This is a genomic window from Enterovibrio norvegicus, from assembly GCF_002876705.1.
GTDB lineage: Bacteria > Pseudomonadota > Gammaproteobacteria > Enterobacterales > Vibrionaceae > Enterovibrio > Enterovibrio norvegicus_B.
In genome coordinates this window covers 28,953-86,623 of sequence record NZ_MDAG01000009.1, presented here as the reverse complement: position 1 = coordinate 86,623, position 57,671 = coordinate 28,953, and the positions used below count along the sequence as shown (strand labels likewise).

Below are 57,671 nucleotides of genomic sequence, written 5' to 3'. Positions count from 1 at the left end.
GAAGCTTCACCACCAAGCCTTTGCCTTCTGGATGTTCAAGCTGAACGTGTGTTTCAACGCCCAGATATTCGCTTTCTGACACTATGCACGTCAGGCGGCCTTTGCCTGCCTCAACCACAGTGACATCTTCTGTTCTTACACCGACTTTGCTCGCATGCTCTGCCCCTTTAATGGCAGAACCTGAAATCAACGCCATGGGCGGTGCACCCACAAATTCAGCGGCAAAGGTATTTTGCGGCTCGCTATAAAGCTCTTGTGGAGAACCGATTTGCATGATGCGGCCATCTTTCATCAAGATGATCATGTCGGCCATGCTCATGGCTTCAGTTTGATCATGCGTAACGTAAACCACGGTCATACCAAGACTACGTTGCAGCTTCTTGATATCTCGACGCACTGAGTTACGCAGCTTTGCATCAAGGTTTGATAACGGTTCGTCCATCAAACACAGAGGCTGCCTTGCAACAATGGCGCGCGCCAAAGCGACACGTTGGCGTTGACCGCCCGACAATTCGCCAGGTTTACGCTCTTCATAACCAAGCAGGCCGGTAATTTCTAACGCGTTATGCAGCTTTTCCATGCACTCTTCTTTTGGCACTTTTCTTACCTTCATCCCAAACATGACGTTTTCTGCCACTGAGAGGTGAGGGAATAGTGCATAAGACTGAAACACCATGGAGAGATTGCGCGCGGAGGGTGCCATTTCTGTCACGTCTACGCTGTCGATAATAATTTCGCCTTCATCAGGCGTTTCGAGCCCTGCTAGCAAGCGCAATGTGGTGGATTTCCCGCACCCTGACGGGCCTAGTAATGCGACAAATGCGCCTTCAGGGATCTGAATTGTGATGTCTTCCACACCCAACTGACCGTTCCATCGTTTGCCAATTTTGTTAAACGTCACAAAAGGTTCTACGTTCATGAAGCCTTGCCTCCAACTAACTTCAAACGATCTCCCACCCGCTCGCTGAGCGCCGAGAAATCATCCCCTGGATGTCGATCCATGATGATTTGGTCCACATCAAAAATACTGCCGCCCACTGCCGGTGCAGTGCGCGTTAATTTGGTACTGTCCATCACGAGAATGGAGGTTTTACAATGCGTGCGAATCGCTTCACGTACCCGCACTTCAGAAGCATGAAAATCCAGCATGCCGCCATCTTCATCGACGCCCGCCACCCCGAAAATCCCAAACTCAGCACGATAACTATTGAAGAAATTCAATACCTCATCGCCCAACACATCGCGGTCAGGCATGCGTACCTCGCCTCCCGGAATAATGATCCGATTGGTTGGCTCGTTGCTCAGTACCATCGCCGCGTTCAAATTGTTCGTCATGACAGTCAGCCCGGTTTTCTCAATCAAGGCTTCAGCCACGATCGCGGGCGTTGAGCCAATTGAAATAAATACGGTTGATCCGTCCGGCACCATTTCCGCGACAGCTTTTGCAATCGCATGTTTCTCTTCAGAGTTCGTCACAGCACGCAGTTCATACGGCGTGTTCAACTGACGTTCAAACCGTTCAACGCCGCCATGACGACGACGAAGCAAGTTATCGCTACACAGTTGATTGATGTCTCGACGAATGGTTTGCGCCGACACACCCAGTGTTTCCGTTAGCACTTCAACAGACACGTTGCCGCGATCTTGTGTCAATTCGATGATCTGGTCTCTGCGTGCTTTCGTTTTAGATTTCATTTTCGAATCGAGACTCATAACTGTTCACATCGGCCATTTTTTATTCACTCTAGGCTCAAAATTAACAATTTGCCAACATTTATTGAGCAAATGGTTAGATATTATGTTCGTTTGTTGATCAAATGCTCACTTTCGAGTACTTTTATGTTCATGTGCTCAATTAAATTGTTCATTTGTCGCCTCATATGACTCAAATCAGCGACAAAATGAGCACATGCCCATCCTTCACTTAGATGAGAGAGTGATAACAAACAAATATTAAAAAGAGATGTCACATGAGCGGAACGTCAGTTCTCATTCAATTACTCGGAGGGGTTGCGCTGCTTCTTTTCGGGTTACACCTTGTTAAACAAGGTGTCATCAAAGCGTATGGCGGCAAGATGCGTCGCCTTCTCGGACGAAGTTTGTCTAACCGTTTCAATGCCTTTTTCGTGGGAATGGGCGTGACGTGCTTGCTTCAAAGCAGCACAGCCACGGCGCTTCTCGCCAGTTCTTTCGCGACCCATGGCGTTGCAACGGCATCGGGATTGGCATTGTTATTAGGTGCAGATGTTGGCACAACGATCGTCGCGCAAGTGCTCACACTCGATCTTTCCTGGCTTCAACCCATTGTTATGCTTGCTGGCGTCGGTGTGTTTACACGCGCTAAAAAAGAAAAAACCAAACACGCAGCGAGCATAGCAATAGGTTTAGGCTTGATGTTGTTAGCCCTAAGCCTGATCTTGCAAGCCTCTGAACCCATGCGTGAGTCCCCTTTGATTCAATCCTTGCTGGGTTCACTTAGCGGCGAGCCTGTTCTCGCAGTTTTGGTCGGCGTATCCATTGCCTTTCTCGCGCATTCTAGCCTGGCGACTGTGTTGTTGATTGCCGCGCTTTCCAGCTCAGGTGTGATTGCACTGGATGTGGGGTTTGGCCTGATCTTAGGTGCAAACTTGGGGGCCGCACTCCCCGCTGTCGTAAACACATCACGTGCAGAACCTTCGGTAAGGCGAGCCCCGATGGGCAATTTGTTGTTCCGATTAATGGGTGTCTTGATATGTCTTCCCATGATCAATCAACTCGCAGACCATGCATTTTTTGCCTCCACCGACATCGCCCGTCAATTGGTCAACTTTCACCTTTTGTTCAATATCGGCTTAGCATTGCTGTTTCTTCCATGGGTGAAAACCTCAGGAAAAATGATGGAGCGTTGGCTTCCTAATAAGGAAAGTCCCGACGTGGATAACAAACCACGCTATCTCGATCGTAATGCATTCAAAACACCGTCTGTCGCCCTATCAAACAGTGTGCGTGAAGTGCTCAGAATGGGGGATTTACTGCGAACCATGCTGGATACGACTTTCGACGCGTTAAGTACGCGCAATGGCGCAAAATTGCAGAGCGTGAAGCGTTCAGACGATTTGGTGGATGAATTTCATGACAAAATCAGTTTGTATCTCACAGAACTAAGCAGACAAGATATTCCCAAAAAATATCGACGTCGTTGCTACCGTATTTATGCGTACACCACTAACTTAGAGCATGCAGGAGATATTCTTGAATGCAGCCTCACTGATGTGGTGTCAAAAATCATTACCAACAATGTGGTACTGCCCGATTATGAACTAAAAGCCATTGATGCATTGCGAAAATACATCAACAGCAATATGGAACTTGCCTGCAGTGTGCTGCTCACCGGTGACATTAAAAACGCCCGCGCATTACTGGAACAAAAGAGTGTCGTGAAGGACATTGAAAGACGTGCCGCTTTGGCACATCAAGAAGGGTTACGCGATCAAACAGGGTTACCGGCTGAAGGTAGCAGCCTGTATTTAGATCTCTTGCGAGACCTAAATCGTATTAATTCGCACTTTTCTTCCATCGCCTATCCCTTGCTTGAGCAAGCAGGCGAACTGCGGTCAAATCGCTTAAAAGCGATGCCTGCAGACACCAAGGAACCTACACTTTCCGTCAACGCTGATCGTTCTTCGCTATAAGCTTTGAGCTATAAGCCACGAACTTAATGCGCAATATCTAATTCGAACGAGGACATCGAATGACCGTGTTTAAAAACAGCTATTTTCTGATGCGCCATGGGCAAAGCAAGGCCAACGTCGCAGATATAGTGGTGAGCGATCCAAGCATTGGTTGCCATCAATATGGATTGTCTCCCGTCGGCGAAAAACAAGCCGTAGCATCTGCACTGTCTGCTCAAGATGCAGGCATTTCCATCATTGTGTGTTCCGATTTCACGCGTACCCGAGAAACCGCAACACTGGTGGCAGAAACACTGTCTATCGCTGAACCCATCCAAGACATTCGATTAAGAGAACGGTTTTTTGGTACATGGGAGGGCAAGTCTTCCGAAGCGTATGAGCAGGTCTGGGCGAAAGATGCAGTATCATCATCCCAAACAGAGAATAACGTCGAGAGCACTGAGCAAGTGAGAAGACGCACCATGGGTGCGATTCTCGCGCTTGAAAGCCAATTTAGCGATCAGGTGATCTTGTTGGTCTCTCATGGGGATGCATTGCAAATTCTCACCACCGCATTTAATGCGCTTTCACCCGGTCAGCATCGCACATTACCGCACCATGAGACGGGTGACATAAAGCCACTTGCGGCAAAAGGAGAAGCGTTGCCTCACGCGTTTTCTGCTTTAGAGATGGTGTAATCACTTTCTGAGTTGCGCGTTTCCAGTATTTACGATGACGACGCCAGCAAACAGCTGGCGTTTTCCTTTCCCCATATGGTAATAAAGGAAAAATTAAGTGTTTCAAACGTATAAAGTAGTTCTTCTCGTTCCGTCTTCCTTCGATGTTACCGCTGCGCGCCTTTGTAATATTCGACGATGCTGACATCTTTTATTACTTCACGGGTTTTTCGGCCCAGAAAATATACCCCACTCGCCGCATCGACATTGTAGGCTTCAGGAATTAGGCGATCGAGATACTGTAACCAACACAAACCCAACTTGATGAATTTTCCGATTGTTTTGGAACGAAAGAGGCCACAAAAAAAACTATCAAACGCCCACAACAATTGCGTACCTGCCCCTGCTGATGCCCCCGATTTAATCAAAGAAAAACACCTGAACAGATAACGGTGACCGCTCTCCGTGTATCTTGTGAAATCGTACGCACCTTCATGAACGTGCTGTAAAAACGGTGTTTCTGCGTAAACCAACCCATCAGGTTTTAATAAACGATATGCTTCTGCCACAACCTCTTCCGGCCTTAACACATGCTCCAACACGGCTTGAATGATCACGGCATCAAAGCTTTCGCTAACCAGCGGAATATTGTGTGCATCCGCGAGAAACTGAACCGAAGGTGATGCGTAAATATCAAAAGACACGAGCTCAATACGTGGATCAACATAGAACGGCTCCATGCCACAACCAACTGTGCCACCGCCGATGATCAAAACACGGGCTGAATTCTGTTGAGAGAGAAGCGTGTTTAATAGTACGTCGACATTGCTTTTGGTCACATGGCTCGGTGGACAAGCAAGACGCTTAGCAACGCCAAATACCCCACCGTAAGACTGACGATGCACTGTCGATGAGAGATGTTGAATATCCGACCTATCAAGAATGCTGTTTTCAAATCGGATTAATACGGGGTAGTTATCAACCACATCATATTCATGAGTGCCATCCGTCGAATATGCAACTAATACATTAGAATCTAGTGATTGTAGGCTTACCCCAGATGCAGGGCAACGCAACAATTCTAGAACGGCTTCCTGCCCTAATAGCATCTTAACTCCTGCTCTTTGACCACATTTTAATAGCCAGAAAAACAAACATCTTAAATCAATTTACAATTGTAAAAATAGCAAACGATAAATTTCCTATTTTCGATACATATTAATTTAAGGCGCAGATTGTTTTTCTGTGCATATTTCAATTTGTGTCTTAATTCTTATATTCTCATTAATAACAATGATATATAAGCACATGCTAAATCAGCTAATACCGATTAACCTAAAGCGAGAATTGTCAGAAAATTACAACGTCATGCACAACACTCAAATAAACCACATTATATATGTCTATTATTCAAGTCATTTTACAGTGCTAAACATATTGACACTTTTTATTCTCACTTACATATCAGTCATTACTAACCCGTAATCTCATAAGTCACCCAGTAGACTTTTATTGAGCTTTTTCTAGTTATTTTTGTATATAAATTTATATAGCCATGCCTTAGATCAGCAACACTCTTCTCATGATATTTCACGAGCAAATTATGGCTTTTTCTAAGTTGAAGTATGAACTAAGTGGCAGTGAGACAGAGGGGAAGTTTTACAGAATCAGATATACTCGCCAGGACATAGCAATAACATTATGTTTACATTGGATAATTTAAGCGTATATGCGTCTTAATATAGAAAGGAAGGCTTGGTGGGAATACGGGCGCGACAGCGTGCTGCCGCACTACATGATTATTTTTCTGCTGAATAGGGATCTTCAGCCAATAAAAACGCACGCAGATCGGCTTTTTGAGGATGTGCAACTATCCATTCTCTTAGTGCTTTAACCTTATCGTAATCTTCTTCACCAAACTTAGACACATACAGATCAGTGAAACTTTGCTTGGCACTTTGTTCTCGAATTTTATGCTGCCATTGTTCTGTAACAACACCACCTACAGATGTTGCTAAGCCCTCGGCTTTAAGCAAATCCCATTCACCGTGATCAAGCCAAATACCTCCAACTGCCGCACTATAATCAACCCTGTGATCATGAGCCGCTGAAATTCTAAACTTGCGCATGATAACGCCTGATTGAGGACACAGCATGGCTGTTTTAGTTTCTGACGCATCTAAGGTTAGCGTTGCATTTTCTGCGAATTGATAACTCGAATTCCGTTCACGCCAAGCAATAAAGTCTTCAATCAAAATCCAATCGCCTTTACAGTGTGTGCATGTGTGCGCGCGAAATTGGCCTTCTATATAACTTGGCTTCAGAGCGCCGCGTTTGCAGCTTGTACATTCCATGTGAACTCTCTTGTATTGTCCGTGTTTTCTCACTCTACACGCTCACAAATCACGGCTCAAGCTGGATGCAAAACAATGGGGTCACGCCTGAATTAATCTGAGAGATCCGATAAAAACCATGTGATTAGCGATGATTCAGGCCAAACCTTTTGTCGGACGACGACATCGCAGCCTACCTCGCGAATGATGTCACTCAAGAACATTGCCCGCTAAAGGTCGATCTTGGAAATAATAGGTTCTGTCGTGCTCACCTATCGCTCTTAGCACCTTGCAGGGCGACCCCACCGCGACCACATTGGCAGGAATATCTTTGGTCACCACGCTGCCTGCACCAATCACAGTGTTCTCTCCAATGGTGACGCCGGGAAGTACGACAGAGTTCGCCCCTATCCAGACGTTGTTTCCAATCGAGACGGGAATATTAAACTGCCCCACCCTGCGACGTAATTCTGGCTCTATCGGGTGTCCGGCAGTCGCGATGGTAACGTTAGGACCAATCATGACTGCGTCGCCAATCGTGATATCCGTATCATCGACCAAGGTAAGATTAAAGTTGGCGTAGACATGTTTGCCCAAATGGGTGTGTCTTCCCCAATTGGCATGCAGTGGAGGCTCGATGTAACACCCTTCTCCGACAGATGCGAAAATCTGCTTCATGAGCGTCTGGCGTTTCTCCACCTCCGAGGGACGTGAATGATTAAAATCATAGAGTGTTTCAAGACACTGCATTTGCTCTGCGATCAGCGTTTCATCATTACTAAAATACACTTTTTGACTGCGCATTTTTTCCGTCGGATTCATACCATCACCTTATGGATAAATACATGATTGCGATAATATTTAAGGCACAGAAAAGACAAAGGCAAGCCTTTTCAGACTTGCCTTATCAATCAATTAGCGGATGGAGATCAGACGCAAATTCGCACATGAATTCGCTTGTCAAAATACGGGATCAGTGCACGGCATCACGGCGTCAATCTTATGCCAACGCCGCGAACTCAGCGCTGTTAATGAAGACGCTCAATGATAAAATCAGTTTCATCGCTGTTATGAATGAATAGTTCGCCTTCACCTAATCGTGCATTCAAGAATTCCACTTTCCCTCTACCAGACATTTCCTTGCCTTCGCAGATCCCTTGCCATGAAAACTCGAGGCTAGGCTCCTTCGATGAAATGCGAACATCAAGGCGTCCTTTGACTGCACCGAATACAAAATTCCCTAGCGCATCTCGCGAAAATTCCATGTAACCTGGCTCAAGAAGATCAACATATTCTTGCGACCAGTTAGACATCCACTTGATACGCCATTTACCAATGAAATCATGCATTTTCGTACTCCATAGACACAGTTTCGGGGTAAGGTGTCCTTAGTCCACCACCATGTAAAACAAACAATCGGACAACGCGATATCATGTCGCGTTGTGATCATAAACAGCTTACTTGCGGCTTTGAGTTTGAGTTCACCGTCTTTTTCGTAAAAAAGCGAGGCAATCGGATGACCGCCTTTACCATCATCCGTTTTTAACGCATCCAACCCTCGACCGCCTAACCAACCGATATGCGTATCCGCAGCCATCCGACCAAAGTTATGTCGGTCGATATCTGGCGCGAGTGTCAGGTCAGCGTCGTCAATCTTTTGATCGTGATAACACAACGCCGAATCATGTTGCATTTGAATGCGCACAGGACGATACAGCATCTCTATCGGCCAAAAACCAGTGTGACCTTGGAAAAGGTTTTCTGCCGTCATGAAGTCATTCAAACCCTTCTTTGCCACTTCATGGGCTGCGCGATCACCTGCGCCACCACATTCAATAGTGACAATGGGCGACGTTTCACTCGTCATCTCCATTAACGCGCCAAGACGCACGTCCGAACAAAGCATATTCTTAGTGAACAGCGACGCAATTTGCTTATGGGTATTATCATCGTGTATCGACACAGCAAAAGCAGGGCTCGTGCCCGACGTGTTATGTAAATCCACCACAGCTTCGGGCGCTAAAGAGGTAATTCGCGCCAAGATCTCACCCGCAATGTCATAGCTGTCATCCTCACCATGACGACCAAAGCATCGGTTCATGTCCGGTTTGCCATCTAAGTGCCGCGTCGTAAATGGCGTATTCGCCTTGGCAGCATTGACGTTCGCCAAACAAAAATGCGTGGTGACAGCGCACTCTGGTGGGTTTTCAACAAAGTGCCAGAACGCATTTGTGCCTGAAGGCTCGTTACCATGAAGCAAAGTAACAATCACACGATGTCTGTTCGGATCGCGCCCCGGTAATGTTAGCCAGCTTGCGCCCGGCAGGGCTTCTAACCATGGAAGCAGGCCACCTTTCAACGCCGCTTCGCTTGGCCAACTGACATCGTGTAACTTCATCCATTTCCTCTCTTAAATCCGTTTTGTTTCGGTGCATATTCCACTAACTAACACTTACTCCATCACAAAACGGGCCAATGCGAAACCGGCTCTCCTGATAAAAATTGCTTTTGATACAAACCGAACATCCTGCCAAGCGCTTCTGATGCAGAATATTTTTTCTCCAACGCCGTCAAGGTAGCAAGCTGCCAACTCGCCCCGTTTTGGCGCTTGGCCAGACGATGTTCAATCACCATCATCAACATGTCTGCTTCTTGACGAGAGACACCAAGTTGGATGAGCGAATCCGCAACCTTCGGCAATAATTTGGCCAACACATCCTTCAATGCAAACTCTGCTAGCGAACCGTTTTCCGATTCCCACAAAATCTTGGCATCAATACCGAATTGCGCAGCGCGATAAAAGTTGTATTTGGCAAACTCAAACGGCAGTAGATCCATCAATCGATCGAGATCATGTCTCAGCGCATGCGCCAATCCAATACACAAGGCTGCATTGGCTACCATGTCGATCGTTGTTGGCCCTGCAGGTAGGCTTCGCAACTCAACGCGCAAATGCCCATTGTCAGCGTCGTCATACACCGCACGATTCCAACTCCAGATGGTACTTTGGTGAAGACGCAGTGCTTCAAGAGGTGGCCCGCACCCCTCTTTGGTTTCGTTATCACACATATCTGGAAGCAACACGGGTTGCAAACTTACGCCTTGGCGAAACAACTCAAGGGCGCTTTTGCGCACATACCCTTTACCAAACGAGACGCGTGCAGGCGTATGCCAGTTCATACCACACAGGTTTCGGCTATCAATGGATTGTTTGAAGAGCGGTACACGAGTTTCATGCCACAGTTTTCTTTCAAGGAAGATGGGCGAATTCGCCCCCATTGCAATGGTAAAGATGGTGGCAAGTTGAATGCCGTTGTACCAAGTTGCAAATTCATCTGGCTTGACGCGGTAATGCACCTGAAATGAGGTATTTGCCCCTTCAAGTGTTAGGTCGTCTGCATCTATCTCTAAGCTTTCTGCACCGTGAATACGAATATGAAATGGGCCCCCCCGAGACTCACACAGAATGTCTGTCAGCGCGTGATAACGCGGAGAGTCAGTCATGGAGGCTAGACCAAAATCACCATGTTGCAGTGTGGGAAGAATCCCAATTGGCGTGACGTTTATCCCTGTTTCGCTAGCAAGCGATTGAAGTGACAGTAATCTGTCATCCATATGTTGTTTTAAGAAGGAAAACGGCGCGCCTTTGAAGGTGGTGTACGGGCAATTGTATTCAAGGTTAAAGCGGTTAATTTCTGCGGTCATTAAAGGGTCCGCGGCTTTTTCGAGCAAATCTACGTTGTAGTGAGCAGGCCGATGGTGTTTGTCTGTCAGGTACAATTCGAGCTCTGCGCCTAACGTACATTCTCCAACGCCCCATCCAGGTGTGTTGAGTAACGCTTCCAGTTGTTCCAGTTCGGATTTTAGTTGCAAAGCAAACCGCGTATGGTCACTTGCACTAAACGAGGTTTTAATTATATTTTGGCCCACTGCTCAGCCCTCTCCTCGCGTGATTGAATTTTTAACATAGAACAATTTTGCAGCGATTACAGTGCAGGAATGGAGGGGTTAGTGAAGGATGATTTCATCGTCTTAACAATGAGTTTTTCTTCTCCGATTTTTACGCATCTGGTTTCGTGACTGCTCTGCACATTCAGGCAGAATCTGGTAAACTCTCGCTCCTTTATTTTGGTCTGTTCCGGAAACATCATGTCTGACAACGCTTTCACTCTTCTCAATGAGACGCTTCAATCGACGCTAAGTGCGCTTGGTTACGCTCAACCAACTGACATTCAGCAACAGGCGATCCCGAAAGTATTGGCGGGAAATGATGTGATGGGCGCGGCCCAAACAGGCACAGGAAAAACCGCCGCCTTCACCTTGCCATTGATTCATCAGTTGCTTGAGAAAGGCGTGAAAGGCTCAACCCGTGTTCTTGTTGTTACCCCAACGCGCGAGCTTGCACAACAAGTGTTAGATAAGGTGGCGGAATACAGCCAGAACACGCCGCTGAAGTGTGTTGCACTTTATGGCGGCGCTAATATCAATCCACAAAAAAGCGCCTTAGCAAAAGGGGCTGAAATTGTGGTGGGCACCCCGGGTCGTTTGCTTGATCATTTGCACATCGGCACACTGAATCTCGGTGCTTTAGATACCTTAGTCCTCGATGAAGCCGATCGTATGTTAGACATGGGCTTTATTTCAGACATAAAACGCCTGATGAAGAAGATGCCAAAAGAGCGCCAGACGTTATTTTTCTCTGCCACCTATCCAAAACAAGTGATGGATTTGGCCTATCGTTTACTGAACGCCCCTGTACGCATTGAGATTTCCACCAGCAACAGCACCGCTGATACCGTGGAGCAACTTGTTCACCCGGTTGATAAAAAGCGTAAGCGTGAGCTGCTCTCTTTCCTTATTGGTAGCAAGAACCTGCAACAAGTGTTGGTGTTTGCCAAAACGCGCCAAAGCACCGAGGCCTTGGCCAATGAGCTAAAACTGGATGGATTGGAGGCCGAAGCGATCCACGGAGAAAAAACCCAAGGTGCTCGCAATCGTGCCTTAGAAGGTTTTAAGTCTGGTGCAGTGCGTGTACTTGTCGCGACAGATGTGGCTGCTCGTGGGCTAGATATTCCGTCACTTGATTACGTGTTCAACTATGAACTGCCACATCAACCCGAAGATTACATTCACCGAATTGGTCGTACAGGCCGTGCAGGTAAAAGCGGCAAGGCCATCTCACTGGTTAGCCGCGAAGAAGAAGGGATGTTAGTTGCCATCGAAACACTGATCGATCAGCGTCTGCCACAAGAATGGCTGGAAGGTTATGAACCAGACTTGAACGCAGACAAAGAACATCACGAAAAACGCGGTGGTCGTGGTGGCGAGAAACGTCGTTTGAAGCGCCAGCTAATCAAAAAATCGGGAAAAGCCCGTCGCTAAAAGCCAGAAAGTCGGAATTGTTCTGCCATAGAACGCGCCTTACCAGACTTGGCGAGTTGGGTAGTTGGGTAGTTGGGTAGTGGCGGATGTAAAGCAGATGCGGACGTGCCGCACGGCGTAGGCGGAAAAACACTCACAGTTCGAGGGGACATTCGTGCTTTTATCAAAAACGCTTCACGACAGGTGAACACTGTTTGACGTGAATCTTCCGGTAAATACAAGACCGAAGAAGAACAATGCCCCGATATCGGGGCATTGTATGTTCTACGCACTCAAATCTTCATCAGGCAATGGATCACTATCAACATCATCCGTTCGAATCACCGTGCAATCTCTCCCACTAGATTTTGCCTCATACAGCGCTTCATCTGCGGCGTTAAAGAGGTCTTGAAACTGATTTGCACCACTTGGTACCGCGGTTGCAGCCCCAATACTGATTGAGACTTTTCCTTTGTCTTCATTTCCGTTGTGCTCAATACCTAGCGCGGCAATTTTCGCGCGACAGCGTTCTGCCACATTCCCGGGCTCTGTGGTATCCGGTAATACAATCACAAATTCTTCCCCCCCATAACGACACACAATGTCCTGCGAACGCATTAGCGCATGTTGAAGCGCAGATGCGATTTGCTTTAAACACCCATCTCCCGCGTGGTGCCCATAACAATCGTTGTATCTTTTAAAGTGATCGACATCAATCAGGAGGAGCGACAGAGGGGTTTGTGTACGCTGGGCACGTAGCCACTCTCGACTCGCATACTCATCAAAATAGCGCCGGTTATACAGCCCTGTCAGAGCATCATTCTGCGACAATTTCCTCAGTTCATTGTTAGCAAAATCGAGGTCTTTGGTCCGTTCAATCACCTCTTTTTCAACCAACCCGGAATGGCGAAACATCAAGCTTAAATAGGCAGTAAAAAAGGCCGTCAACATAATGCCAGAAGCGAAGACAATGATCGGGGTCATGCTCTTTTTCCCTGCAAGATATGCGTTGGTGGCGGTTACTTCCATTTGCCATTGACGCCCAAGGACTGAGGGCAATGACGTGGTGTAACGTAAATCGTCAGATAAGATGGCGTCTTTCGGAGTCCTATCAAACAGCAACTCAACCTGCTTGGGGTTGGTGATATCGAAAAGCCGAATGGATAGATCAGTGGGTAGCTCCCCATGTTGGGACATGACAAAGATATCCCCAATGCGATTCACAGCAAGCACGATGCCAATGATGTTCTTTTGTCTGTTCGCGAGGGTTGATACGGCACCTTGGTAGATAGGCACCATGGTCAGAAAACCACGCTGGTTTTCGGTTTCTTGAATCAATCGAATACTGGCGGTTGCCTTGGCTTGACCAGAATCTCTTGCCTCAATTAGCGTCGACATCCGACGAGGGTTTGACCCAAGGTCGAAACCTAAGACTTTTTCATTCCCGAAATAAGGCTCTACATAGTAAACGGGGTAGTATTCTTGGCTTTCTTTGGCGATCGCCATGTTGCCGTGAGGCGAAATATGCGTAAACGAGAATTCAGGAAAGTGAAGTTGCATCACGCGTTCAGCGTCTGTACGTTCTTCTTGAAAAATACGTGGCGCCCACTCAAGGCCTTGGATACCCGAGTGCCTTTGCAAAACACGTTGTGCTTCTTGCTTAAACATCAAATACCCCGTATCGGGGTAAGTTCTAAAAAGCGTGCTGATCGATTGAAGCGCTTCGAAGTTCATATCTAACGTTTGTGAGAATGCAGCGGCTTTTCTTTCAACCTCAAATTCAAAATCAGACACAATGTTTTCATGTTCAGAGGCGCTAAAAAGGGCAGAGAGACTGGCGGAAAATACGATTCCGATAATGACGGCGAACATCCTAATGTAACGTCGCTTGAGCAGCGCCATACTTCCCCCCTAAACATAAAAAATTCAATACATTAATGTTTAGCTCATTTGTGAGACAAATGCTTTGTGGTATGCAACAGAGTTAGTTTCTTGCAGAGAAAAAAACGCCCCGATCTACAATCGAGGCGTGAGCTTGCGTGCTAACGAAGACAATGCGTCGCTTAGATACGGTACCCCCACGCAGCATCAATCAACTTGATCATCATCTCCTTCGATATTCCCTCAGGATCCTTCTCGGGTAAATACTCAAGAAAATCAATACCTACGAACTTAGGGTGTGCCGCCAATTCATGCACGAGTGTGAGTGCTTCTCGCGCAGACAAACCACCCACATTCGGTGTTGCGCATGCGCGGAAAATCGCGCCATCAAGTGCATCATAATCAAACGAAACGAAAAAGCGGTCGTAGTTGCCTTCAAGTTGGGCGATCAGCCTGTCGAGCATGGTTCGAAAACCAATCGCATCGATCACTTCTGGGCTATTGAGTTCAATTCCCTCCGCTTTGATCAGTTCTGCTTCTGGCAACATCAAATCACGAACCGCGACGTAGTAGATGTCTTGCGGCGATAGACGAATGTCTGCGGGTACAGACCAATTGTCATGAGGGTATTTGTCCATCAACAACGCGAGAGGCTTACCGTGCAGATTTCCACGTCCTGTGTTGCAATCGGCATGTGCATCCACCCATACAACAGCAACATGTTCGCCGTGCTCTTTTTGAAAGTATTCCAATGTGGCTTGCATGGTGCCAAGCGTGACTGCATGATCGCCACCCACCACTACAGGGGTTCGGCCAGCTCGATACGAATCCAATACCGTGATTTTCAATTGTTCACAGTAACGCGTTAATCCTTGCAGATCTTCACCATGGTTCACGAGAAATTTTGCCTCGTCATCAGGTAATACATCACCTTTGTCTTCGATATCGGCTTCCCAGCGTTTATTTCGCATTTCGAGCCATTCAGAAAGACCTAACCAATGCTCTTCGTCCAATCGTCGCAACGCTTCCAGCGTGTTCTTCTCTGTTTTTACAGAGCCAAACTGATTGAAAGGTGCGCCGATAAGATCGAAGGATCGTTTCATAGTGAATTCCTGTAGTTGTCTTTTTGTTTTTGGGATTTTTTTAGTTTGAGATTCTGATGTGTTCGGCGGTGCAAAATTCAATGCGTCCACTAAATGACATGACTTTGTCAATTTACAATACAAAGCATAAGCTGCTGATATATTGCCGAATAATCAGAATTACCACCTATTCGAAAGACATTGATAGCGTTATAAGTAACAAAATCCAACAATCGTGAAGTGATACGCAAATAGCCCTTCACAATCACCACTCCCCTCATTTATAGAGACAAAAAAGCCCCAAAAATTCGGGGCTTAGTACACTTTTCACACAGGCATTACGCACATTTCAACATGACGAAAATCCGTGGTGTTGGCATTTCATGCTAGACAAACCAGTGGCGCGTCCGATTCGCAAACCATACCAATGACAGCATCACGGGCACTTCTACCAGCACACCCACAACGGTTGCAAGTGCAGCGCCGGAATGTAAGCCAAAGAGAGAAATCGCGACAGCGACTGCCAATTCAAAGAAATTTGATGTGCCAATCATACCTGCGGGGGCGGCAACGTTATGCGGTAACTTCATCCACTTTGCAGCGCCATAGGTAATGGCAAAAATGCCATAAGTTTGAATCAACAAAGGAATGGCAATCAAGAGGATAGATTGTGGCTGGCTAACAATGGTTTCGGCCTGAAACCCGAAGAGCAGTACAACCGTGCCGAGCAAACCGACAATCGACCAAGGCTTTGTGGCAGCAAGAAACGTGTAGAGCTTCTCCTCACCCTTGCCGAGCAGGTTTTTGCGAACAAGCGCGCCTGCCACTAGAGGCAGTACAACATAAAGAAACACGGAACTGGTGAGGGTTTGCCAAGGCACAGAGATATCGCTGACACCGAGTAGCAATGCTGTTATTGGCGCAAACGCAAACACCATAATGATGTCATTCACCGACACTTGCACCAAGGTGTAGTTTGCATCCCCTTTGGTAAGCTGACTCCATATGAACACCATCGCGGTACACGGCGCGACGCCAAGTAGGATCATCCCGGCGATGTATTCACTGGCGGTTTGCGGGTCGACCCAATCAGCAAATATTCCTTTGAAGAACAACCAACCTAACGCGGCCATCGTAAAAGGTTTCACTAACCAGTTAATGACCAGCGTCAGCACAAGCCCTTTTGGTTTTTTCCCGACATCTTTCACCACACTGAAGTCGACTTGAACCATCATGGGAAAAATCATGACCCAAATAAGCACAGCGACAACAAGATTTACATGTGCAAACTCCCAACTGGCGATTGATGAAAACACAGAAGGAACAAGGTTTCCCAGCACCACCCCAGCAGCAATACACGTCGCTACCCAAACCGACAAGTAGCGTTCAAACATTCCCATTAGATCGTCCTCATTTTTATCTAATCAATCCGATACATATGATTTACCATATATATCAATTCAAATTTTTTTAGCAGCATGCAGAAGCGCGCGCTGGGCGATCACCCATGCGGCATAAACGCGTCATGTCTTCTTCTAAAAACGTAGCGTTAGCTTTCATCGTGGTCGTTAATACATCTTTTGCCCAGGCAGGCAAATCAGCGTTGATCCGATAAAACACCCACTGACCTTGGCGTCTGTCTGTTAAAAGGCCACACTTTCGCAGTTGGGCAAGGTGACGAGACACTTTAGGCTGACTCTCATCCAACGCAGCCATCAATTCACAGACACACAACTCTTCTTCTCGCTCCAACAACAACAGGGTTTTCAAGCGCGTTTCATCAGCTAAGCATTTATAGAAATTGACGGGAGACATGAGGCCTTCGGGATTGTTTGATTGAATAACGTCACTTTATATATGTTTTTCCATATGTAAAGTGACGATTACATTGCAGCAGGAAGATTAGGGTCAGAAGAGGGTTACGATTTAAGGGCTTGTTCGACAGCTTTTGGGGAAAATCCATGCAGCACTTTATCGCCGATTTTTATCACGGGTACACCGCGTGCACCCAATGCTGCATGTTCTTTTTTCCCACGAGGCGTGCCTACATCACATTCTCGATAAGCGATTTTCTTACTATCAAAAAATTGTTTCGCCGCGTTGCAGTGCGCACATTGTCGGCTGGTATATATTGTAATGCGCTTCACGCGGCCTCCAGAATTCATCATATTCAAATGCAACCCCAAGCAACCTGAAGATGCGCTCATCAAGGCTAGTGGGAATAGCGAAAGTCTAATGAATTACAGCAAAGAACACGACAGTTTATTCAAGGCGACCTAAACGCCCTTTTCTTTGAGTAGCTGCATGATTGATTCAGCAGCTTCTTCAGGTGTGGGGTTGTGCATGACCTTCCCACCGGATGAAGCAGGCGCTGCTGTTGCCGCGCGAAATCGATCCCGGCTCGATGAAGCTGCTGCCACTGTTTTTACACGTTTGGCCCGTTTTTTTGCCACTTGCCAGTGCCACGTATTCAACTCTGCGTCTTCAATTTCAACCACACTCAATGAATGAATCACGCCATCTCTCGCCTTAGTAAACGCACTTTGCCGCGCCGCAGGTGCGGATGCGCTGGCAATCAACACGGCGGGAAGTTGAACCTGTAATCGGCGGCGTTGACCACCTGCGAGAGCTTGCAACACTTCAACGGATTCTGCATGTTGAGCCAAAATATCAACCACGTCTGGCACCACTGCAGCATTCAAACGTTTTCCCACCAAATACGGCACCATTCCCGACGATTCACCTTGCTCTGCACGATGACCGCATAGGACTAAACGCGGTGACTTTTGATGTACGTAACTGGCAAGCGCAACACTCATATCGGCATCTGCCTTTTGGGAGAGCACATCGATTTCAGGCACGCCCATGCCCAAATAGTCACGTAATGCCGAACATTCAGGATCACCCGCAAACACCACACGTGGCGAAGCCGTATGTTGCAGCGCGATGTCGAGCGCTTGAGCATCACGATCAGCACGTCGCTCTCTGCCAGAAAGTGGGTGATGCCCACAAGAAACCAGCACCATGATGTCGTCATTAACTTGCATCACTGAGCTCCTTGCCAGTTTTCGAACCTTGTACCGCGTCCACCAAGGCTTGCATCACCTCGGAACTGTCCGCAATGATGCTGAGGTCCGCGCGTTTTATCATGTCACAGGCAGGATCTGCGTTTATCGCAATCACCGTATCGCACTGTGTCATCCCTTGAAGATGCTGGATCGCGCCAGAAATACCTACTGCGATATACACCTTGGCATTAACATAAGTGCCTGACGCACCCACTTGTGTCGTTCTGGGCATATGCCCATTATCGACCGCCACGCGGCTTGCCCCTTCGGTTGCGCCTAATGCGTCTGCACATTGATGGAACAACGCCCAATTTCGCACACCGTTACCGCCAGAAAGGATAAAACCTGTTTCGGGCAGCGGGATGTTTTTGGGATCAACCGCCACACTGCCAGCATCTTCAATGGCACAAGCCAGATCAGTATCAAAGGCGGGTTTTAGTAAAGTGTCTACTAGCGATGCTTCCAATGACGACGCATCCGTGACATAGCCAGAAATCGGCTCTGCCACCTGTTCTTCCACCAACAAAACACGAGCGAGTTGTCGGATCACCGTTCGCCCTGCATCACCGCTACCACACTCGATCTGCACATTCTCTGCTTGTGTGTCCACCACGCTTCTAACGCGCGTAGCGGGTCTTTCATTGAATTCGACACTGAGTTTTCGCCCTAAATCACCGCCCACCAAACCCGAATCAGGGAAAATCCAGTGAACGGGCATAAGAGACGATTCAAGCGAAAGTAACGCTGAGAGCCACTGTTCAGGGGAGTAAGTGGCTGGTGCATTGAGCGCCCATACACGGTCAGCGCCCGCTGCTGCAAAATCATCGTGTCGCGCAAAAACAGTGACCAACAACACGGCGGTATCATCGCCGTGTCGCGCCGCCAATTGCTGCGCCAAACCCAACATGTCTTTGTCGAGCGTTGACAGTTTTTCGTTGTCGCCATCTGACACCACCACCACATAACCCGACGGCGATGCGATGTGTTTGCTTGGCAAGCTTTGTTCAACGGCTTTTGCCGCAATGCCAGCACCCGCAGACGTCTCGCCAGATCGGTCAATACGCTTAATGCCTGCAGGGGTAAAGAACCCAACATGGTGTGGGTCTTTTCGGTTTGTGCCGCCGAGCATGATGTTTTGCGATGCCATGAGGGCGGCATGTTCAGGGTGCAGGCGATTACGCGCGATGCATTCGAGTCGTCGATTACGCCTCAGAGGTACGCTTGGTTTTGTATCATCGCTCATCACAGCTACCCCTCTTTCTCAATACGATCCAACAGCATCACGGCCACGTCTTTCACTTCTGGTCGTGGCATCACCACACCTTCCAACATGACCGCGCACTGCGGGCAGGCAACCGCGACCAATTCTGCCCCCGTTTCTCGCGCATCATCCATACGCATGTCCGCAATGCGGTGCTCACCGGGAATATCCGTGATTGGCGCACCACCGCCACCACCACAGCAGCGTGAACGAAAACCTGACCGTTCCATCTCATTAAGGGTAAACCCCATGGCGGTGAGCAGATATCGTGGTGCGTCATAGCCACCGTTGTAACGCCCGAGATAACAAGGATCGTGATAGGTGACGTCTTGCGTTTTGGCTTCGGTGAGCGTCAGTTTGTTGGTTTTTACCAGTTCGGCTAGAAACTCGGTATGGTGCATGACCTGATAGTCACCGCCGAAGTCGCCATATTCGTTTTTCAGCACATGAAATGCATGAGGATCAGGCGTGACTATGGTGTCGAAGCTGTATTTATTGAGGGTTTTTACGTTGGCGTTTGCGAGACGTTGGAACGTTGCTTCATCGCCCAATCGACGTGCCAAGTCTCCGCTGTCGAGTTCTTCGTTGCCTAAGATCGCGAAGTTCACCTTGGCTTGACGAAGCAGTGCCACCACGGCGCGAAGTGTGCGCTGATAGGCTAAATCAAACGCGCCATCTCCCGCCCACAAGAGGACATCGGCACGACCCACGTCTGACATCGCATCAAGCTTCAAATCAATTGACCAGTTGGCGCGATTCGCAGGAGAAAAACCGTTCGGGTTATCCGTCGCGATCAAATTATCGAGGGAGTCCGAGCCTTTTCCTGCGGTTTCACCTTTGGCCAAGGTCAAATGACGGCGCATGTCCACGATGGCATCAACATGCTCAATCATCATCGGACACTCTTCAACACACGCACGACATGTGGTGCAAGACCACACGGTGTCTGTGTCCAACAAGCTTTCAAACAACGGCGTATCCGGTGCGCCACATTTCGCGCTTTCTTTGCTCGCCTCCTTTCCAGGATAAGGGCTACCGGCATAGTGAGAAGTATCGCCACCCGCCATGCCCACCACGAGATCTTGGATCAGCTTTTTCGGATTAAGCGGCTGACCTGCTGCAAACGCAGGGCAAACTTTTTCACAGCGCCCACACTGCACACAGGCATCAAACCCCAATAGCTGATTCCAATGGAAATCCGTCGCCATTTCGACGCCGAGTTTGCTTTCATTCAAATCAATGGGTTTAAGCCCTGTGGAACGTCCACCCGCGAAACGGTCTTGGCGTCGGTGAAAGCCTAAGTGAAGCGCACCCGCGAAGGCATGCTTCATCGGCCCCCCCCACGTCATGCCAAATATCAGTTCCGTTAAGCCAAGCAGTACACCCGCAATCAAAAAGAAGGTGACAACAATGGATATGTTGACGAAGCCAAGAAGTTGGATGATGGAGATAAAAAGGCCTGAGAGTGAGAACACCAACAAGCTATAAGGAAGGCGTTGCCAAGCACCTTTAGACAAATTTGGCGGCGGGTTTTCGCGGCGTTTTTTGACCTGATACGCGCCAACACTCATGACGGAAAAGGTAACCGCCAACACGCCATACGTTATAGACGAGTCGCTGCCCAACACATACACCACCAGCATGACAAGCACGGAGGCAACAAAGCCCCCCGCCGTTGCCACGTGGGTATTGGCAAATTTTTTGTCTCGTGCCACCACATCATGCAAGTCATGAAGATAACGAGGCAGAATGGCGGTGATGGCTTTAAAAAAGGGGATGTGATCAGGCTTACCCTGACGCCACATCTTGATTCTTCTCCCTGCGCCGATCGCAGCAAGCACGATCACAAGGAGAAGAAGAGGACCAATTAGCGCTGTGGACATATCGCTCACCTCGCCAAATGCTACAGGTCTTTACAAAGGCGTAAGGCGTCGTAAATCGCCGCATGAATATTACGCGGCGCGTTGCAATCACCCAGACGGTACAACAAATAGCCCTCGCCTTGTTCGGAGAAAATAGGCTGAGGCTGTGCTGCAAACAGCGCTTCAATGTCGATTTGCCCTTTGTTGCGTGAACCGTCTTTGAATACGTAGTAAAGTGCTTCATCCGGCCTAACACCGTTTTCAATCACCACTTGGTCAACCACGCGTTCTTCTTTCACACCCGTGTACTCATTTTCAAAGTGCGCGATCAAGGCATCGCCTTCTTTATAGACTTTCTCTAACATCAAATCAGATGTCATCACGACATCTCGGGTATAGAGGCTACGGTAGTAAGTAGGGAAGCTGGTGCCTCCCACAGCCACGCCGGGTTTAATGTCATCAGTGACCATTTCAACTTGTGCCCCTTTGGCGGCGAGAAAGTCCGCCACTGACATGCCACTAAATTCACAAATCGTGTCATACACGACGACGTTTTTACCCGGTTCAACTGCACCACTGAGCACATCCCAACTGCTGACAACTAAACCGTCTTCAGCACCCCATTCAGCCATCTGATTCACGAACGGTTTACCGCCCACCGCGAGTAACACCACGTCAGCATTTTCTGCCGAGATCATGGTTTCATCAGCGGTCACATCGAACACTAGATTCACACCAAGGCGGCGAAGTTCGAGATCAAACCAACGCGTGATTCCCGCAATTTGTTCGCGCTGCGGCGCTTGTGCCGCAATGGTGATCTGCCCGCCTAGCTCGCTGTTTTTCTCAAACAGCGTCACTTGGTGCCCGCGCTCCGCACAGACGCGTGCCGCCTCCATGCCCGCAGGACCACCGCCAACAATCACTACCTTGCGAATTGGGCCGTCTGTTTTTTGGATGATGTGCGGCATGGTTTGCTCGCGAGAAGTCGCGGCATTCTGAATACAAAGCACATCGATGCCTTGGTACTGGCGGTCGATGCAGTAATTCGCGCCGACACATTGGCGAATTTGATCTGTCTGTCCCAGTTTCACTTTGGTGATGAGGTGTGGGTCGGCAAGATGGGCACGGGTCATACCTACAAAATCAATCAAGCCGCTCTCTAAGGCACGCGCCGCTTGTACGGGATCTTTGATGTTTTGCGCATGCATCACTGGCACATTAACGACACTGCGAATGCCTGCTGCCAAATGAATAAACGGCTCGGGCGGGTACGTCATGTTCGGAATCACGTTCGCAAGCGTGTTGTGGGTGTCACACCCTGATCCCACGATACTAAAGAAATCAATCATGCCGAGACCGTCGTAGTACGCGGCAATCTCTTTCATGTCGTCTTGGTTAAGACCATCTGGGTGAAACTCATCGCCCGTCATACGAATGCCGACCGCAAAATCGGGCCCGACTTCGTCGCGCACGGCTTTCAGAATTTCTACGCCAAAACGCATGCGGTTTTCGAAGCTCCCGCCCCACTCATCGGTGCGCTTGTTAACACGCGGGCTCCAGAACTGATCAACCAAATGTTGGTGCGCGAAAGAGAGTTCCACGCCGTCTAAACCGCCATCTTTTGCACGTTTAGTCGCTTTCGCGAAATCGCCAATGATGCGCCAGATTTCCTCTGGCTCAATCGTTTTACAGGTCGCGCGGTGCACGGGCTCTCGAATGCCGCTCGGGCTCATTAATGATGGCCACTCACCACCATCCCACCGTGAGCGACGCCCCATGTGCGTAATTTGAATCATGATCGCCGCGCCATGCTTGTGCATGGCATCAGCAAGATTTTGTAAATGAGGAACCACATCGTCAGACGCCATGTTGACGGATTTCCACCAACCTTGCGGGCTATCAATCGACACAGGGCTAGAACCGCCACAGACACACAGTCCAATTCCTCCTTTGGCTTTTTCCTCGTAATACTGGATATAGCGCTCAGTCGGCATGCCATTTTCCGTCGAATACACCTCGGCGTGGGCCGTACTGATCACGCGATTTCTGATCATCAGCTTGTTGATAGCAAGCGGTTGAAAAATGGCATCAAACTGGGACATTGCACTTCCTTATTATGTTTTTCTGGGTCCTGGGTCCTGGGTCCTGCAACGATTCTTTGAAGGTCTGAAGGTGGCGTCAAGCTTTTGATTTTGCTCTTCCTAGGACCTAGGGCCTGCTCTTCCCGCTCTTCCCAGAACCTTTCCTTCCTGCGTCTAAATCGGCTTCACCTCAAACACCCCAACATCACAGCCTTCTTCTGAGCCGCTTTGCAATTGGACTGCTTGCGTTTTCAATGGGAATCCCACGCTTTCGGACACTTGATCCATCGCGCCTGCGAACCACCCCGTGAACATGTAATCCACTTTGCGGTCATTTTTTCCGTAGTAATACACGAATGCGGAATTCTCGAGACGCACTCGCGCTGTGCCTTGAGACACATCAAGTTGTTCGATAAAGAACTGCCCCCAACCGCGTTGCGACAAACGCTTCATGTAGTGATCAAACACTTCAGCGCCTGAAATACCGTGGGTTGCCCCTTCTTGTTCACACCAAAAGTAAGCGGATTTGTAGCCCGCCTTGTAGAGCAAATCAGCGTAGACATCTGCGCCTAATGCTTCTTCAACCGCCGCATGATTGTTGATGAAAAAATGGCGCGGCACATACAGCATGGGGAGCCCATCGGTACTCCAAACGCCGGTTTCGTCATCGACGTTGATTGGTAATTCTGGTGGATGATGCCCCATGGTGCTTTCCTTATAAGTTGGCTGTTCCGGTTTGGTTTGGTTTGGTTAAATTCAACAGGTCATGCGGAGAACTTATTCGCCCCATACATCCTTAAGGACATTGACCCAGTTCCCGCCCATCACTTTCTGCACTTTTTCTGGTGACCAACCATTGGCGAGCAATGCTTCCGTGAGATTTGGAAACTCACCCACAGTGCGCATACCCTTCGGGTTGATGATTTCACCGAACTTCACCAGTCTTCTGGCGTAGCCTTTGTCATGTGTGATCCATTCGAAGAAATCTTGCCCGTGACCTTGCGTGAAATCGGTGCCGATACCAACACAATCTTCACCCACCAGATCCACGATGTAATCAATGGCTTCGACGTAATCTTCAATCGTTGAGTTAATGCCGTTTTTCAAGAAAGGAGCAAACATGGTGACGCCGATAAAGCCGCCGTGATCGGCAATAAACTTAAGTTCTTCATCAGACTTGTTTCGTGGATGATCTTTCAAACCCAGCGGCAGACAGTGGGAATAACAGACAGGTTTTTTCGATGCGAGGATGACTTCTTCCGATGTCTTTGGCCCAACGTGAGAAAGGTCGCACATGATGCCGACACGATTCATTTCAGCAACGACTTCACGGCCAAACCCCGATAAGCCACCATCTCGTTCATAGCAGCCAGTACCGACCAAGTTTTGGGTGTTGTACGCCATTTGCGCGATGCCCACACCGAGCTTTTTAAAGATCTCGATGTAGCCCAGTTTATCTTCGAAAGCGTGTACGTTTTGGAAGCCGAGGATAACCCCCGTCTTTCCTTCTTCTTTCGCGCGGAGGATGTCTTGCGTGGTATGAACAGGACGAATTAAGTCGCTGTTTTCTTGAAAGAGTTGATTAAATTCAACGATGTTATCAATGGTGCCTTGAAAGCCTTCCCATACAGATACAGTACAATTGGCGGCCGTTAAGCCGCCCTTGGCCATATCTTCAAACAGAGCCCTGTCCCATTTGGCGATGATGAGTCCATCAATGATGATAGAGTCACTATGAAGTTTCGCCGCGGCTGGATTGATGTCCGACATTGCGCTGTCCTTGTTAGTTTTATCCTTGTATATCTTCCAAGTTAACCAACAAGCTCTATTTTCAGCGACACGATTGCGACAACTTATGGCGGGAATGCGTCAGGGAAAAACACACTCCACGATGCCGTAAAACTTCCAGAGAATTTGCCTTTAATTTACACGTTCGTCTTCTTCGTTTTTTGTCTTATTTTTCAACGCATTGATGGGATACAACAATTGCCCAATGATGGTTTTCGGCAACGGCTTTGTTGTGCCATATTCCGCAGGCCAATGTTGAGTGGGCATGTGCATGGTGCCAAACAACCAATCAAACAGAACCAAGTGCGCAGAGTAATTGGTATCAATCGCCGGCTTTTCAGAGCTGTGGTGCCAATGATGAAATTGCGGCGTGACGAAGACGTATTTGAGCACACCAAAATGCATACGTGTGTTGCAGTGGATCAGTACCGCTTGGAGCGCAGCGAAGATGACGTATGCATTCAACGCACTTTCAGACGGACCCAATAAATACAATGGCACCATGACCATTGCACGCTCAGAGAACACTTGGAGAAAATGCCCACGCGACCCTGCCAACCAATCGAGATTCTTCACGGAATGATGCACAGCATGTATTGGCCACAGTAGCTTCACTTCATGGAACAAACGGTGTTCCCAATACAGCACAAAATCAGCCGCAATCACGATCATCGCGAATTGCACAATCGTTGGCAGAGATTGAATGGTTTCCTGAAAAGAACCGCTCACCGCCCAACTAAAGTGGCTGGTATGGTAGTTGGCATAAATCAAAATGGCAGAAATCGCGAGATGATTGAAACAGAAGTAAAAGAAATCCGTCTCCCATTCTTCGCGTAAAATCACTTGGTTTTTGTATTTAGGCAACAGCTTCTCTAGCGTAATAAATACCAATGCCGAGCCTAAAAACGCCAGAATGAGCCAATCAACACCAAGTGACAGCGATTTGGGTTCTACTGGCCCAACGGGGACGGTGTAACCGCCAAGACCAAACGCGATCAACGTCAGCAACATGCCCGTGCATCCGAGGCGGCGGTACTTCTTCAAAAAATGGGTCATTGCACCGAAAAAGAGGGAGAAGTACATGCCGTATTTTAAGACCTGTTGCAGGCTTTCAGCGTCATACGCTTTGCGAAGTTCAGTGGTTGTTAGGTAGGAAGGAAACAGATAAGCAAGCACAGCTAGAAGCGATAAAGCACCGAGAAAGACAGACAAATACCCACTGATTTTCCCTTCACCAAATCGAAATGCCCGATCAGCATCTAACTCGACATTGCGCTCACGATATTGATACGGCTTTTCCTTTTTGCACATAACATCTCCCTATTACTTCTTGATTTGGGAGCACTCTACATGCTTGAAGCCTTGACGAAAACCGGCAAAGGCCAAGTAACAAAAAGCGCGACCTCTCGTCGCGCTATTTGTCACTTTTGTAGCAATGTTGGCGAAGACGTTTTAGATGGGATTAGAACAACCCAACAATTTCACCGTTTTCATCCAACGAGATACTCAACGCTGCAGGTTTTCTTGGTAGGCCTGGCATGGTCATGACATCGCCACAGATGGCGACCACAAAGCCCGCGCCTGCCATTAAACGAAGCTCGCGTACTGGCAAGACATGGTCGCTTGGCGCACCCAAAAGCGTGGGGTCGGCAGAGAAACTATAAGGCGTTTTGGCGATACAAATCGGCAAATCACCAAAGCCTAGCGCGTGGATTTCGTCCAATTGCTTTTGTGCGGCGATATTAAATTGCACGTCTGAAGCGCCGTAGAGTTTCGTCGCGACAGTGCGAATTTTTTCGTCAATCGGCAACGCATTGTCGTAGAGGAATTTCACGTCCGGCTTTTCGCCATCCAGCATGTCTTTCACACCTTCCGCGACAGCTTTGGCACCGAGGCCACCTTCCGCCCAGTGTTGAGCTTCTTCAACCGGTGCACCTAACGACAAACAAACCTCTTTAATCGCGGCCAATTCTTTATCATCATCGGTTGGGAATCGGTTGATAGCCACCAACGGGGTTAAGCCAAATTGCTGCAAATTTTTGATGTGGCGAGAGAGGTTAGAAGAACCCTCAATAACGGCCTCAACGTTGATCGCATCCAAGTCAGCTTTTGGCACACCACCTTGCATTTTCAATGCGCGCACCGTACACACCAGTACGACGGCATCAGGCATTAAGCCCGACATACGGCATTTGATATCGATAAACTTTTCAGCACCGAGATCGGCACCGAAGCCTGCTTCGGTCACCACAACATCACTGAGTGCCATCGCGGTGCGGGTTGCCATCACAGAGTTACAACCGTGCGCAATATTGGCGAAAGGGCCACCGTGTATCAGCGCAGGATTGTGCTCTAAGGTTTGAATCAAATTGGGTTGAATCGCTTCTTTCAGCAACACGGTCATCGCGCCTTCAGCGCCTAGCTCTCGGGCAGTCACAGGTTGATTGTCGCGATTACGCCCAATGATGATATTGCCGAGGCGCTTTTGAAGATCTTTTCGGTCTTCGGCTAAACACAAGATCGCCATGATTTCTGAGGCCACAGTAATGTCGAAGCCCGATTCTCTCGGTTGACCATGCGCAGGTCCACCAAGCCCCACCAGCGTGTTGCGAAGGGCACGATCATTCATGTCCATCACACGTCGCCACGTAATACGACGAGGGTCGAGGTTTAACTCGTTACCCCAATGAATATGGTTGTCTATCAATGCTGCAAGCAAATTGTGCGCAGAGGTAATGGCATGAAAATCGCCATTGAAATGCAGATTCAGATCTTCCATTGGGATGGCTTGAGCACGACCGCCGCCCGCGGCACCGCCTTTCACGCCGAAACAAGGGCCAAGCGAGGGTTCACGTAAACAGACACTGGCGTTAATGCCAATGGCATTTAATGCGTCAGTCAAACCAATACTCGTGGTGGTTTTCCCTTCACCCGCAGGTGTTGGTGTGATGGCCGTCACTAACACCAATTTACCCAACTTGGTATCGGTATCAATCTGCGCCAAATCGAGTTTGGCTTTGTAGTGTCCGTAAGGGATCAACGCATGCTGCGCAATGCCGAGTTTACGCTGCGCCACTTCGAAGATAGGCCACGGTTTTACTGCACGTGCAATATCAATATCCGGCGAGCCGGGAGGAGGTAACGTTGTCATAGTGGTTTCTACCAGTACTGCATTATGTTTATTGTTCACCATGCCTGCCGCTTATGCTGGGATAGTGGCGCGTGAATGACTGCGTCTCACCAAGCTCATTAGAAAGCGCTTTTTTGGCATCTAGCAGGGTAGAGCGCCAATGAACTCGATGGCATATACCCAAATAACCTGAATCCTGCATCTTAAGGTTGCTTGGGTATAAAGCATCGCAGCGTAAGTAGACAAGAACGGCAAACACAATAGGTTGATGTTGGTCAATCCTCGAGACTAACGCACGTTTTTTTCACCACCGATTTGTCTTTAACTTACGGTGTTCGCACTATTTTGTACGTATTATCAACAGCATTCCTGTCAGTTTACACTTTCATTTGCCTGCTTCTAAGATGGGTGTAATTCTGAGTTTGAAGTATTCCAGCCGCGACACGACAGAGAGTAAACGCGTCAAAAACACAAAGAAAAGCATTCCAGATAGTGGATGTTCGAATACCACCTCCGTCTTTCTTAGGGTTACACTCTTACCTCAATTGATTGAGGAGAAAGAAAACCATGCCAAGGATTCTGTGTTTCGGTGATTCAAACACTTGGGGATATAACCCTTCAAACGGCCACCGCTGGCCAGAAGGTGTTCGTTGGACATCTCGTTTGGCAGATTCACTCAATAAAACTGCCCTCTCCGATGCACGTTGGTATTTGATAGAAGAAGGCTTGAACGGCCGCACGTCAGTCTGGAACGACCCGATGAAACCACATCGAGAGGGTAGCGCGGCGCTTCCCATGCTGTTACTGAGTCACCGTCCCCTTAATTGGGTCGTGATCATGCTCGGCACGAACGATTTGAAATCGCAATTCCCATCAGAGCCGGCGTGGATAGCTGAAGGCATTCGAAAATTGATAGGCCAAGTACGTGATACTGACAATGCAGGCCAGACTTCACCAAACATTCTGGTTGTGTCTCCTCCTCCAATGCATGACAAAAACAATTGGGCGACCGGTTTTCATCATGGTCGTCAAAAGTCCCTTCAGCTTGCTGAATTTTATCGCGCAGTGACAAAAGAAGAAGGCTGTGCATTTTATGATGCCGCCGAGGTTTGCGAAGCATCGCCAATTGATGGACTACACTTGGATGCTCAGGGCCATGAGGCATTGGCTGAAAGCCTTGCAAGCTTGTTTAACAAGTCATCTAAACAAGATGTATTCAGTTAATTGATCGCAAAGGATTTTACCGGCGTATTAATCTGAAAATACACGAAATAAGAAGAATCGATATGATTAAAAAATTCGCCATTGCAGTTGCGCTGTTGGTTATTTCTGGGTGCCACTCTGTGCCCGAGGGCGTTACCCCTGTCGCTGGGTTTGATAAAGATCGCTATCTCGGTAAGTGGTATGAAATCGCTCGCCTCGACCATTCTTTTGAACGCGGCATGAACAAAGTGACAGCGGAATACAGCCTGCAAGAAGACGGTGGCATCAAGGTGGTCAACCGCGGATTTAAAGCAGACGAACAGGCATGGTCCGAAGCCGCTGGACGCGCGTATTTCGTCGATAGCAGCTCAGTCGGTCATCTAGAAGTGTCATTCTTTGGCCCGTTTTTCTCGTCTTATGTGGTCTTTGAGCTCGGAGAGGATTACGAATACGCCTTTGTGTCAGGCTACAACACCAACTATTTGTGGCTTCTTTCGCGCACGCCAATTGTTTCAGATGCGCTGCTCGCACGCTTTCTGAGGCTCGCTGAAGAAAAAGGGTTTGATGCAGAGGAAGTGATCTTATCGGTGCAAAACTAATCACATTTGGCGCTAATTGATTAAACTACCGACAAGCTCGCTGACAGCCTCTGGAAACCGCTAAACATTTCTCCTTCGTTTTGGTTAAATGTCAGCGGTTTTTCATTTTAGTAGACGAAGCATGACGGTTATTACCGATACGGCGGCAATGCGAAATACCCTCAATCGCATCAATCAAGATGCGCTTGACTCGCTCTCCCATGACGGTGAATGCACGATAAAAGTGGGCGACCTTTCTGCCCTTCTCATGGCATACAGAATTGAATTGAACAAAAACAAGCGACTGAAAAAGACGCTTGATAGCCAAGCTGTTGTTGCAAGCGCCCTGTTGTAAGGGCGTTTTCCATCTCTTTTTTATCTTGACGCTTCGCCCTTCGCTTGTTTTTTACCCTGCCAGAAAATACGCAAAACAACGCATAAAGCACACTTCCTCTCGCTACTATTTGGGGAGTGAGATTTTGCTCACGGTGTGATTTTTTATCGTTTCCACAAACCTCTTTTTTATCTTAAAACCATAGAGCTAGCTTTTAGCAGTCACTGAAAAGGCATTCTCATGGAAACCTATAATTACCGTCTCTATTGCACCGATTGTAAATCTGTCACCCCTCATGACTTTCCCAATGTCGAAAACTACAAACCCTCTGATTCAGCCGGTACGAGCTTCATCAAATCGCTGTTCAATGGTCTCTCCGGTGCCATGATTTCGGGCCAAGCTCACCGCCAATGCACCCACTGTGGAAATGAATTCCACTCCTAGTGTCTGCAAACTCGAATCCTTGTCGTAAGACATTGGCGTGAAATAGCACGAGAAGCACACCTTCATTGCGTTTCGACCTTGTGAACCTCTGTTGCTTAGGTTTTAATCAATCTTCACGTCTTAGATTGTCCACATGCAAGGATCGCCCGCTCATGCTTAACGCCGCTATTCCCTTTGTTTTTGTTTTGCTCTGGAGCACGGGGTTTGTTGGGGCGAAATTCGGGCTTATTGATTCTAATGCCGCGACGTTTCTGCTGATCCGCATGACGCTAAACGTATTGGTATTTGTCGCGATTTTGTTGGTCATGAAACCGGTAATGCCGAAAGGCATGCAAATTGTCCACGCGCTCGTATCTGGGCTACTCATCCATGGATTTTATCTTGGGGGAGTGTTTGCCTCGATAGGGCTTGGCATGCCCGCTGGCCTTTCTTCCTTGTTAGTCGGGCTTCAACCTATTCTCACCGCAGTGATCGTCGTGAATACTTCATCAGAGAGGCTCAATCTCGCGCAATGGCTTGGGCTAGCGGCAGGGATCATCGGTATTGCATTCGTGGTGCAAGGCAAGATGAGCTGGGGGCTTGATGCACAACCACTTTATGCCTACATGTTTGTCGGTTCCGCCCTGCTTGGCATAACGTTCGGTACGCTCTATCAAAAACGCTTTTGTCAGGAGATGAATTTGGTCGCCTCCGCCATGTGGCAATATGTCGCAGCAACCGTCGTATTTTTACCGATTACTTGGTTCATTCAAGGCTTTCAAGTGACATGGACAATCACCTTTAGCCTCACTATGTTGTGGTCGGTACTTGTGTTGTCAGTGGTCGCGGTGCTCCTTTACCTCTACATGGTCGGGCAAGGCGCGGCGTCAAAAGTCACGTCCTACATTTACCTGGTTCCGCCATTGGCCGCGATCCAAGGTTGGCTGTTTTTCGACGAAACCTTCTCTGGCGCCACATTGATTGGCTTCGCATGTTGCGCATTGGCGGTGTATTTGGTGATGAAAGCGCCGAAATTGTCGCTGCCTTAATCACGGCTGATTGGGAAAAGGCTGCGTATCTATTCAATCGCAGCTTTTGGTTACACCTACCGGCCACCTTCTTTCTGAGTCCCTATTTTCTTCATTTTTCTCGGCGTTGCTCCCTTGCTTGCACTTCATCTTACAGACGATCCAGTGTTCAATTTATAGTCAGTTATTTCGTCTGGTATTTGAGCAAAAACAAGTAGTCATCGATTATTTATACCCGCCCATCTAAATCAATTGACTTCTTATTCGCTTTTAACGACATTTTATGCCCCTTATAGATATTGAGAAGTGATGGAATGTCTCAACCTCATGTTTCCACTCAGGATTCATCATCAGGTGCAAAAAAGTGGCAAATGCCAGACACCTTGATCCTGATTTTTATTGTTGGGTTATTAGCGGCAGCGATGACCTATTTGATCCCTGTGGGTCAATTCGATAGCCAGCAAGTTTCTTTCATGGCAGACGGTGTCGAAAAATCTCGAACTGTCATTAACCCAGAATCTTTCCGCTACGTGACCGACGAAAGCGGCGAAATGGTTTACAACAAAGTCCAGTTCTTTGCCTCTGGCGGCGGTATTGGCTTGATGAACTTCCCCTTTGAAGGCTTAGTATCCGGTTCAAAATGGGGCAGCGCGATCGGCGTTATCATGTTCATGCTCATCATCGGCGGTGCATTTGGCATCGTGATGCGCACAGGCACCATTGATAACGGCATCTTGAAGCTGATCGACAAAACCAAAGGCAGCGAAGCACTCTTCATTCCCGCTTTGTTTTTGCTGTTCTCTTTGGGCGGTGCCGTGTTCGGCATGGGCGAAGAAGCCGTGGCGTTTGCCATCATCATCGCACCCTTGATGGTTCGATTGGGCTATGACGGTATCACCACTGTGATGGTGACCTACGTTGCGACGCAAGTTGGCTTCGCCACTTCTTGGATGAACCCTTTCTCTGTAGCCATTGCACAAGGCATTGCGGGCGTTCCCGTACTGTCAGGTATGACGATGCGCATGGTGATGTGGGCTGTGTTTACCCTTGTGGGTATCGGCTTTACCATGATGTACGCATCGCGCATCAAAGCGAACCCTTCAGCGTCTTACAGTTTTGAATCCGACGCCTACCTGAAAAACAAAGACATCGATGTGCAAGAATCTCGTTGGGGATTCGGCGACACCTTGGTGATCCTGACGGTTGTTGCGACCACCATTTGGGTTGTTTGGGGTGTGGTCATGCACGCCTGGTACATCCCAGAAATCGCCTCTCAGTTCTTCACGATGGGCTTTGTGGTTGCCATCATTGCCATCGCGTTCAACCTGAACAACATGACATTCAATGATGTGGCAGATGCCTTCAAAGAAGGTGCAGGCATCATGCTAGCACCGGCATTATTGGTTGGCTTTGCTAAGGGTGTGTTGCTGCTGTTGGGCGGCGGTTCCGAAGACCCGAGCGTATTGAACACCATCTTGCACAACGCAGGGAGCGCAATCAGCGAATTGCCTTCTGCAATGGCAGCTTGGTTGATGTATGTGTTCCAGTCCGTTTTCAACTTCTTCGTGACATCCGGCTCAGGTCAAGCCGCATTGACCATGCCATTGTTAGCACCTTTGTCAGATATCGCAGGAGTGACACGCCAAGTTTCAGTTTTGGCCTTCCAACTGGGCGACGGCTTTACTAACATCATCGTTCCTACCTCTGCATCTTTGATGGCCACATTGGGTGTGTGTCGTATTGATTGGGGGAATTGGGTGAAGTTCGTGTGGCGCTTTATGCTGTTGTTGTTCATCATGGCAAGTATCACCGTTGTGGGTGGACACATGATGGGCTTTGCATAACCGCAGAACCCCACGCGATATACCGCATACATTTACAAAGGCGAGATCACCATCTCGCCTTTTTCACAGCAAGAAAATGCAATGACGACATACATTGAAAACAACAAAATTGATGGCCTAGACGTCATCAGCGCGCTTGACGTCACCACACTTGAAGCAGGTCAGCACAAGTTTTGGTTCCGCATTGCTACCGATGCGTTATCACAGCATCAGCATCTGCCAGTTTGGGTATTCAAAGGCAGCAAATTAGGCAAGAACATCGTGGTTACAGCGGGTGTTCATGGTGATGAATACAATGGTGTTCTCACCGCACAGCAGATTGCGCGCGAACTGAAAGGCAAAGACATCGCCGGTTGCGTGACCATTGTACCGACGGTCAACCTGACGGGCATGAAACACCATACCCGTGATTTCGTGTCATCAGATCCTGATGTCTCAAACGGTAACCTAAACCGTTTTTTCCCAGGCGACGCGACGGGCAATGATGTACAACGATACATCTACCCGCTTTGGCATCACCTGCTTCAACCGAATGCCGAGTTGGCGATTGACCTCCATACCCAAACATCAGGCACGGTTTATCCGCTTTATACCTTTGCAGATTTTCGCATTGATGATGCCGTGCAAATGGCACGTTTGATGAACCCAGATGCCATCTTGAATGACCCAGGCGACCCGGGCATTTTGGAAACCGTGTGGAATGAAAATGGTATTCCGAGCATTACCGTTGAAGTTGGCATGGGGCGCTACACGGATATCGAACTGGTGCAACGCACCACGCGCGGCGTGATGAACATTTTCAAGCACCACGGCATTATTGAGGGCGAAACAATGACATTCGTCCCGGCCGTTGAAGGTGAGAAAGTGACGAGCATCCGCGCGAAACAAGGTGGTTTTATTTTGCCACAAGCAGAGCTGATGCAATTCGTCGAAGAAGGCCAATTACTCGCCATCCAATACGACAGTTTTGGTGAAGAAATTCACCAATACCGTGCACCAGAATCGGGCATTTTGTTAAGCCACAATGTGGAATCAATGCGTGCTGCAGGTTCATTGGTGGCTCGGATTATTCACCCTTACAGCTAATAGTCGTCAACCTCAATACTTGCACCTCCTAAAGCCGCCCTTGAGCGGCTTTTTTATTCGGCGCTCGCTCCAATTTAACGATTACACAGAGTGTGGCACTTTCACTCTGACTCTCACTCTCAGCACCATGTTCACCTTACTGTGATCGTAATAGGTTGAGAGAATATAGGCGGGGAATGCGGTACATGCTTATCATCCCCCAATAGGAGTTGAAGTGTGTGTTTTCCTCTAGGCAACGTAAGCGAGACATCCGACTCGCCGCCATCAAGATGCACAATATTGGCATTCACTGGCAACGGCATTGATAAGTCGACCAGATCATCAAGGTTGATAAGCACATGACAATGCCCAAAATTCGGCCCAACCTCACCCACGGGCGTAATACTCCCCTGCTTAACGCCAATTTTCACGTCAAACTGGCGCGAAACAATATCCCCATCTGTCGGCGCAATGAAATATACGTTGGCATTCTCAGGCGCTGAGGCCGCTAGACATTCAGAAAATGGTAGCGCCGAAAAGATAACGAGATAAACCAATAACCTTGATGGAACCGCAAAGACTGCATTCATCCACCCACCCTTTCGTGATCGCATATCTTTATAGCGTGGTTGAGAGTTCGCCATCCAAAGCGTCAGGAAATGGGACAAACGGGGATTTTCACACTGGCGCCGAATGAAACAGCGCCAATGAAGGCAAATCCCCCTAAAACACGACGAAGTGCTGGATGCTATTTTTCGTCGTGAACAACGTCTGTTGATCCCGCGCCTTGACTGTCTGCTTTATCCACCGAACGGCTGTAGATAAAAATCGCGGCGAATATTCCACACGCTAACAACCGAAGTCCGATGGGTAAACTCGGCCACAATAAAAGCACACAGGTGCCAAGGAGAACCAACCGTAAGGCGATATTGAGCGGCCCTTCAAGGTAGCCTTCCATTGCCCCGATCATCGCGTAGGTGCCAACGATGGCGAACACCCCCACCAACAACACATCGCTGATGTTCCAACTGATCAATTGGGTGTACGCAATGAGTATCGGTACCAGATACAACCCTTTCGCAATTTTCCACGCCGTCATGCCTGTCAACATGGGGGGTGTACGTGCAATCGTCGCTGCTGCAAAGGCCGTTAAACAAACAGGCGGCGTAACATTACTGTCTTGCGATAACCAAAAGATGACCAAGTGGGCAGACAGCAGTGCGAGGCCCACGGTTTCAACACCCAAACTCTGCTCAAGTAAGGTTTCTTTAAAATCGGCGGGGACGAGCAACAACATCTCTTTCGCCATTTCCAGCGTCATTGGCGCATTGAGTAACGACAGTTTCTCCGGGGCGGCCAGCATAAAAATCGCTTTCGCTTGCTCAGGTAACTGACCTGCGATCATCAAATCAAGCAACTGATTTTCCGCCAACAGGGTAAATAACGCTGGCGCTGACAGTGTACCCAACACGATGTAAGCCGCCGTGACTGGCAAACCCATACCCAAGATTAGTGACGCCAATGCAATGAGAACCAGCATGATGAGCAGATCGCCGTTTGCCCAACCATCGATCATGAGGGAGAACGTATTGCCGATGCCTGTCGTACTGATCACGTTCACCACCAACCCGATACCGACCAGCAACACTGCCGTTGGGGCCATGTTTCTTGCGCCCAACGCCAGCGCTTCCAATACGGCTTTGGGTCCCATTTTATGATCTTTCGACAACCAACTGGCTGCAATCACCGACAGTATCGAAATGCCCGCGGCGTAGGTGGGTGTGAAGCCTTCAATTAGCAAGGTCACCAGCACCGCAATCGGGATCAGATTATGCCAACCTGAGATGAGTACTTTCATGATGGATTCTTCACCCGACTCCACTTTTTGTACTTTGCTGCGCTTCGCTTCAATCCGCACAAAAAAGCCGACCGAGAGAAAGTAGATCAGCGCGGGAACAAAAGAGACGGCAATAATATCGACGTAAGGAATCTGGGTGTAAGACGCCATGATAAACGCACCTGCGCCCATCACTGGAGGCATCAATTGCCCACCGGTGGATGCCGCTGCTTCTACGCCCGCTGCAAAGCGCGAAGGAAAGCCTGCTTTTTGCATCAAGGGGATCGTAATGACCCCCGTTGAAACGGTATTTGCCACGCTTGAACCGGATACAGACCCCATTAGCCCTGAACCCAATACGGCGATGAAGCCTGGTCCGCCAATCACCTTCCCTGCTGCTGCACGTGCAATGTTTACAATGAAATCACCTACGCCCGAACGCACTAGGAACGCCCCGAATAGGATGAACATGAACACATAGCTCCAGCTGATTCGAGAGATAGGGCCAAACATGCCTTCTGATGAATAAAAACTGCGGTAAAGCAGCGTTTCCATGCTCAAGCCCGGAAAATGAAAAATCCCCGTCATCCACTTGCCCCAAAAAACCACATAACTCAGGCAGATAACAATCAACACAGGGATAAACCAACCCATGGTGCGTCGAACCAATTCCATCGCAATGACGATGGCGACAATCGCGAAAAACCAATCACTGGCGATGAATTTCACGCCGCGCTCATAGAGTGCATCTTCGGCGAACGGAATGTAGATAAGACAGGCAACCGCTGCAAGGGCGAGCCAAATATCGATAACCAGTGCGATTTTATTGCGCTTCATTGACGCATGTGCGGGATACCAAAGAAAACAGATCACAGCGAAACCCGCGAAATGGGTGGCGGAAACCCAAAGTTCTGACCAGGTAGATAATGTATTAAACCAAATGTGTACCGTTGACATTAACACCGCTAACACGGTGATAAGTGTGTTCACCCAAGGGAAATCGGTGCGCGTCGGTAATTCGAACTTTTCCAAGTCTTTTTTTACTGAATCGCTCATGAGTCGCTCCTATCCCACATCTAGAGAGATATTTTTGATGATCGCCCGCTGACCGCAATCTCAAAGAGGCGGCGAAACAAGCGTATAACAATGCGTTTTATCGCGAGGGAAATGCCCCTTCTCAGGGGCAGGATGCATTAATTAACGAGCAGTGATGCTGGAATAGTCACGCCCACTTCTTTGTAAAAGCGCGCCGCGCCAGGGTGCAGAGGTACAGGTAACCCAGCAATCGCTTTTTCTATTGCCATGGCTTTCGTGGCTTTGTGAATGCCTTGAAGAAAAGGGAGGTTTTCGTAGATGGCTTTGGTGAGCTGATAAACATCCTCTTCGGGTATATCACTGCGTGCAGCGAGGAAGTTAGGCTGGGCAATCGTCGTTACAGGCTTATCAAGTCCAGGATACGTGTTCGCGGGGATTTCGTAGCTGGTCCAAAGGTTGTATTCGCCGTTCGCTTGTTTGATTTGCTCATCGGTAAACGACAGGATTTTGATCTCATCGCCCATCGCTGCAAAGGCTTGCGTGACTGCGCCAACAGGCACGCCTGCGGGTGTGTTCATGCCATCGATGGTGCCGTTTTGGAGGGCGTTGGCACTGGCACCATACCCCATGTAAGCCAGGTTAAAATCATTCGGGTCAACCGATACGCCTTTCATGATTTGGCGGCCTGAGTTCTCTGTGCCAGAATTCTTTTTGCCGATCGAAAACTTCTTGTCGGCAAGGTTTGCAAGATCTGACACTGTGCCCGTTTCAGCTAAATCCGAGCGAACGATAAAGTGCTCCACGTTTTGCCAAAGCATCGATACAGCACGTAAATCTTGTTGTTTCACCCCTTTGTAAGGGCCACCACCGCCCCAAGCCCACGCACCATAAAGACCTTGTAAGATCGCAAACTGCGCTTCGTTCTCATTCAAGAGTTTTACGTTCTCACCCGAACCTGCAGAGCTAATTGCTGATAAAGAAAAGTGATATTTCGGGCCCAATTTCACTTTGCTCAGCGTGGCTAACGCAACGCCAACAGGGTAATACGTTCCCCCCGTAGACGCCGTGGCGAGTATATAGCTACGATCTTCCGCGGCGGATGCGGCTGAAACAGATCCTAACGTTGCCATGACCAGCGCGAACGTGGTTGCTATCTTCTTGATTGTCATCCCTGTACTCCTACTGCTTTTTATTCCGTTAACGAAATGTTAACCAGTAGGGCTATAGGCAAACACAGTGCCAAGATTCAATCTCTTGTTTTACAAAGGAAATAACTTTATACACCCAAGCAATGAGCAAAAACATGCTGATTCATACGGATTGCTGTCGGCAAAATATTGCTCATTGATTTGGAGAAGGAGCCTGATGGCACAAGGGGAGAACAGAAGTGCATAACATCAGCGCCTTGCGAAATGAGCAAGAATCTGCCGATGACTCAACCTTTGAAATCTGCCCTGTTCAAGCCAAATTTCTGCATTTTTTGGTTCAATGTTCGACGTGGAAGGTCGAGCTCTTCCATCACCTCAAGGATACGACCTTGGTGTCGTTTCAAGGCTTCACTCAACACCTTTCGCTCAAAGTTATCCAGCTGCACAGCGAGAGGCACCCCTTTCGTACTCAGCTCTACCGTCGATGTTGGCCGCATTGATAACACCTCAATGGCAGAAACAGAGTTATCGAGGGCGTAACGCACCGCAATGTTACGCAGCTCCCTGACATTCCCCGGCCAAGAATAGGACAACATGCCTTTGCGATCAGCCTCGCTAAGCACGCGCGTATTGGCATTCGCTTGCTGGGAAAAATGCTCAAACAACATCAAGATGTCTTCGCTTCGATCGCGAAGTGGAGGAATAGAGATTTGCGCCACATTTAACCGATAGAAGAGATCTTGCCGAAACGACGGGTGCGCCAAAAGATCTTCCTTTGCAGCGGCGATAACACGCAGATCGATATGTATAGATTGATTTCCACCCACACGTTCAACCGTGTTTTCCTGCAAGCTTCGCAGCACCTTCACTTGCATCGCCGCAGGCATACTTTCAATTTCATCAAGAAAGAGCGTGCCTTTGTCAGCATATTCAAGCTTACCGATGCGACGTTTTGACGCGCCTGTAAACGCCCCCACTTCATGACCAAACAACTCACTTTCAAAAAGGTTTTCTGGCACGGCACCGCAGTTGATAGGAACAAAAGTTCGTGATCGGCGCTCGCTTTCATTGTGCAGGCTGTTGGCAACCAGCTCTTTCCCGCACCCTGTTTCGCCATAAATAATGACATTGGTATCAATCTTCGCCACGTGCGCAATTTGCTCCCGCAAGTGGCACATGGCATCGCTTTGCCCAATCAGGACTTTCTCTAACCCCGAAACGCGTGCCAGGTATTCGCCTCTGAGATGCGTCGATGCTTGCGCTCGAAAATGCTCAACAGCCTGCGTCACGCGCTTGGATAATCGATCAGGCTTAAAGGGTTTCTCGATAAAATCAAACGCGCCCAACTGCAACGCTTTAACCGCCATATCGACATCACCATGACCGGTAATAATAAGCACTGGCGCATCAATTTGGTTCGACTTGAATTGCTCTAGCAACGAAATTCCATCAATGTCTGGCAATCTCACATCGCTAATGATCGCGTCAAATTCACCCGCGCGAATCTTGGAAAGTGCCGCGTATCCCGTGGCAAATTCTTCTACCAGAAACCCAGCCAACTGGAGCCACTGCGTGGTGGCTTGTCGCACAATTTCATCATCTTCGATCAGCGCTATCCGTGCGTCTTGTATGTTTTCCATGTATTAACCACTACTGCAAATGTCTTTGTCTCGCCCCATCAAACCTCACGTTAAACATGGGAGGAAACCTGTGTATACCGATACGCAACCATCACGCTTTCAGTATCTTTTGGCAAGCAATGCTGTCTTAAGATGGCTTAAATATATACTGTAATGCTCGCAAAGGGATAAGTCAGCGGAACCTGAGACATTCAGAGGGCGCTTAAGTAATCAGAAGATGGGAAGCGGGAAACGACACATGGACCGTAAATGGATTTTGGTTTCTGTAGCCACATTGCTCGTCTTTACGTTTTATTGGGGGAGCAAAGAAATGGCCCACCAATGGCTTACCCAACAAGCGCAAAACAACGCACAGCAAAGCTTACTCAATGCAATTGGCGAAATGCGTCACGCACTTCGACGTTTCTATCATTTGCCGTATCTCATCAACAACAATCCTGACGCTGTGGCCTTAGTGGTTGGTCGTTTAGACCAATCAGACGACATTGATCAAGCCCTTAGCCAACTCGATAAAGCCGCCAATACCGAGGGTTGGTATCTCTTGTCGGATGAAGGGCAATTGGTCGCCTCTAGCATCGCGGGCGACCACATCAGTAACGCCGATTTACAAACCATTGTGGCGGATATTCATCGACTTGGGGAAGGCACATCCCTCGTCCTAAAAACCAAAGGGGAGCGCCCTTTTTACTATCTCTCCGCACCAATTTTTGAACATTTAGCGATCGTCGGCATTGTGGTGGTCCAACTGGATCTTCGCCTGTTAACCGATCAATGGTTAACCAGTTCTGATGTCATCCTATTGCGTGACCCCAATGGGAAGTTCTTCCTTTCGAGCAGCGATACCTACAGCGCGGATTGGCTCAATGACGCTGAAAGCCGCATTAACATCACCGAAAAAACACTCTTACAGGGAGAATCACTCACCCTTTGGGATATGGACAATAAACGCTATTTTTCTCAAACGATCCGACTGGATGATGTTAAATGGTTACTCACTTACCTTTCTCCCACGACGCCAGTGGATAGAACGTCTACAACAATTGGGTTAAGCGCTTCAATGTTCTTTTTGCTGTTGTTCCTGATCGGCGTTATTGGGTATCAACGGCATCAAAAACAACTTTCACAACAACGTATTCAGGCATTAATTAAAGAGTCAGAACAGAAGCTCAACCAAATGATCAATAAGACGCAAGTGGGTTTGCTACTGCTCAATGAACAAGGAAATATCGTCGATATTAATGCCATGGCCATTCAACAATTTGCGATTGAAGATGCTTCCTTCGCTGAGATTAATTTGCGCCAACTCTTCAAGAGAAATGACGACACGCAATCGCCTCTCTTTCCTGAATCAACACGATTCCCCGAATCGCCTAACAGCATCGACAACCGCATAGAAGAAATGAGCGCGGTTGAAAAAGTAGCCGTTCGTCAAGATCAGTCGACGTTTCCCGTTTTATTTTCACTGACGTCATTTCCCTTTCACGGCACCCAGTATTATCTCGCTACCGTGTTAGACATCAGTAAACGAAAAAAAGCCGAACACGCACTCAATGAAGCCAACATGCAACTCGCTCAGCGTGTTGAAGAGAGAACATCAGAGCTGCGCGAGGCACAAGCTAGCCTAATTGCATCAAGTAAAATGGCGGCACTCGGCAGAATGTCCAGCGCGATCGTTCATGAACTGAATCAACCACTGACTGGCCTAAGAACGCTCACCACGTCCAATGCCCTGCTTTCAGAACGTGGAGAAATGGCAATGGTAGCGGCCAACAATGATCTCATCGAAACCTTGATAGATAGAATGGTCGACATGGCAACACAACTCAAAACCTTCGCCTATAACAAGCCTGAACGTTTACATGCCGTGTCTTTTACTGAGGGATTACAGGAGGTATTGCGAATTTATCAGCAGCAATTATTAGAGATCGACGTGAGAGTGCGTATTCCCTCAGGCTTACCAAAGATACAGGCTGAAGAACAACGGCTACGACAGGTTCTAGGCAACCTTGTTTCCAATGCCATTGATGCTTTAGAGCACACCCCGCAGCCAAGAATCACCATCTCAGTGGTACCCAATGAAACATCACTAGAAGTAAAAATATCAGATAACGGGTGTGGCATTGAAGGCGAAGCGCTTTCAACGATCTTTGAACCTTTTACAACCAACAAGAAAATAGGGAAAGGACTAGGGTTGGGACTATCGATTGTTGCAAATAACATGCGAGACATTGGAGGGGATATTCAAGCAAATATCAATCAAAAAGGGGGAATGACGTTTGTGTTGCGGTTTGCGTTGGTGACTGCCAGATAATCTATGCGACACATTACTGTTCGCGCAGCTCGTCCTCGTTTTGTTTCGACGCTTTGCTCGGAAGGTCTTCTTGAGCAGAGTAATCAACTTCACCCAATCTATCTTCACGGCGCATCTGCTTAGCCTGCTTATCATAGGCGTCGAGGTCTTTTGACCACTTAGCCAGCGTTAAACCCATCGATTTTACACATTCGGTAACCAACCGCACCAATGCTTTCACAAACAACCTCACCAGACAGCCTAAACAAACAACGACGTCTCACCAAACAAAAGATCTGCACTCGCTAAAGTCCACCACTGATAGTGTTTCTCAACTTATGCTTTATTAACAATAGCTTCTATTTGGACGCCTTGCGTCATTAAGCGATTAGCTTTTGATATACCACCTTACCATTAATGGGTACATACGCCTTGTTATCGAATTGAGACATAACCCCCTGTTGCTTAAACGCTAGCCAATGATTACACGGACTAAATTAGACTTTGCTATATTAGTAATTGCTAATTATAGTATTCTTATTACGTAATAAGTTTAGGCGGTTATATGGCATATCACATACCTTGGGAAGCATTGATCGGGGGGTTAATGCTTGGCATTTCAGCAGTAACCCTCTTGCTCATCAATGGGAAAATAGCAGGCATCAGCGGTATCTTTGCAGGCCTTTTTTCATCGAACACACCCGATAAAAATTGGCGCATTGTATTCATTGTCAGCATGGTATTCGCAGGAGCAAGTGTCGCCTTTTTGAATGTGGGGTTTCCTGACTACTCACAGCATTCAGGCACAGGAACAACGCCTTTCATTGCGATCGCAGCGGGTTTGCTCGTTGGGATAGGAACAAAGTTCGCTAACGGTTGTACCAGCGGTCACGGCATCTGCGGTATTGGCAGATTTTCGACACGTTCAATGATTGCTACCTGTACCTTTATGGCCAGTGCTGCACTAACCGTCTTTCTTCGACTGCATGTAATAGGAGGCTAAATGTCTGGCAAGAATATACTGTTTTACTTCGGCGCTCTGTTCTCTGGTGGACTATTTGGCGCAGGAATGATGGTGTCAGGCATGGTCAATCCAGCCAATGTCATTGGATTTCTTGATGTGTATGGCAATTGGAATCCCAGCCTCGCCTTTGTCATGGGTGGTGCATTGATGGTCTTTATTCCAGGATACTTGCTGTTGATAAAACCAAGATCCGCGCCTATCGCAGAAACACATTTCAGCATAAGCAAACATAGCGACATTGATAAACGTCTTATCTCAGGCTCAGCCATCTTTGGTATAGGTTGGGGGTTAGCTGGGATCTGCCCTGGGCCCGCGATCACTGCATTAGGCTCTGGCTCGCCTCACATTCTCCTTTTCACTGTTAGCATGGCGCTAGGCATGCTAACAGTAGAGAGAGCATCGAGCCGTTCCATCCAACAAACCTCAACAACGCATCAATCCGCGTAACCTAAATATGGTGTTTGGAGACATCTTAGAAAGAGCATCTCCAAGCACTGTACATACTAGCCCCCCCTCCTTGTCTCTTGGTAAAAACAGCAGCCCAAAATCGTCGAATTCATTTAAAATATCACCGGACTGTCCCTCAAAAGAGCAGACCAATAACGATACTTTAAAGACAACGCCCACCATATTATTTAGATATTAATGCGTAATAATTAAATAATCCGCCACAAATTTAACGTAATTCATGCCTAACAAACACGACAATGTTAATTAATTGTAATCATGTAATTTCTTATGTTTATCTATTAAACCAAAAAATGACATAGAATTTGTGACCAACTTTCACGTCAGCCTGTATAGACAATCAATCAATTAATTGATGAGAAAGGAAAAACAATGAAATTAGACACTTAAGAATGAAATTAAAACGCAACTTTTCCCCAAAAAATATTGTGAAGGCCTTCAAAAAAACTAACTCAGCAAATGCTAATTTAGGCGATCCATAAATTAGACAAACAAATTGGTTTCATAATAATAACTGTGATCTCAATCATAATTATTAAGTTTTTTAATCATTCAACTTCATATAATTTTTGTAAGTGCGAGCATCTTATGTGTGTCAAATAAGAAACACAAGATCATAATAAGAAGCAAGTGCGACGAGGCCAACATATAGATTATTTTACATATGAGTTATATCTTAATTGCTGACTTTGAGATCATCTGGTTTTTACTGACGCCCTATCGTTAGTACGGATAAATAAAAGTCACCTTTGCATTAACAAATTATTAAACGATTAAAAAATGAATGGAGTCTAACCATGTCTATTTTTCAAACAGTAAAGAATTTTATCAACGATGAGCGCGGCGTGACGGCTATTGAATATGCAATTATAGGCGTAGCTATTTCTGCCATTGTAGCAGCTACATTCACTCAAAGTGGGCCTCTTGGTGAAGCACTAACCGGTGCGATAACAACCATCACCAGTAATATCACTAACTCTAACTAAGCCGGTAGCTAATAGTTATCAGTTGGGCAACTAGTTGAGTTGCTTAGAAATGCTTTTAATCTCAGGCTCGATAGCAGGGATGGCAACAGATATTACGAAAAGGACAATAAGCAATTCGCTATGTTTATTTGTACTTATGACGTGTATCGCACTGGCGCTTTTTGATTCCAGCTTGCAGATCCACATGTATCAGTTTACATCCGTTGTCGTTATTGGGCTTGGGTTATTTGCAATGGGTGTGTTAGGTGCAGGAGACACCAAACTCCTAGCAGCCTATTCCCTTATCATTGATGAAGAGTATTTTCTTTTTACACTGTTTATTATTACTGTGCTTGGTGCACTAATAGCATTATTTATACTAGCAATGCAACTAGCTTCAAAGAACAAATATCGCCGAGGCGTACCCTACGGCGTACCTATTGTCGTAGCAAGTTTGTTTAGCATTTATCTAAGTAAGTTGAATTAAACCATGAGTCAACGCGTATTCTTCCTTATTGCAGTATTATCCATAGGTACCGGTATTCTTGGGCTTAGTGGTTTTTTCCAAAGTAAACACACTACGGCACCTAACATCTCGAATATCTCATATCAAGTTGCTCAACTGAAATCCCCCATACAACGAGGTGAAACCCTCTCACGCGATAACATTCGATATTTTAAACTAGAAGAAAAAGACGCTCTTAAAAATGGGATTTTACATGACACAGTCATTTCCCACGTACCAGGAATGGTGGCGAAAAGTAATATTGGTGAGAAGCATTTCCTCTCCCCATCAGATTTTCTTCTCCCCAACGACCCAAATTATTTGGATGCGGTAATTGAAGATGGGAAGTCTCCTTATGCCTTGACTATTGACCGAAACGAGTTCATTGGATCAGGTATTTCTGTTGGCGACAAGGTTGACATCATAATCCTTACCTCTGATAACCAAAATATTGGCAAAACGTCCGGCTCTATCTATATAGAATCATTTCGTTCACTCTCCGTATCGCCTCTTTTTCACAATGTCCGTGTATTAGCGATTGACGAAGATGAACAAGATATTTTGCCACTGACTATCGAGCTGTCTAGAGATCAAATCGCAAAGATGGTTATTGCTCAAAGGATCGGCATTGTTGAAGTGATTAAGTCATCAGGAAATCATTTAGTTCCTCTCGGTAGAATGCATGCTGACACCCATGATGTCCTGCCCAACTTCAAATCCGTCACTGAAATTCGCGGCCAGAAAAAGGCCTTTAACTAGAGAACAACTGCATGTTACGCCGTTATTTATCTGTCATCTTTTTTATTGGCCTGCTCGCCAGCGGTATTTTTCCAGCCTTCGCCGCCGGCATTCTAAACCTTGGCACAGGGGACGCCCGTTCACTCCCTTTTGACTCGGTGATTGGAACCGTTTTTATTTCTGACCCTGAAGTAGCAGACTATCAGGTTATTGATAACAACAGACTGGTTGTCTTCGGTCGAGCTTTAGGTACCACCACGCTGATAGTGTTTGGCGAAAATGGCACTACATTGACAAAAAAGAAGATCGTCGTTAACCAAAGCCTCACTAAAGTTGAGCAGATTTTGGCGATTCAATACCCCAATGTGGAGGTCTCAGTGCTCAACGTTGGAGAACAAGTCGTCCTCTCCGGTTTTGTGCCAACACAAAAGGAAAAAAACGACATCTACTCCATAGTCGGTGGGTTGCTGAATAAGAAATACACCGAGCGTCGTGTTCAGTGGAAAACATCCATTCGCGAAGAGTTTGATATTAGTTTTATGGCCCGTCGTACATACGAAGGTTTAATTAATAATCTAGAAGTAGCCGTAACAAAACAGGTCAACGTCAAGCTTACCATCGCAGAAGTAAACAGCTCCCTGATCAACGAACTAGGTATTAAATGGGGCACAATATTTAGCGACGGATTTGGTGGTAACGGTCAATTTGCTAGGGGTATATCAGGGTTGGGAGGTAGCCTAACTAACGTCGCAGCTTACATCTCAGCGATCAATGATGACAACGTCGGACAGGTCCTTTCAGAACCAAATCTTTCAGTTATTTCGGGTGAAACAGCCAGTTTTCTAGTAGGTGGTGAAATTCCAATAACCTACCGTGTTGATAACGGATACCGAATTCAATATAAAGAATTCGGGATTGGACTCGACCTTGCGGCAGAGGTGCTGCGCGACGATAAAATCAAGCTATCGATAATGCCGCAAGTTAGTTCAGTTGATGGTCAATTCGGCGATACGCTTTTAGATATCCCATCATTCAAGGTACGCCGAGCACGCACAACATTAGAACTAGGCGATGGGGACAGTTTTGTTTTAGCAGGGCTTCTCAGTAGTGAAGACGAAGAAGCGCTGTCAAAGATCCCCTTTATCGGTGATGTCCCCATTCTTGGTGCGCTATTTCGCAATACATCGACAACGCGACGTAAAACCGAACTTGTGATAGTAGCGACCGTATCACTTGTTGAACCAATCTCTTCTGCCAACATCCAGATACCAAGCATGCAAAGAACCTCAGCTCTCCACCGTTTTTTTGGAGTCGAATTAAAAAGTTCACCTGAGATAGAAAAATGGCAACGAGAGATTCTATCTACAGGAGGTTTTAAAAAATGAAGACTAGTCAAAAAAATACGACTGCCGGACTGATGTTGTTACTAGTATCCGCAATAACAGCTTGCTCTCAATCAAGTGGACCGTCGGTAGAAGGTAACTCTGTTCTCGTCACACCCGTAAAATATGAGTATACGGTAGTGGTAAAGAACAATGCCTCTCGTCAGGCAACGCGTGAAATTCTGGCGTACATGGAAAAAAACGAACAACAGTTGTTGGCGCATGGTGTTGAGATTTCGTGGCAGGGCAGTAAAACACATAAGATTGCTCAAAAAGCCTATGGCTGGCTTATTTCACGAGGAATTTTACTGGAAAAAATGTCGATGACATCTTTAGAAAATACCAATGATGACCGGATAATTTTGTCCACTGTCATCCACCAGGTGCAATCTCCCTCCTGTAATTATTCCATTATTTCAAACTATCACCATGGGAATGATGGCTGCTTCCCAGATTCCATGCGTTGGCAATCGATGGTATATCCAGACAATAAACTTGCAGGGAAAGGGCGACTTTCCATTGTCTCCCCTGTTGTCCGCTAAAAGAGGCTTCACATGTTAGATTTCAGCGAGCTACTCAAAAGCGAATCAAAAGACAGTCCCTCGTCTATAGGGGTGCAAAGCGGCGTTTCGTCTCTTCAATTTTACCGTTCGGAAGAGGTGAAAATGCTAGTAGAAGAAACCTTTCGTTTTGATGGCCATCCCGTACCTATATCGTATCCATACAAATTCAACGATATTCCATCACAAGTAGAAGAACATAGCGCCCAATTATTGGTGATAGACCTCATTGGTTGTCCCGACACATTAAAAGAATGTAAACAACTCTCGGCGCGTCTACCCGCATCACTGTCAGTAGTTATTCTTGGTGATGTTGATGCCATTTCAGTGATTAGAGAGTTAAAAGCACTAGGGTTCTATTATCTGTTTTGGCCCGTTGAGAAAATTGAATTAGCGGAGTTTATTGACACTGTCGTCACACGCCACATTGCAGCCTCATCTCTGAGCGGAAGGCGGAGAGCTAAACGTATCGGTCTAATTGGTATGCGTGGTGGTGTGGGAGCAACACTGCTTACCGCTGAACTTAGCTGGATATTGTCTAACGATAAGCAGACATCTTGCTTAGTCGTCGATAACAACTATTTATCAAGCAATCTAGATATTTACCTCGGTATCAAGAATAGAGAAAAGAGGCGTATTAACGATACCGAAACTGGGGGGGAAATAGATCAAGCTTCAGCAAAAACACTTGTTACTCGCGTAAATAATCGGCTTGACTATTTGGCCTTGGGGTTGAGTAACGAAAGCTCTGTTGACCTTCATGAAATGAATGAATTGGTGGTCAATTACCTCGCACCAGATACCAACTTTATCCTCGACGATTTGTCAGCCTCCGTTGGCTTTGATATCCAGCCTAAAACTTTTTTGAAAACACTCGATGTCGCTGTACTGGTGATGGAGCCAACCATTTCGTGTCTACGTGAGACTGCCGCCATGCTCAGTAAAATAAAAAAGTTACTTGAAGAGCCCGACTATAACCGAAACGTACGCATTTTATTGGTGCTTAACAACCATCGCGCGTCTCGTTTCAACAGCGTGACACTGGCAGAAGTAGAAAAATACCTGGATATCGGAATTGACTTTGTCCTTCCTTATGAGATTTCAGTCGAAGAGACACTACTAAACGGCACATTCCTGAGCACCCAAAAATCTAAATTAGGTGACCAAATCAAGCGTCTTTGTTCTCGTATTATTGGCGAGGAAGTTATAAAAAAAAGGAAGATATTTTCTTTTTCGCTCCTAGGAGGCAAGTAATTACTCATGCTTCCAACTAAAGAACTCTATCGATCTCTTCGCGGACGTATTTTTGATGCTATCGATGCAGAAGCCATTGCGAAATTGTCCAAAGACGAGCTCCAAAGAGAGCTGATCCAAGCGATCAACGTGCTCGCCGAACAAGACAATACACCGATGCCAAACTCTCTTCGCGGCGACTATGTGAAGATGATGTATGACGAGTTGCGCGGATTAGGTCCAATTCAAACACTGATCGAAGATGACAGTATCTCGGATATCATGATCAATGGTCCTGATGATGTATTCATCGAGCGCCAGGGTTTGGTTGAAAAATCCTCCATCACGTTTATTGATAACGATCAGCTTATCAATATCGCCAAACGTATTGCCGCACAAGTAGGTCGTCGTGTCGATGAATCAGTACCACTTTGTGATGCTCGCTTGGCAGATGGAAGCCGGGTTAACATAGTCCTCCCTCCCATCGCGATCGATGGCGCATCGATTTCTATTCGTAAGTTTAAAAAACAAAGCATCGGTTTCTCTGATCTCATTGAATTTGGAGCAATGAGCTCTGAAGTAGCAAAACTCATGGTTATTGCCTCTCGTTGTCGATTGAACATCGTGATTTCTGGTGGTACAGGTTCAGGCAAAACCACCATGATGAATGCTCTATCTCAATATATTTCAGAAAATGAACGTATTGTCACCATTGAAGATGCGGCAGAGCTGCGTCTGCAGCAACCCCACGTTGTCCGCCTAGAAACCCGAACCGCTGGTATTGAAGGCAATGGAGAGGTCAATCAGCGCCAACTTGTTATCAACTCACTGCGCATGCGCCCAGACCGTATCATCATTGGTGAGTGTCGTGGCTCTGAAGCATTTGAAATGCTTCAAGCTATGAACACTGGTCATGATGGCTCTATGACAACACTACATGCCAACAACCCACGTGATGCAATTTCTCGCATCGAGAGCATGGTCATGATGGCAACAGCCTCACTGCCGCTAGAAGCCATTAGGCGCACGGTGGTGAGTGCTGTTGATATCATCATACAAATTAGCCGACTACACGATGGAAGTCGTAAAGTCATGAGCGTGAGTGAAGTCATCGGAATGGAAGGTCAAAACGTTGTTATGGAGGAGATCTTTCGCTTTGAACAAAACGGCCTTTCTGAAAAAGGGAAGGTGTTGGGCAATTTTGTCACAGCAGGTTTGATGGAGCGATCTGCGCTATATGAAAAGGCTCGCTATTTTGGCCTAGATAGGGAGCTCAATGGTATTTTCAGCGGAGTGTCGGCATGATCGCCAATTTGATTTATTGTCTATTTATTGCCTTAGGTCTCTATATCTTTCACAAGCAGACTCTCCTAAAAGCACGGAGAGAGAGTATGCTTCGGGACAATAATCCGCTCCCAGTTACAAAACTTCTTGAAAACCGTGCAGTCGACATGGAAGCGCTCACACACACCACATTCTCACAACGACTACGACGAAATGCCTCCAATACTATTGATGATATAGGACAATTTGCCGTGTTAAAAATCTTAGTGTTTTACATCGTCGCTGGCCTAACGGGTAGCTACATGTTCTCTACACTATTTCGATTTAGCACATTGCTTAGTTTGGCTATCACCTTGCCAGTTGTGACGTTTTTGGGGCTCAGATTCCTAGATATTCGCGCTCAAAACACATTCGAAGAACACTTTCCCGACGCACTAAATATGATTGCCAGTTCAGTATCTGCAGGTGAAAGCTTACTACATGCTATCCAGTTTGTTGGACAATCATTGAACAACATCGTTGGCAAAGAGTTTAAAATAATGGGTGAGCGACTCAATATGGGCGAGTCTACGGATAACGTGTTTAGAAAGGCATGCCAACGCTTCCCAACGCCTGCATTTCAGTTTTTCGTTATCGCGATGCGCGTGAATGTAAATCGTGGAGGACAACTACGAAACGTGATCACCCAGCTCAATCGTGTTTTGTTCAATGCAAGAAGCATAGAAAAGAAAAAACTCGCCATGACTGCAGAAGCCCGTATGTCCGCTTACATTATTTGTGCTCTGCCCTTCTTTTTCCTATTTGTCATCATGCGTTTTCTTAGCCCTGAAAACTACGATTTCGTCATGAACGATCCCAATGGTCGACCGATACTCTATTACACCCTTGCCAGTGAAGCCATCGGGATGGCGATCATTGCCGCACTGATGCGGAGTGTGAAGTAATGAGTGGCGTAGCACTACTTGTATTTTCGGTACTCGTCGCTCTGGGTGCCGCCACAGTGTTGACAATGGGTTACGCTGCTCTGCGACGTCGAAAATCGTTGGATGGAACCCTGACCACCGGCACTAAAAAAGCGTCAGCTACGGCTGAGATCACACGCATTACATCCGGTTTTTTCTCAGCGACAAATACAGAAATCGCGGAAAAATTCATTGGGGCAGGATTTTACAATACTAGACTTGCCCCCTATTACTTTTTCCTAAAGTACACTGTGGGTGCAATTGGCATCATGATTATCTTATTCACTGGAGAGTCACCTTTTTTAGAGGACTTTACACGTAAAATCATGTGGTTAAGTCTGCTAATTGTGATGGTTGTTATTGCACCTGATATGTACCTTGAAATGCGTCGACGCGCCTTGGCCAATAAGATCACAAGAAAGCTTCCCTACTTACTCGATATTATGGGCGTCTGCGTAAAAACAGGAATGACCGTCGAAACTACACTTTTTTACCTCACGTCTGAGATGGCAGCATTTGACCGAGATATTGCTTACGTTCTTAAGCGCTTAAGAGATCGAGCTCAAACCGTAGGTTTAGATAAAGCTCTACATGAGCTACACATTCGTATACCAGCACCAGAAGTGCACAGCTTCGTGATCACCCTGACCCAAAGCATGAAACACGGAACCTCAATCTACGACGTGCTCTCGACTTTGGCAAAAGACATCAGAGAAATTCAATTGCTTACTTTAGAGGAGAAGGCAGGAAAGCTGTCTTCGAAGATGTCTATACCACTTATTCTTTTCATCATGATGCCTATCGTCGTTTTAATCACCGCACCTGGAGTTATGAGGATGCTCGGATAATGAAATTGTCAGTATTAATTACAATTCTCGTGCTCCTCGTCGGATGCACTACATCTTCACCTCGTGACTATGCACGTGAAAACGGTGAAAAATTACTTATGGACTCAGGCAGTTATTCAGCATTGATCCAACGATATCAAACCGAACTCAATCAATCACCGGATCCAGAAGTCAGACATAAGTTGGCTAATGTGCATTATCTCGTGGGTGATGTCGAAGCAGCGATGTTTCAACTTTCTCAGATCTCTCCGCGTCAGCGAAATACTGCAGAGTTGGCGTTATTGAGAGCCAATGTGTTTTTCGATCAAGGTAAGATTAACTCAGCAGAAACGCATATCAATGCAGCCCTACGCTTAGATGAAGAGCTCGGTGAAGCGCACAATTTACGTGGGTTGATCTTAGCCGACAAAGGCGACCTACTCGACGCGAAAGCGTCATTTGAGTTGGCGAGAACGTTTAATTTTGATGATGCGACGGTGAAAAATAACCTCGCGATGATTGCCATATTGCAAGGCGATTTTGACAAAGCAATCGACACGCTCTTACCTTTAGTTCAAAGCGGTCGAGCAGACGATGTCGCAAATGCCAATTTGATTCTCGCGTTAGCCAAAGATGGCCGCACCCGCGCTTTTAGCCAAATGCTTCCGGGTAGTGAAGATGACGCGTATCTGGCAGACAAATTCGAAAGTTTGCACAATGCGAAAATCAAACATAATCAAATAATTAACAACGAAAAACCCTCCATGTTCGTTCCAACTGTTTCACAACTAAACCATGACGCAGTGACACAGCCTAACACCACACATACAACTAGTGCTGCTCAGACGTTGGCAAAAGTTACAGCTATAAGTCAAAAAACGACTGAGTCTCAACGTCAGCAAAAAGTCAAAAGCGCCACTGCCAAAAAGCCAGAAGAGCAACCTCAACGTGTCGAAGAGAAAACAATCAAAAAGGCTTCATTGTCAGAAACAATAAAAACCAAAACCGCTTTTACAGAGCCGAAAAAGATCGACCCATTACAGTTAGCGAGAGAACGAGTCAAAGCAGCCAACGACAAAAAAATTGCAACTCAACACGATGCTGAGCTCGCTGCCATTATGGAAGAAAAAGTTAAGATCAAACCTATCGTCCCTACTGATAAGCCTAAAAAGCGGTCAAGAAGGCTCATCACTGCTTTTCAATATCAACCTGCTAGTACAACCGGAGATGGCTCTATCCAGTACGTTGCCACCTCTGATTTTGATCTGGGGAAAGTGCGCACGATGTTCTTAGAAGATCGCAATAAATGGGTATTTGACGTGAAAGGCGCGAAGGATTTTACCGTCAAGCGCAAGCGTTTCTTAAGCAAAGGTCCAGCAAAGATCGTCGAACTCGGCGAGCATAATAACTACGTTCGAATTGTGCTCACAGTCCGAGACAACACCAAAGGAAAGCCAACAGTGATTGTAGATGGTAAAACTCTCACTATTCGCTGGGAGGCATAACGAAACGCTATGGCCCAATTTCAGAATCTCACTAGCTTAACGTTAAAAAAAAATCAAAAAGGAGTAGTCACCACCGAATTCTCGATAGGCTTTATCTTCCTATTTTATGCCTTGGTTGTCTGGGTGGAGATCTGTGTCATGGGGTATGTATCTTCGGTCATCGACTATGCGATTTCGGAGTCATCACGTGTAGCAAGAACGTCTGCCAATGCAGATTATGAAGCACTATTTAAATCCGCACTCGCTCAGAGCGATCAATTGTGGGTAAAGATCGTCAACCCTGACAAGTTCGATGTATCGGTGCGTTATTTTGATTCCTTCAGTCAAGCTAGCAACTCTCTGAACACTGGAGGTGAAGACAGAACCAATAACCCCATTGCATTGTACCGAATTAGTTATGACTATGACCCGATTTTTGCCTATTTTTTCGATGATAGCAAAGTGACACTCTCTAGAGAGGTTTTTGGCTTACAGGAGTTTGAACGTGATGAATTCAGCCAATAATCGCAAAAAACAAATGGGCGTATTCACGATTGAACTCGCAATGATCTTATTAGCATTCAGCTTGATTATCGTATTTTCGATGGATGTTGTCGTGAAGCAAACAGTAAAAGGAAAACTAGATCGACTTTCATATTCATTAGTCAGCCTGCTTCGAGAGCGCTCGCAACTTTTCGATGGTGATGAATCCATGACGCATGACGAGGCTACAAAGTCTTTGGCGCTGATCGAGCGCTCTCTCTCAAGTACCATGAACACATTCGATATTCAGCGTCTGGGAATGGTAATCGAACAGCAGCGATTCGACTCAAACAACAATCCTATCCCGCCTGTTGCTAATGTTCATATTTTTACTTTAGGTTCCTACTCTTGCGAGCCCGAGGAGCCTTTAGTAACAAAAATAGATCTTTCACCGTTATCACAGTTTGATAATAAGCTAACGCTTTACCAAGTCTCACTTTGTTATCGAACCGACAATTGGTTCGGAAACTTAGCTGGTGAGTCTTTTGAACGAGTTCGATCCATTTCCCTTTCATTTGGTCGATAGGACATCAAAATGCAAGCGTATTTGCCTTCACAACAGCGTGGTGTTGCCACGATCGTATTTGTTGTTGCCTTCCCACTATTGTTCAGTGTGTTTGTACTTGCCATCGAATCTACTCGCTATCTACAAACTCATGCACGGATCGGTGATGGTGTAGAGATAGCGTCTCTGGCCATCGCAGCGAATGCTTCGAAGAACAGTAATGTTAATAAGAGCTTAGCCAAAGGGTTGATTGATGGATACGCTCCAGACGGAAGAATCACCCTATCAGACATTAATATCGTCCGCCGTAGCTGTGACGAGATTTATGGTGATGATTGCGGAAAACCAGGTGTTTATGATAAAGATGGGCTGGTTTTTACTGAATACAAAGTATCCTTAAGTTCTGAGTTCGAGTCTTGGTACCCCAAAGATGATTTTGCCTTGGGTTATAAAGAAACTGTAGCTATGACCGGCTCCGCGGTTGCTCGAAAGTATCAGGGCTTCACAATAGACGTCGCTTTTGTCGCTGACTTCTCAGGCTCAATGAAAGATCCGTGGAATGGTCAGGCGAAGTACCGCGGTGTTATCAATGTTATTGAAGATATCACTGAGAAACTCGAGTCATTCAATGAATCTACTGAACAAGAACTTGACGGAAAACGCTTACTAAATCGGACGGCTTTTATTGGCTACAATTTGTATACAAGCAACGGTTCATCATACTTTAGCAATGTTAGATATATAAATAATACCAACCTATCCAAACAATGGTGGACCAACACACCACGTATTGCCTTCGCAAGTACAATCGCAAGCCCCTTAAACACTGGGTCAAAAAGCATTAATGGCCGAGTTCAGGGAGACAATTCCTCATACTTTCAAACCGTCGACTTGACGGATGATTTCCCAAGCTTCCGCTCTACGATTAATCAATTTATACCCAATCATGGCACGGCTTCCTATGAAGGGATAATCGCGGCAGCAAAGCTATTGGAACACGGGGAGAATGTTCGCAAACTCATCATTGTGTTATCTGACGGCGAAGATTCTGTAAATGGACAAAATACCCACGATAACACTTACCCTGGCTATGCAGCGACCCAGCTCTACAACGGTGGTTTGTGCAGCAATATCATCGCAGATCTCGAAGCACTAGAAGTAGATGGCCGTTCTGTTGAAGCCAAAATTGCCGTTATCGGTTTCGACTACGACATCTCTGCAAATCCAGGGTTGCAGACGTGTGCTGGCGCTGAAAACGTTCAATCTGCCAATTCATATCAAGAAATTTACGACAACATTTTAGAGCTGATCAGTGAAGAAGTTGGTCACTTGTACTTTAGAAACTACGAATAAACATGGGAGACATCATGAAACCAGCTTTTACCTTGCCAGCCTTATTTTTAGCGGTGAGCGTGTCGTCGTTTTCAAGTGCAGCGGCTGAATTGTCTGCCACTGTGTTTGAGGAAATTTGCGCCGACAAAAACACGGAAGTAGCATTTACTGTCTCATTGGGGCAGTCGACGGAAGTGCTATTCCATCGAGCGCAGTACCTTCAGCTAGAACGCCAAGTGGATGGTTTACCGACCACACCGCTTTTCATTGAAGCCCTCGTTAATGCCGGGTTGGACAAGGCATGTGCGGAGTTTTTAACGCGGGAAACCCCGACTGTGAAATCACATCACAACCAACTGATTGCGATGGTACATTTTGGCTTTGATAAGGCATCACTGACACCGACAGGCAAGAAGATCCTTGCCGGTATCATCGACAACATTAAGCGTTCGAACACCGGACTCTCTATTGAAGGACACACAGACAGCATCGGCAGCCACGCATACAACCTCAAGCTTGGCTTAAATCGCGCTGAATCGGTCAAGCAATATCTCGCGGCTAGTACAGGTAAGGGCGACACCATTGCGACCTCTTCTCGCGGTGAAACACAGCCGGTGGCAAGCAACAAGGGTAAAGCAGGACAAACGCAAAACCGCCGTGTTGAAGTGCGTATTGCATCGACGCAAGGTGCTGAGGCCAACAAGCCTATGGTTAAGCCAATGTCGTCAGAAGCGCTTGTCATCACGCCATAACGTAGCGGTTTCATGGCCGCGTCTTAACATGCCGCTGCACTGCTGCGGCATGTTCGTTTTTGGCGTAAATAAGTAGATACTCGTTGAAGCATCGTCGTCGTTCAGAGGCGTTTACTTTCCTTGCCTCAAGTCTGCGACTATCTTTAATGATTGAAAAGAATCTCTTTTATACCGTTCTACTCAATACAATCTACCGACGCACTGAGGCCACACTATGATTAATTGCAGTGACTATGACTATATTGAAGTCGCTTGTTTATTCCACTACCCCGTTAAGATCACGCTCAAATCTGGCGATGTGGTTGAAGGCATAGCAGAAGATACGACACACAACGAAGACAGAGATGAATGCTTGGTACTTCGCCGTGATAGACAAACTTCCGAGGTGGTTCTCACGCAGATTCATACCATAGACGTACTGGTGAAAAATCCCCATTTCCAGCAAATGACATTCGGCCAAGCTTAACGCTTTTAGCCATCCGCACGCGCTCTGCTCTGCTCTGCTCT

The 57,671-nt window shown here is 47.1% G+C and carries 54 protein-coding genes (1 of these 54 only partly in view); 28 read left to right on the top strand and 26 right to left on the bottom strand.

The features are described from left to right. Positions 1–919: the 5' portion of an ABC transporter ATP-binding protein gene (locus BCT27_RS05740; RefSeq protein ID WP_102316753.1), read on the bottom strand. 101 nt of this gene lie to the left of the window's left edge; 919 of the gene's 1,020 nt are visible here — the first part of the coding sequence; its start codon is at positions 917–919; its stop codon lies beyond the left edge, outside the window. Further along, positions 916–1,695: a DeoR/GlpR family DNA-binding transcription regulator gene (locus BCT27_RS05735; RefSeq protein ID WP_229491708.1), complete on the bottom strand. Its 780-nt coding sequence runs from the start codon at positions 1,693–1,695 to the stop codon at positions 916–918. Before BCT27_RS05735 ends, BCT27_RS05740 begins: the two co-directional genes overlap by 4 nt. Before the next feature lie 275 nt (positions 1,696–1,970). Between BCT27_RS05735 and BCT27_RS05730 the strand changes: the two genes are divergently transcribed. Then, positions 1,971–3,671: a Na/Pi cotransporter family protein gene (locus BCT27_RS05730; RefSeq protein ID WP_017010363.1), complete on the top strand. Its 1,701-nt coding sequence runs from the start codon at positions 1,971–1,973 to the stop codon at positions 3,669–3,671. Positions 3,672–3,730: 59 nt separating this feature from the next. After that, positions 3,731–4,348 (top strand): histidine phosphatase family protein, encoded by a 618-nt coding sequence (locus BCT27_RS05725; RefSeq protein WP_102395297.1) that lies wholly within the window; start codon positions 3,731–3,733, stop codon positions 4,346–4,348. 146 nt (positions 4,349–4,494) lie between these two features. Here the strand turns inward: BCT27_RS05725 and BCT27_RS05720 are convergent, their stop codons facing one another. The 6 genes from BCT27_RS05720 to BCT27_RS05695 all read right to left on the bottom strand — a co-directional run bounded on the left by BCT27_RS05720 (position 4,495) and on the right by BCT27_RS05695 (position 10,591). Then, positions 4,495–5,436, bottom strand: coding sequence for a class I SAM-dependent methyltransferase (locus BCT27_RS05720; RefSeq protein ID WP_102316755.1), 942 nt, complete (start codon positions 5,434–5,436; stop codon positions 4,495–4,497). Positions 5,437–6,126: 690 nt separating this feature from the next. Further along, positions 6,127–6,582: a TFIIB-type zinc ribbon-containing protein gene (locus tag BCT27_RS05715; RefSeq protein ID WP_241905189.1), complete on the bottom strand. Its 456-nt coding sequence runs from the start codon at positions 6,580–6,582 to the stop codon at positions 6,127–6,129. A 288-nt stretch (positions 6,583–6,870) separates the two neighbouring features. Then, positions 6,871–7,482, bottom strand: a complete 612-nt coding sequence (locus BCT27_RS05710) for a sugar O-acetyltransferase (RefSeq protein ID WP_102395296.1) — start codon at positions 7,480–7,482, stop codon at positions 6,871–6,873. Between the two features lie 206 nt (positions 7,483–7,688). Next, positions 7,689–8,009 (bottom strand): hypothetical protein, encoded by a 321-nt coding sequence (locus BCT27_RS05705; protein WP_102395295.1) that lies wholly within the window; start codon positions 8,007–8,009, stop codon positions 7,689–7,691. Between the two features lie 39 nt (positions 8,010–8,048). Continuing rightward, positions 8,049–9,059 carry a M14 family metallopeptidase gene (locus tag BCT27_RS05700; RefSeq protein ID WP_102395294.1) on the bottom strand — a complete coding sequence of 337 codons (1,011 nt, stop codon included), beginning with the start codon at positions 9,057–9,059 and terminating at the stop codon, positions 8,049–8,051. Positions 9,060–9,121: 62 nt separating this feature from the next. After that, positions 9,122–10,591: a glutamate-cysteine ligase family protein gene (locus BCT27_RS05695; RefSeq protein WP_102395293.1), complete on the bottom strand. Its 1,470-nt coding sequence runs from the start codon at positions 10,589–10,591 to the stop codon at positions 9,122–9,124. A gap of 219 nt (positions 10,592–10,810) precedes the next feature. On the opposite strand from BCT27_RS05695, the gene BCT27_RS05690 reads away from it, so the two are divergent. After that, positions 10,811–12,043: a DEAD/DEAH box helicase gene (locus tag BCT27_RS05690; RefSeq protein ID WP_102316761.1), complete on the top strand. Its 1,233-nt coding sequence runs from the start codon at positions 10,811–10,813 to the stop codon at positions 12,041–12,043. 264 nt (positions 12,044–12,307) lie between these two features. Here BCT27_RS05690 and BCT27_RS05685 read toward each other — a convergent pair whose 3' ends face one another. From BCT27_RS05685 to BCT27_RS05625, 13 genes are all read right to left on the bottom strand, one after another. Continuing rightward, entirely contained in the window at positions 12,308–13,924 is a 1,617-nt protein-coding gene (locus tag BCT27_RS05685; RefSeq protein WP_102395292.1) for a diguanylate cyclase domain-containing protein, read from the bottom strand. Between the two features lie 161 nt (positions 13,925–14,085). After that, positions 14,086–15,006, bottom strand: a complete 921-nt coding sequence (locus BCT27_RS05680) for an arginase family protein (protein ID WP_102395291.1) — start codon at positions 15,004–15,006, stop codon at positions 14,086–14,088. Positions 15,007–15,371: 365 nt separating this feature from the next. After that, on the bottom strand, positions 15,372–16,385 hold the full coding sequence (arsB, locus tag BCT27_RS05675) for an ACR3 family arsenite efflux transporter (protein ID WP_102395290.1): 1,014 nt from the start codon (positions 16,383–16,385) through the stop codon (positions 15,372–15,374). A 70-nt stretch (positions 16,386–16,455) separates the two neighbouring features. Then, positions 16,456–16,800: a metalloregulator ArsR/SmtB family transcription factor gene (locus tag BCT27_RS05670; RefSeq protein WP_102316765.1), complete on the bottom strand. Its 345-nt coding sequence runs from the start codon at positions 16,798–16,800 to the stop codon at positions 16,456–16,458. Between the two features lie 104 nt (positions 16,801–16,904). Next, positions 16,905–17,150: a glutaredoxin family protein gene (locus tag BCT27_RS05665; protein WP_017017008.1), complete on the bottom strand. Its 246-nt coding sequence runs from the start codon at positions 17,148–17,150 to the stop codon at positions 16,905–16,907. Between the two features lie 111 nt (positions 17,151–17,261). Beyond that, positions 17,262–18,032, bottom strand: a complete 771-nt coding sequence (locus tag BCT27_RS05660) for an electron transfer flavoprotein subunit beta (protein WP_102395289.1) — start codon at positions 18,030–18,032, stop codon at positions 17,262–17,264. Next, a complete protein-coding gene (locus tag BCT27_RS05655) occupies positions 18,022–19,296 on the bottom strand; it encodes an electron transfer flavoprotein subunit alpha/FixB family protein (protein ID WP_102395313.1) in 1,275 nt (424 codons plus the stop codon). The genes BCT27_RS05660 and BCT27_RS05655 overlap by 11 nt, the downstream gene beginning before the upstream one ends. A 5-nt stretch (positions 19,297–19,301) precedes the next feature. Further along, the gene (locus tag BCT27_RS05650; protein ID WP_102395288.1) at positions 19,302–21,197 is read right to left on the bottom strand and encodes a (Fe-S)-binding protein; all 1,896 of its coding nucleotides are present in this window, start codon (positions 21,195–21,197) and stop codon (positions 19,302–19,304) included. Positions 21,198–21,217: 20 nt separating this feature from the next. Beyond that, positions 21,218–23,278, bottom strand: a complete 2,061-nt coding sequence (locus tag BCT27_RS05645; RefSeq protein WP_102395287.1) for an NADH:flavin oxidoreductase — start codon at positions 23,276–23,278, stop codon at positions 21,218–21,220. Between the two features lie 153 nt (positions 23,279–23,431). Next, on the bottom strand, positions 23,432–23,962 hold the full coding sequence (locus BCT27_RS05640; RefSeq protein ID WP_017015225.1) for a DUF5943 domain-containing protein: 531 nt from the start codon (positions 23,960–23,962) through the stop codon (positions 23,432–23,434). 72 nt (positions 23,963–24,034) lie between these two features. After that, positions 24,035–25,027 (bottom strand): dipeptidase, encoded by a 993-nt coding sequence (locus tag BCT27_RS05635; protein ID WP_017010992.1) that lies wholly within the window; start codon positions 25,025–25,027, stop codon positions 24,035–24,037. A 150-nt stretch (positions 25,028–25,177) separates the two neighbouring features. Continuing rightward, a complete protein-coding gene (locus tag BCT27_RS05630) occupies positions 25,178–26,356 on the bottom strand; it encodes a sterol desaturase family protein (RefSeq protein ID WP_102395286.1) in 1,179 nt (392 codons plus the stop codon). Positions 26,357–26,507: 151 nt separating this feature from the next. Next, positions 26,508–28,238, bottom strand: a complete 1,731-nt coding sequence (locus BCT27_RS05625; protein ID WP_102316772.1) for a formate--tetrahydrofolate ligase — start codon at positions 28,236–28,238, stop codon at positions 26,508–26,510. Positions 28,239–28,742: 504 nt separating this feature from the next. Here BCT27_RS05625 and BCT27_RS05620 point away from each other — a divergent pair. The 7 genes from BCT27_RS05620 (at position 28,743) to BCT27_RS05595 (ending at position 34,671) form a co-directional block, all read left to right on the top strand. Continuing rightward, a complete protein-coding gene (locus tag BCT27_RS05620; RefSeq protein ID WP_102395285.1) occupies positions 28,743–29,399 on the top strand; it encodes an SGNH/GDSL hydrolase family protein in 657 nt (218 codons plus the stop codon). A gap of 62 nt (positions 29,400–29,461) precedes the next feature. Continuing rightward, positions 29,462–29,977: a lipocalin family protein gene (locus BCT27_RS05615; protein WP_102395284.1), complete on the top strand. Its 516-nt coding sequence runs from the start codon at positions 29,462–29,464 to the stop codon at positions 29,975–29,977. A gap of 121 nt (positions 29,978–30,098) precedes the next feature. Continuing rightward, on the top strand, positions 30,099–30,311 hold the full coding sequence (locus tag BCT27_RS05610) for a hypothetical protein (RefSeq protein ID WP_241908519.1): 213 nt from the start codon (positions 30,099–30,101) through the stop codon (positions 30,309–30,311). A gap of 219 nt (positions 30,312–30,530) precedes the next feature. Further along, complete coding sequence (locus BCT27_RS25400; RefSeq protein WP_133153373.1) at positions 30,531–30,734, top strand: hypothetical protein; 204 nt, start codon at positions 30,531–30,533, stop codon at positions 30,732–30,734. A 152-nt stretch (positions 30,735–30,886) separates the two neighbouring features. Then, entirely contained in the window at positions 30,887–31,762 is an 876-nt protein-coding gene (locus tag BCT27_RS05605; RefSeq protein WP_102395283.1) for a DMT family transporter, read from the top strand. A 350-nt stretch (positions 31,763–32,112) separates the two neighbouring features. Next, the gene (gene yfcC, locus BCT27_RS05600) at positions 32,113–33,585 is read left to right on the top strand and encodes a putative basic amino acid antiporter YfcC (protein ID WP_206748021.1); all 1,473 of its coding nucleotides are present in this window, start codon (positions 32,113–32,115) and stop codon (positions 33,583–33,585) included. Positions 33,586–33,666: 81 nt separating this feature from the next. Continuing rightward, entirely contained in the window at positions 33,667–34,671 is a 1,005-nt protein-coding gene (locus tag BCT27_RS05595) for a succinylglutamate desuccinylase/aspartoacylase family protein (protein WP_102395281.1), read from the top strand. A gap of 131 nt (positions 34,672–34,802) precedes the next feature. Here BCT27_RS05595 and BCT27_RS05590 read toward each other — a convergent pair whose 3' ends face one another. The 4 genes from BCT27_RS05590 to BCT27_RS05575 all read right to left on the bottom strand — a co-directional run bounded on the left by BCT27_RS05590 (position 34,803) and on the right by BCT27_RS05575 (position 40,310). Then, entirely contained in the window at positions 34,803–35,240 is a 438-nt protein-coding gene (locus BCT27_RS05590; protein ID WP_102395280.1) for a DUF4399 domain-containing protein, read from the bottom strand. A gap of 158 nt (positions 35,241–35,398) precedes the next feature. Then, entirely contained in the window at positions 35,399–37,543 is a 2,145-nt protein-coding gene (locus tag BCT27_RS05585; RefSeq protein WP_102395279.1) for a TRAP transporter permease, read from the bottom strand. Between the two features lie 137 nt (positions 37,544–37,680). After that, a complete protein-coding gene (locus tag BCT27_RS05580; protein ID WP_102391508.1) occupies positions 37,681–38,691 on the bottom strand; it encodes a TAXI family TRAP transporter solute-binding subunit in 1,011 nt (336 codons plus the stop codon). 266 nt (positions 38,692–38,957) lie between these two features. After that, the gene (locus tag BCT27_RS05575) at positions 38,958–40,310 is read right to left on the bottom strand and encodes a sigma-54-dependent transcriptional regulator (protein ID WP_017011004.1); all 1,353 of its coding nucleotides are present in this window, start codon (positions 40,308–40,310) and stop codon (positions 38,958–38,960) included. Between the two features lie 238 nt (positions 40,311–40,548). On the opposite strand from BCT27_RS05575, the gene BCT27_RS05570 reads away from it, so the two are divergent. Beyond that, positions 40,549–42,621 carry a sensor histidine kinase gene (locus tag BCT27_RS05570; RefSeq protein WP_102395278.1) on the top strand — a complete coding sequence of 691 codons (2,073 nt, stop codon included), beginning with the start codon at positions 40,549–40,551 and terminating at the stop codon, positions 42,619–42,621. A 13-nt stretch (positions 42,622–42,634) separates the two neighbouring features. On the opposite strand, the gene BCT27_RS05565 is transcribed toward BCT27_RS05570, so the two are convergent. Continuing rightward, a complete protein-coding gene (locus tag BCT27_RS05565; protein ID WP_241908518.1) occupies positions 42,635–42,841 on the bottom strand; it encodes a hypothetical protein in 207 nt (68 codons plus the stop codon). Between the two features lie 324 nt (positions 42,842–43,165). Between BCT27_RS05565 and BCT27_RS05560 the strand changes: the two genes are divergently transcribed. The 17 genes from BCT27_RS05560 to BCT27_RS05480 all read left to right on the top strand — a co-directional run bounded on the left by BCT27_RS05560 (position 43,166) and on the right by BCT27_RS05480 (position 57,630). Next, positions 43,166–43,603, top strand: a complete 438-nt coding sequence (locus BCT27_RS05560; RefSeq protein WP_102395277.1) for a YeeE/YedE family protein — start codon at positions 43,166–43,168, stop codon at positions 43,601–43,603. Further along, positions 43,604–44,071: a YeeE/YedE family protein gene (locus BCT27_RS05555; protein ID WP_102395276.1), complete on the top strand. Its 468-nt coding sequence runs from the start codon at positions 43,604–43,606 to the stop codon at positions 44,069–44,071. A gap of 818 nt (positions 44,072–44,889) precedes the next feature. Further along, positions 44,890–45,078 (top strand): Flp family type IVb pilin, encoded by a 189-nt coding sequence (locus BCT27_RS05550; RefSeq protein WP_102391513.1) that lies wholly within the window; start codon positions 44,890–44,892, stop codon positions 45,076–45,078. A 49-nt stretch (positions 45,079–45,127) separates the two neighbouring features. Further along, positions 45,128–45,544, top strand: a complete 417-nt coding sequence (locus BCT27_RS05545) for an A24 family peptidase (protein WP_102391514.1) — start codon at positions 45,128–45,130, stop codon at positions 45,542–45,544. Positions 45,545–45,547: 3 nt separating this feature from the next. Next, complete coding sequence (gene cpaB, locus BCT27_RS05540) at positions 45,548–46,321, top strand: Flp pilus assembly protein CpaB (protein ID WP_102391515.1); 774 nt, start codon at positions 45,548–45,550, stop codon at positions 46,319–46,321. 11 nt (positions 46,322–46,332) lie between these two features. Continuing rightward, positions 46,333–47,685, top strand: a complete 1,353-nt coding sequence (locus BCT27_RS05535; protein ID WP_102391516.1) for a type II and III secretion system protein family protein — start codon at positions 46,333–46,335, stop codon at positions 47,683–47,685. Then, positions 47,682–48,224 carry a hypothetical protein gene (locus BCT27_RS05530; protein WP_102391517.1) on the top strand — a complete coding sequence of 181 codons (543 nt, stop codon included), beginning with the start codon at positions 47,682–47,684 and terminating at the stop codon, positions 48,222–48,224. The genes BCT27_RS05535 and BCT27_RS05530 overlap by 4 nt, the downstream gene beginning before the upstream one ends. Positions 48,225–48,236: 12 nt before the next feature. Continuing rightward, positions 48,237–49,496 (top strand): CpaE/TadZ family protein, encoded by a 1,260-nt coding sequence (locus tag BCT27_RS05525; protein ID WP_102391518.1) that lies wholly within the window; start codon positions 48,237–48,239, stop codon positions 49,494–49,496. Between the two features lie 6 nt (positions 49,497–49,502). Continuing rightward, a complete protein-coding gene (locus tag BCT27_RS05520) occupies positions 49,503–50,780 on the top strand; it encodes a TadA family conjugal transfer-associated ATPase (RefSeq protein ID WP_102391519.1) in 1,278 nt (425 codons plus the stop codon). Continuing rightward, the gene (locus BCT27_RS05515) at positions 50,777–51,703 is read left to right on the top strand and encodes a type II secretion system F family protein (protein ID WP_102395275.1); all 927 of its coding nucleotides are present in this window, start codon (positions 50,777–50,779) and stop codon (positions 51,701–51,703) included. The genes BCT27_RS05520 and BCT27_RS05515 overlap by 4 nt, the downstream gene beginning before the upstream one ends. After that, the gene (locus tag BCT27_RS05510) at positions 51,703–52,569 is read left to right on the top strand and encodes a type II secretion system F family protein (RefSeq protein ID WP_102391521.1); all 867 of its coding nucleotides are present in this window, start codon (positions 51,703–51,705) and stop codon (positions 52,567–52,569) included. Before BCT27_RS05515 ends, BCT27_RS05510 begins: the two co-directional genes overlap by 1 nt. Continuing rightward, positions 52,569–54,053, top strand: a complete 1,485-nt coding sequence (locus tag BCT27_RS05505; RefSeq protein ID WP_102395274.1) for a tetratricopeptide repeat protein — start codon at positions 52,569–52,571, stop codon at positions 54,051–54,053. Before BCT27_RS05510 ends, BCT27_RS05505 begins: the two co-directional genes overlap by 1 nt. A gap of 9 nt (positions 54,054–54,062) precedes the next feature. Beyond that, positions 54,063–54,557 (top strand): TadE/TadG family type IV pilus assembly protein, encoded by a 495-nt coding sequence (locus tag BCT27_RS05500; protein WP_102391523.1) that lies wholly within the window; start codon positions 54,063–54,065, stop codon positions 54,555–54,557. Further along, a complete protein-coding gene (tadF, locus tag BCT27_RS05495) occupies positions 54,541–55,101 on the top strand; it encodes a tight adherence pilus pseudopilin TadF (protein ID WP_102391524.1) in 561 nt (186 codons plus the stop codon). Before BCT27_RS05500 ends, tadF begins: the two co-directional genes overlap by 17 nt. Before the next feature lie 9 nt (positions 55,102–55,110). After that, positions 55,111–56,433: a pilus assembly protein gene (locus tag BCT27_RS05490; protein ID WP_102391525.1), complete on the top strand. Its 1,323-nt coding sequence runs from the start codon at positions 55,111–55,113 to the stop codon at positions 56,431–56,433. A gap of 14 nt (positions 56,434–56,447) precedes the next feature. Then, positions 56,448–57,164, top strand: a complete 717-nt coding sequence (locus BCT27_RS05485; protein ID WP_102395312.1) for an OmpA family protein — start codon at positions 56,448–56,450, stop codon at positions 57,162–57,164. 214 nt (positions 57,165–57,378) lie between these two features. Continuing rightward, on the top strand, positions 57,379–57,630 hold the full coding sequence (locus BCT27_RS05480; protein ID WP_017011021.1) for a Rho-binding antiterminator: 252 nt from the start codon (positions 57,379–57,381) through the stop codon (positions 57,628–57,630). Positions 57,631–57,671 lie beyond the last annotated feature (41 nt).

Bases quoted from the DNA above. Each gene is read 5' to 3' on its own strand.
- BCT27_RS05670 (WP_102316765.1), bottom strand. From the start codon at position 16,800: ATGTCTCCCGTCAATTTCTATAAATGCTTAGCTGATGAAACGCGCTTG.
- BCT27_RS05710 (WP_102395296.1), bottom strand. From the start codon at position 7,482: ATGAATCCGACGGAAAAAATGCGCAGTCAAAAAGTGTATTTTAGTAAT.
- BCT27_RS05665 (WP_017017008.1), bottom strand. From the start codon at position 17,150: ATGAATTCTGGAGGCCGCGTGAAGCGCATTACAATATATACCAGCCGA.
- BCT27_RS05480 (WP_017011021.1), top strand. From the start codon at position 57,379: ATGATTAATTGCAGTGACTATGACTATATTGAAGTCGCTTGTTTATTC.
- BCT27_RS05490 (WP_102391525.1), top strand. From the start codon at position 55,111: ATGCAAGCGTATTTGCCTTCACAACAGCGTGGTGTTGCCACGATCGTA.
- BCT27_RS05555 (WP_102395276.1), top strand. From the start codon at position 43,604: ATGTCTGGCAAGAATATACTGTTTTACTTCGGCGCTCTGTTCTCTGGT.
- BCT27_RS05630 (WP_102395286.1), bottom strand. From the start codon at position 26,356: ATGTGCAAAAAGGAAAAGCCGTATCAATATCGTGAGCGCAATGTCGAG.
- BCT27_RS05640 (WP_017015225.1), bottom strand. From the start codon at position 23,962: ATGGGGCATCATCCACCAGAATTACCAATCAACGTCGATGACGAAACC.
- BCT27_RS05690 (WP_102316761.1), top strand. From the start codon at position 10,811: ATGTCTGACAACGCTTTCACTCTTCTCAATGAGACGCTTCAATCGACG.
- BCT27_RS05705 (WP_102395295.1), bottom strand. From the start codon at position 8,009: ATGCATGATTTCATTGGTAAATGGCGTATCAAGTGGATGTCTAACTGG.
- BCT27_RS05725 (WP_102395297.1), top strand. From the start codon at position 3,731: ATGACCGTGTTTAAAAACAGCTATTTTCTGATGCGCCATGGGCAAAGC.
- arsB (WP_102395290.1), bottom strand. From the start codon at position 16,385: ATGGGAATGTTTGAACGCTACTTGTCGGTTTGGGTAGCGACGTGTATT.
- BCT27_RS05525 (WP_102391518.1), top strand. From the start codon at position 48,237: ATGTTAGATTTCAGCGAGCTACTCAAAAGCGAATCAAAAGACAGTCCC.
- BCT27_RS05550 (WP_102391513.1), top strand. From the start codon at position 44,890: ATGTCTATTTTTCAAACAGTAAAGAATTTTATCAACGATGAGCGCGGC.
- BCT27_RS05650 (WP_102395288.1), bottom strand. From the start codon at position 21,197: ATGTCCACAGCGCTAATTGGTCCTCTTCTTCTCCTTGTGATCGTGCTT.
- BCT27_RS05485 (WP_102395312.1), top strand. From the start codon at position 56,448: ATGAAACCAGCTTTTACCTTGCCAGCCTTATTTTTAGCGGTGAGCGTG.
- BCT27_RS05580 (WP_102391508.1), bottom strand. From the start codon at position 38,691: ATGACAATCAAGAAGATAGCAACCACGTTCGCGCTGGTCATGGCAACG.
- BCT27_RS05570 (WP_102395278.1), top strand. From the start codon at position 40,549: ATGGACCGTAAATGGATTTTGGTTTCTGTAGCCACATTGCTCGTCTTT.
- BCT27_RS05655 (WP_102395313.1), bottom strand. From the start codon at position 19,296: ATGAGCGATGATACAAAACCAAGCGTACCTCTGAGGCGTAATCGACGA.
- BCT27_RS05505 (WP_102395274.1), top strand. From the start codon at position 52,569: ATGAAATTGTCAGTATTAATTACAATTCTCGTGCTCCTCGTCGGATGC.
- BCT27_RS05730 (WP_017010363.1), top strand. From the start codon at position 1,971: ATGAGCGGAACGTCAGTTCTCATTCAATTACTCGGAGGGGTTGCGCTG.
- BCT27_RS05685 (WP_102395292.1), bottom strand. From the start codon at position 13,924: ATGGCGCTGCTCAAGCGACGTTACATTAGGATGTTCGCCGTCATTATC.
- BCT27_RS05515 (WP_102395275.1), top strand. From the start codon at position 50,777: ATGATCGCCAATTTGATTTATTGTCTATTTATTGCCTTAGGTCTCTAT.
- BCT27_RS05575 (WP_017011004.1), bottom strand. From the start codon at position 40,310: ATGGAAAACATACAAGACGCACGGATAGCGCTGATCGAAGATGATGAA.
- BCT27_RS05510 (WP_102391521.1), top strand. From the start codon at position 51,703: ATGAGTGGCGTAGCACTACTTGTATTTTCGGTACTCGTCGCTCTGGGT.
- BCT27_RS05560 (WP_102395277.1), top strand. From the start codon at position 43,166: ATGGCATATCACATACCTTGGGAAGCATTGATCGGGGGGTTAATGCTT.
- BCT27_RS05605 (WP_102395283.1), top strand. From the start codon at position 30,887: ATGCTTAACGCCGCTATTCCCTTTGTTTTTGTTTTGCTCTGGAGCACG.
- BCT27_RS05585 (WP_102395279.1), bottom strand. From the start codon at position 37,543: ATGAGCGATTCAGTAAAAAAAGACTTGGAAAAGTTCGAATTACCGACG.
- BCT27_RS05520 (WP_102391519.1), top strand. From the start codon at position 49,503: ATGCTTCCAACTAAAGAACTCTATCGATCTCTTCGCGGACGTATTTTT.
- BCT27_RS05720 (WP_102316755.1), bottom strand. From the start codon at position 5,436: ATGCTATTAGGGCAGGAAGCCGTTCTAGAATTGTTGCGTTGCCCTGCA.
- BCT27_RS05635 (WP_017010992.1), bottom strand. From the start codon at position 25,027: ATGTCGGACATCAATCCAGCCGCGGCGAAACTTCATAGTGACTCTATC.
- BCT27_RS05590 (WP_102395280.1), bottom strand. From the start codon at position 35,240: ATGAATGCAGTCTTTGCGGTTCCATCAAGGTTATTGGTTTATCTCGTT.
- BCT27_RS05535 (WP_102391516.1), top strand. From the start codon at position 46,333: ATGTTACGCCGTTATTTATCTGTCATCTTTTTTATTGGCCTGCTCGCC.
- BCT27_RS05625 (WP_102316772.1), bottom strand. From the start codon at position 28,238: ATGGTGAACAATAAACATAATGCAGTACTGGTAGAAACCACTATGACA.
- yfcC (WP_206748021.1), top strand. From the start codon at position 32,113: ATGCCAGACACCTTGATCCTGATTTTTATTGTTGGGTTATTAGCGGCA.
- BCT27_RS05660 (WP_102395289.1), bottom strand. From the start codon at position 18,032: ATGCAAGTTAATGACGACATCATGGTGCTGGTTTCTTGTGGGCATCAC.
- BCT27_RS05530 (WP_102391517.1), top strand. From the start codon at position 47,682: ATGAAGACTAGTCAAAAAAATACGACTGCCGGACTGATGTTGTTACTA.
- BCT27_RS05645 (WP_102395287.1), bottom strand. From the start codon at position 23,278: ATGTCCCAGTTTGATGCCATTTTTCAACCGCTTGCTATCAACAAGCTG.
- BCT27_RS05615 (WP_102395284.1), top strand. From the start codon at position 29,462: ATGATTAAAAAATTCGCCATTGCAGTTGCGCTGTTGGTTATTTCTGGG.
- BCT27_RS05545 (WP_102391514.1), top strand. From the start codon at position 45,128: ATGCTTTTAATCTCAGGCTCGATAGCAGGGATGGCAACAGATATTACG.
- BCT27_RS05595 (WP_102395281.1), top strand. From the start codon at position 33,667: ATGACGACATACATTGAAAACAACAAAATTGATGGCCTAGACGTCATC.
- BCT27_RS05500 (WP_102391523.1), top strand. From the start codon at position 54,063: ATGGCCCAATTTCAGAATCTCACTAGCTTAACGTTAAAAAAAAATCAA.
- BCT27_RS05680 (WP_102395291.1), bottom strand. From the start codon at position 15,006: ATGAAACGATCCTTCGATCTTATCGGCGCACCTTTCAATCAGTTTGGC.
- BCT27_RS05700 (WP_102395294.1), bottom strand. From the start codon at position 9,059: ATGAAGTTACACGATGTCAGTTGGCCAAGCGAAGCGGCGTTGAAAGGT.
- BCT27_RS25400 (WP_133153373.1), top strand. From the start codon at position 30,531: ATGGAAACCTATAATTACCGTCTCTATTGCACCGATTGTAAATCTGTC.
- BCT27_RS05735 (WP_229491708.1), bottom strand. From the start codon at position 1,695: ATGAAATCTAAAACGAAAGCACGCAGAGACCAGATCATCGAATTGACA.
- cpaB (WP_102391515.1), top strand. From the start codon at position 45,548: ATGAGTCAACGCGTATTCTTCCTTATTGCAGTATTATCCATAGGTACC.
- BCT27_RS05620 (WP_102395285.1), top strand. From the start codon at position 28,743: ATGCCAAGGATTCTGTGTTTCGGTGATTCAAACACTTGGGGATATAAC.
- tadF (WP_102391524.1), top strand. From the start codon at position 54,541: ATGAATTCAGCCAATAATCGCAAAAAACAAATGGGCGTATTCACGATT.
- BCT27_RS05610 (WP_241908519.1), top strand. From the start codon at position 30,099: ATGACGGTTATTACCGATACGGCGGCAATGCGAAATACCCTCAATCGC.